This window comes from Mycolicibacter virginiensis (assembly GCF_022374935.2).
Classification (GTDB): Bacteria; Actinomycetota; Actinomycetes; order Mycobacteriales; family Mycobacteriaceae; genus Mycobacterium; species Mycobacterium virginiense.
Map to the genome: position 1 here is coordinate 1,940,232 of NZ_CP092430.2, position 57,671 is coordinate 1,997,902.

Consider the following 57,671-nt stretch of genomic DNA (forward strand, 5'->3'; position numbering starts at 1 on the left):
GTGGAAGATCAGCCCCAGTGTGACGCGCTCACCCGAGCGGATCGGTGAGACGCCGTGGCGCACCGGCGCCGTCGACCAGCCGCGGGTGGAGCGCACCGGGCGATCGCGGGTGGTGAACACATAACCGTGCCCGTGTGGCAGCTTCACGGCCACGCCCCGAGACTGCGCACGCGGGCGCTGCTCGACGAGCAGAAACTCACCCCCGGTGTAATCGACGGCGGGGTCACTGAGATTGATCACCACCTGTAGCGGAAACACCAACTCGCCGTAGAGGTCCCGGTGCAGCGCATTCCAGTCACCGGGGCCGTAGCGCAACATCAAGGCGGTCGGTTTGGTCTGATCGGCCCGGTGACACTGGTGTAGCCACTCGTCGAAGTCGTCGGGCCAGGGCGCATCCCGGCCCAACCGGGTCGCCCAGTCCCGGGCTATCGGCAGCAGATGCGGGTACAGCGCCCGCTTGAGCGCATCGACCGGATCGGGTGCCGGCGCCGCGAAATAGCGGTACTGCCCGGACCCGTAGCGATGGCGCTGCATGTCGACCGTGGCACGGAAGCGCTCGTCGTCGGCGTAGCACCGCCGCAGCCGCGCGGCCTCGGCGGCGGTCAGCAGCCGCGGCAGCAGGGCGCCGCCGCACTCGTCGAGTTCGGCGGCGACGGTCTCCCAGTCGCCGGCATTCACTCGCCGCTCCCAGCGCGTCGCCGTCGTCGCCATCACCTGGAATCCTTCCGATCGGGTGCTATCGAGTGTGCGCCACGGCCCGCAAACCGCGCTGCGGGACGCGAATGAGTGCCGTCGTTCGGGTCGGTTCGATTAAATCGCCGTGCGCCAAATCGCCGGCGCCTGGCAACCAGCAGCTTCCGTGAACAGCGCGGTAGTAGGCCGTTTGGGGTCGTTGACAGCTAATTCCTGCACTTCTACTGTTCGGCCAACTACAGGAGGGGAGTGGCGAATGCGCGGGAGATCAGCGGTGACATGCGCATCGGGTGGGGCAGTGGCGGAGCTGTCATTGACCGGTCGGCGCGTGCGAGCACGAACGGGCTGACGCGTTGGCGAACTTCAGAGGCAGGCAGCGATGAGCGGGCCCTCCTGGACCAAGCCCGCGATCGCGGTCGGCGATTTCGTCGTGCTTGCCGGCGAGACGTTCGCGGCCATGGCGCGACCCCCGTGGGCGTGGCGTGAGCTGATCACTCAGATCTGGTTCGTGGCCCGGGTGTCGATCGTCCCGACGATCATGCTGTCGATTCCCTACACCGTGCTCATCGTCTTCACGCTCAACATCGTGCTGCTGGAGATCGGCGCCTCCGACCTGTCCGGCGCCGGCGCGGCGCTGGCGGCCGTCACCCAGGTCGGCCCGGTAGTGACCGCCATCGTCGTGTCGGGGGCGGGCGCCACCGCCATGTGCGCTGATCTGGGTGCCCGCACGATTCGCGAGGAGATCGACGCCATGAAGGTGATCGGGGTCAACCCCGTCGAGGCACTGGTCGTTCCCCGCGTGATCGCGGCGACATTCGTTGCGGTGATGCTCTATTCAGTGGTCGCGGTGGTGGGCCTGACCGGAAGTTATGCCTTCGTGGTGTTCGTGCAGCACGTCACGCCGGGCGCTTTCGTCGCCGGGATGACGCTGTTGACCGGCCTGCCGCAGGTGGTGGTTTCGCTGATCAAGGCGCTGCTGTTCGGCCTGTCGGCCGGGCTGATCGCCTGCTACAAGGGGTTGTCGGTGGGTGGTGGCCCGACGGCGGTGGGCAATGCGGTGAACGAGACCGTGGTGTTCGCGTTCATGGCGCTGTTTCTGATCAACATCCTGGCCACCGCCTTCGGTGTGAAGGTCGCGCCGTGACGGCCGCGGAGACTGCCCGGCGGGTGGGCGAACAGACCGCCTTCTACGGCGCCGCACTGGCCGCCATCGGCGACGCGGTCCGCCGCTACCCCGGCGAGGTGCTGCGGCTGATCGCGGTCATGGGGATGGGCGCCGGTGCGCTGGCCGTCATCGGCGGCACCGTGGTGATCGTCGGCTTCCTCACCTTGTCCACCGGGGCCCTGATCGCCGTGCAGGGCTACAACACCTTGTCCAACGTCGGAATCGAAGCACTGACCGGTTTCCTGGGCGCCTTCCTCAACGTCCGGTTCATCGCCCCGGCCACCGCCGGGGTGGCGCTGGCCGCGACCATCGGTGCCGGTGCGACCGCGCAGATCGGTTCGATGCGGATCAACGAGGAGATCGACGCGCTGGAAGCAATGGGCATTCGGTCGATCACCTACCTTGCCGCCACCCGGATCGTGGCCGGCGTGCTGGTGGTGATCCCGCTTTACACCGTCGCGGTGCTGATGGCGTTCTTGGCGACTCGCTTCGGCACCACCGTGATCTACGGGCAGTCACGGGGCGTCTACGACCACTACTTCTCCACCTTTTTGGAGCCCACCGATCTGCTGTGGTCGTTTCTGGCCGCGCTGTCGATGGCCACCGCGGTCATGGTGGTGCACACCTACTACGGCTTCACCGCCAGCGGTGGCCCGGCCGGGGTCGGCGAGGCCGTCGGCCGCGCCGTGCGAACCTCGGTCACCGCGACGGTGTTTGTGCTGCTGACCATCACACTGTCCGTCTACGGACAGTCCGGCAACTTCCACCTGTCGGGGTGAGTCGATGAATATCGGTACCCGCAACAGATCCCGCCGCGGCGGGATCGACCCGATCTGGTGGTCGCCGGTCCTGGTGGTGGTGACCACGGCCTTGTGCGCCATGACCGCCCTGCTGTTCTCCGGAGCGTTCCGAGGCTATGTCCCGCTCACTCTGGTCTCCGATCGAGCCGGCTTGGTGATGGAGGACGGGGCGAAGGTGAAACTTCGCGGTATCCAGATCGGCGAGGTGAGATCCATTGGCAGCCAACCGGGGACCGACCACTCTCGACTGTCCACCCTGAATCTGAAGATGTACCCACGGTCCTTCGGATATTTGCCGAGCAACATCGAAGCCGAGATCAAGTCCAGTACGGCGTTCGGCGCCAAGTACGTCGATCTGGTCATCCCCTCCGGCGGCCCCAGTGGCCAACGGCTCAAGGCCGGCGCGGTGTTGCGCTCACGCAACGTGACGGTGGAAGTCAACACCATGTTCGAGAACCTGCAGGCGGTGGTGCACGCCATCGACCCCGCCAAGCTCAACTCGGTGCTGTCGGCGGTGGCCGAATCGGTGCGGGGCAGGGGAGACGTCATCGGACGGGCGATCACCGGAGCCAACACGATGCTGACAGCGGTGAACCCACGCATGCCGACCGTGCAGCGCGACTGGCAACTATTCGGCCAGACCACCCAGGCATATTCCGTTGCCGCGCAGAACATCCTGGAAATCCTGGACTCCGCGTCCACCACCGGCACCACCCTGTCCGGCCAGGCCGGCGAACTCGACGCGCTGTTGCTCGCCGCGGTCGGATTCTCCGCGACCGGAATCGACACCATCGGCGCAAACCAGCCCGGACTGGTTCAAGCGCTCAACCTGATGGCGCCGACCACCGACCTGCTCGAGGAGTACTCGCCGACCTACACCTGCCTGTTCCAGGGGGCGCAATGGTTCCTGGAGAACGGCGGGCGAGACGCCATGGGCGGCAACGGGAGATCGGTCATCATGGATGCCGCGATGCTCGCCGGCGACGACCCGTACCGCTACCCCGACAACTTGCCTCTGGTCAACGCCCGGGGCGGCCCGGGCGGCAGGCCCAGCTGCGGCTCGCTACCCGACGTGAGCAAGAACTTCCCGGTGAAGTATCTGGTGACCGACACCGGATTCGGCACCGGCCTGGACGTTCGCCCCAACCCGGGCATCGGTTTTCCCGGCTTCGCCAACTACTTCCCGGTGACCAAGCCGGAGCCGGAACCGCCGAGAATCCGCTACCCCGGACCGCCCGCGCCCGGGCCGGAGTCGCCATGAGAGGCAATATCGGCAAGACCCTGACCTGGGTCGTGTTGTTCACGGTGACGTGCTTGGTGTTCATCTTCATCCTGGTCACGGTGTTCGGGCAGTTCCGATTCGACTCCCGGGTCGGCTACCGGGCCGAGTTCACCAACGTGTCGGGTCTCAAGGGCGGCAACTTCGTTCGCATCGCCGGTGTCGAGATCGGCAAGGTCACCAAGATGGCGTTGCGCCCCGACGGCACCGTCACGGTCGACTTCTTGATCGACCGTGGGCTGACGCTCACCGAGGGCACCCGGGCGGCGGTGCGCTACGAGAACCTCATCGGCGACCGCTACCTGTCGTTGGAGCAAGGCGCGGGGTCGGTACGCACCCTGCAACCGGGCCAAACGATTCCGCTGACGCGGACCGACCCTGCACTCGATGTGGACGCCCTCATCGGAGGATTCCGGCCCCTGTTCCGGGCGTTGGACCCCGACCAGGTGAACGCGCTCAGCGGTGAGCTGCTCAAGGTATTCCAAGGCCAGGGCGGCACCATCGCCTCGGTGTTGTCGCGGACCTCGGCATTGACCACGACACTGGCCGGCCGCGACGAACTGATCGGCCAGGTGATCACCAACCTCAACACCGTGCTGGGCACCTTCAGCACCCGCGACCGCGAGTTCGGCCACGGGCTGGACTCACTGACCCAGATGGTCCAGGGGCTGGCGGATCGCCGCACCGACATCACCAAGGGCGTGGCCTACATCAACGCCGCCGCCGGCTCGGTCGCCGACCTGATGACCGTGGCCCGCGAACCCATTCGTGATGTGGTGGTGCAAACCGATCGGGCCGCCGGCCAGGTGATGGCCGACCGCGACTATGTCGACGATCTGGTCAAGACGCTGCCCGACGCCTACCAGGTTCTGGCGCGCAACGGGCTCTACGGCGACTATTTCGGCTTCTACATGTGTGACCTGGTGATCAAGGTGAATGGTAAAGGCGGCCAACCGCTCTACTCCAAGATCATGAACCAGACGACCGGACGGTGCGCCCCGAAATGACCAGACCGAAACTGCCGCGGATCACCATCAAACCGCTGGCCGAGCGCAATCGGCCCGCGGTCGGCGTCACCGGCATACTCCTGCTGATCGCCTTGGTGGTCGCGGTGTTCAGCTACGACAGGCTGCCATTCATCAAGGGCACCTCCGACTACGCCGCCTACTTCACCGAGGCCGGCGGCATCAAATCCAACAGTGACGTCCGGGTGTCGGGGCTCGACGTCGGCCGGGTTGCCGGTCTGCGGCTGGAGGGCAACCGGGTCCGAGTGACGTTCACGGTCCGCAAGGGTGTCGTGCTCGGTGACCGGACCGAGGCCGCGATCAAGACCGAAACGGTGCTGGGCAACAAGTTCCTGGAACTGACCCCGCGCGGCGACGGCCACCTCACCGGTCCGATACCGGTCGAACGCACCACGTCCCCCTACGATCTGCCGGATGCCCTGGGAGATCTGACCGCCGTCATCAGCGGCCTGGACACCACCCAGTTGTCCTCGGCGCTGACCACTCTGGCCGAGACCTTCAAAGACACGCCACCGGACCTCAAGATGGCGCTGCAGGGAGTGGCTCGTTTCTCCGACACCCTCGATAAGCGCGACGCCACGCTACGTCAGCTGCTGGCCGACGCCAACAACGTCACCGGGGTGCTGGCGCGGCGCAGCGAGCAGATCGCCGGCCTGGTCGCCAACAGCAATGCCCTGCTGAGTGAACTGTTGTCACAACGCAATTCCGTCGACGCGCTGATGGCCAATCTGACCGCGGTGTCGCGACAGGTGTCGGCCGTGGTCGACGACAACCGACAGCAACTCAAGCCCGCCGTCGACAAGCTCAACGGCGTTCTGGAGATCCTCGATAACCGCCGAGCCGACCTGCAGCGCACGCTCTACCTGTTTCGCCGCTACGCCATGTCGTTCGGCGAGGTGCTGGGATCCGGGCCGTTCTTCAAAGCCTCAGTGGTGAACCTGATTCCGGGCCAATTGGCGCAGCCGGCCATCGAAGCCGCCTTCTCCGATCTGGGTCTGGACCCCAATGTGCTGCTGCCCTCGCAGCTGAACGACCCGGCCGTCGGCCAGCCCGGCACCCCACCACTGCCGATGCCGTTTCCGCGCACCGGACAGGGCGGCGAACCCAATCTGACCTTGCCGGACGCCATCACCGGCAAGCCCGGGGACCCTCGTTATCCCTACCGCGAGCCGTTGCCGGCGCCGCCACCGGGCGGACCGCCCCCGGGCCCGCCCGCGCTCGGCCCGGCGGCAGACGGGGGGAGCTGACGTGGGCACTCACTCCGTGGCCGGTGTAAGCCTGCCCGCCAACGGCGTGCGACTCCTGCGGCTGGCGACCGCGGCCGTATTGGTGTCGAGCCTTGTCGTCGCAGTGTTGCTGGTGGCCGGACCGCCCTGGGCGCAGCTGCGCAAGCACGTTTACACCGCCTACTTCACCAACACCAACGGGCTCTACACCGGCGACGAGATCCGCATCCTGGGGGTTGCCGTCGGCACCGTCGAGCGCATCGAACCGCTGCCGGGCACCGCCAAGGTGACTTTTTCCGTCGGCGGCCAGTACCGGGTACCCGCCGATGTGCGGGCGGCGATCCTGTCGCCGTCGTTGGTGAGCGCCAGGGCGATCCAGCTTGTCCCGGCCTACACGGGTGGTCCCGAACTGGCCGACGGCGCCAGCATCGGCCAGGACCGCACGGCGGTTCCGGTCGAGTGGGACGACTTCAGGCAGCAGCTGGAGAAGCTCACCGATTCGCTGCAGCCGTCCGACACCGCCGGCCGCAGCGCCATCGGCGCCTTCGTCAACACCGCGGCGGCCAACTTGCGGGGTCAGGGCGACACCGCACGCGAGACGGTGATCAAACTGTCGCAGGCGATGTCGGCGCTGGGCGACCACAGCACCGACATCTTCAGCACGGTCCGCAACATGCAACTGCTGGTCTCGGCGCTGACCTCCAGCAGCGACCTGCTGGCGGCGTTCAACGTCAACCTCGCCGATATCACCACCTTGCTGAACAATTCGCCCCGCGAATTCGCCGACGCCATGACGAGCCTCGACGGCGTGGTCAACGACCTACGCGGATTCATCGGCGAGAACCGGGAGGGCTTCGGCGTCACCGTCGATCACCTGACGGCGATCACCTCCGCCCTCAACGAAAGCCGCGGCGACCTCAAACAGGTTCTGCACATTGCCCCGTCGGTGTTCCAGAACTTCGTGAACATCTACCAACCGGCCCAAAGCGCGATCACCGGGGTAATGGCGCTCGGCAACTTCGCCAACACCGTCCAATTCATCTGCAGCGGAATCGAAGCCCTGGCGCGGGCGAACTCACTGCAGGCCTCGAAGTTGTGCGTGCAGTATCTGGCGCCGATCATCAAGAACCGCCAATACAATTTTCTGCCGATCGGCGGCAACCCGTTCGTCGGCACCGCGGCGCGTCCCAACGAAATCACCTACAGCGAAGACCGGCTCCGGCCCGACGCTGCCCCACAGCCGGTAGAGCCGCCCCGCCAGCCCGTCGACCCCGAGCTGGGCCTGCCCGGCCTGCTGCTGCCGTCGTCGCCACCGGAGGGCACCCCGTGAGGCGGCTCGTGGTCATCGCGCTGAGCATCACTGTCGCCTTCGGGGCCAGCGGCTGCCAGTGGCGGGGCCTGAACTCGCTGAGCCTGCCCGGCACCGGACGCGGCGACGGCACCTACACGATCTCGGCCCAGTTACCCGATGTCGTGGTCATTCAACAGAACTCACGGGTGCGGGTGGCCGACGTCAACGTGGGCAATGTGACCAAGATCGAGGTCCAGGACTGGCACGCGCTGGTGACCATGCGCATCGACAACAGCGTGCACCTGCCGGCGAACAGCACCGCCAAAGTCGGACAGACCAGCCTGCTCGGTTCGATGCATATCGAGTTGGCGCCACCGACCGACGAGCCGCCGCGCGGCGAACTGCAAGACGGCGCGGTCATCCCGCTGTCGAAGGCCGCCACCTATCCGACCACCGAGCAGACCCTGGCGTCGGTTTCGCTGCTGCTCAACGGTGGCGGACTGGCACAGCTGCAGGAGATCAACCAGAGCCTTGCTCGCGCGCTGGCGGGGCGTGAGAGCGACATGCGCAGCCTGCTCACGCAATTGGACACCTTCATCGCCGCACTCAACGATCAGACCGATGACATCATCTCGGCCACCGAGAAGCTGAACGGTCTGGTCGGCCAGTTCGCCCGACAGAACCAAACCGTCGACAAGGCGCTGACCACGATCCCGCAGGCACTGGCGGTGCTGGCGCAGGAGCGCACCAAGATCGCCGACGCCGCTGACGCGCTCGGAAAGTTCAGTGCTATCGCCGTCTCCACCGTCGAACAGAGCAGGGAGGCCCTGGTGGCCAACCTGCGCAACATCGCTCCGGTGTTGCGCTCGCTGGCCGACGCCGGTCCGGCGCTGACGCAGGGCCTGGACTTCTTGTCCACCTATCCCTGGGTCAAGAGCAACATCCCCAATTGGTTTCGCGGCGACTTCGCCAACATCAGCCTGGTCGTCGACCTGACGTTGAGCCGGATCGACAGCGGCCTGTTCACCGGAACACGTTGGGAAGGCGACCTCACCGAGCTGGAACTCCAGTGGGGGAGAACCGTCGGTCAGATGCCCAGCCCGTACACCGCCGGCAACCCGTTGGTCGCCCCCTACCACTTCGGGGGGTACTGAGGTGTTTCGACTGTCCCGCACCGTCTGGACCCAGCTGGCGATCCTGGCGACGGTCACCCTCGTCGCCGGCGGGGTGATGGCGTTCGGCTTCGTCAAGGTCCCGGCGCTGTTCGGCATCGGCCGCTACACCGTGACCGTCGAACTACCGGCGTCCGGCGGGCTGTACCCGACATCGGTGGTGACCTACCGCGGCACCGAGATCGGCAGGGTCAGCGCCATCGACGTCGACGCCGACGGCGTGCGTGCGGTGCTGAAACTGAACTCCTCGATCAAGGTGCCCGCACAGGTGACCGCCGCGGTGCACAGCCGTTCGGCGATCGGTGAACAGTTCCTCGAACTCACCCCGACCGCCGGCGCCGCCGAGCACCGGATGCTGCGTGCCGGTGACGTGATCCCGGCGGACAAGGTGCGCATTCCCGCCGACATCGCCAACCTGCTCGACGCCACCAACCGTGCGCTGCTGGCGATCCCGCACGACGATCTACGCACCGTCGTCGACGAGGCCGACAAAGCGGTGGGCGGTCTCGGTGCGGAACTGTCCCGCATCGTCGCCGGATCGACGTCGCTGGCCATCGAAGGCGGCGAGGCCGCGCAGCCTTTCGCGCAGTTGATCGACCAGACCCCACCGGTGCTGAATTCCCAAGTGGACACCGCGGATTCGATCGCGACGTGGGCGCGGCGGCTGGCGTCGATCACCGGTCAGCTCAGCGCCGAGGATCGGGCGTTTTCGGGCCTGCTCAAAGTCGGTGCCCCGGCACTCGATGAGGCCAACGCGCTGCTGGGCCGGGTGGCTCCGGCGCTGCCGGTGTTGCTGGCCAACATGGTCAGCCTCGGTCAGATCGCGGTGACGTTCCGCCAGGGCATCGAGCAACTGCTGGTGCTGTTTCCGCAGGGGACCGCGGTGATGTCGGCGATCACACTGGCCGATTCGGGCCTCAACACGCCCTATCGCGGCATCTATCTGGACTTCAACCTCAATATGAACTACCCGCCGCCGTGCAACACCGGATTCCTGCCGGCCCGCCAGCAGCGGGTCCCCAGTTCCGTCGACTACCCGGATCGGCCCGCCGGCGAGCTGTACTGCCGGGTGCCGCAGGACTCGGACCTCAATGTGCGTGGTGCACGCAATATTCCCTGCGAGAACGATCCCGCCAAGCGTGCGCCCACCGTCGAGATGTGCGAGAGCGACGAGTCGTACATCCCGCTCAACGACGGCTACAACTGGAAGGGCGATCCCAACGCCACGTTGTCCGGTCAGGCTGTGCCGCAGGACCCGCCGCGTGCCCCTGCGCCGCAGCCGCCGGTCGCCTTCGTGCCCTACGACCCGCAGACCGGCAGCTATGTGGGCCCCGACGGCAAGCGTCAAACCCGGGCCGACCTGGCCCCCCAGCGGAAGGATCAGACATGGCAGACGATGTTGTTGCCCCCGGGCGAATAGACCGCCGAGCAGCGGCAGGCGCGATCCTGGCCGTGGCGGCGCTGGCCGGTACGGTCGGCTGGCTCGGCTACCGCGACCACCAGATCCAACAGGCGCAGCAGCACCGCGAGAGCTACGTCCAGGTCGCGCGTCAAGCGGCGGTCAACCTGACGACGATCAGCTATGCGCAGGCCGACGCCGATGTGCAGCGCATCATCGATTCGACGACCGGGGCGTTCCGCGACGACTTCGGCCAGCGATCCCGGCCCTTCGTCGACGTCGTCAAACAAGCTCAGTCGGCATCGGAAGGCACCGTTACCGAGGCCGGCCTGGAATCGGTGGACGGCGACCAAGCCGATGTCCTGCTGGCGGTCTCGGTGCGCACCACGATCGCCGGGGAAGTCCAACCGGAACCGCGCCGCTGGCGGATGCGAATCAGCCTGCAAGACACCGGCGAAGGCCCCAAAGTGTCCAACATCGCGTTCGTCCAGTGAGCAGGGGGTTCACCGTGTCGAGAGCGACACTGCGGCGCTGGTCGCTGGTGGTGCTGGTGCCCGGCGTGATCCTGACGTTTGCGATTGCGGTCGGTTATTTGAGATGGCAAGACGTCTCCGCGCGGGTCGCACACGAGGTGGCCGCACAGTCGGTACAGACCGCGACCGACGCCACCATCGCGATGCTCTCGTATCGCCCGGACACCGTCGAGGCCGCGTCGGCGGCCGCCGCCGACGGGATGACCGGCGCCTTCCGCGACGAATACACCCAACTGATCAAGGAAGTGGTGGCGCCCGGCGCCAAACAGCAGCACATTTCGACTGTGGTGACGGTGCCCGCGGCGTCCTCGGTGACCGCGAGCGCGCGCCACGCGGTGGTCCTGCTCTTCGTCGACCAGGCGACCACGATCGGAAACGGGCCGCCGACCACGACCGCATCGAGTGTGCGGGTCACCTTGGACAAGGTCGGTGGCCGGTGGCTGGTCTCGCAGTTCGACCCGGTGTAGGGCCAGGTGCCACATGATGTTTGATGTGCGCCGTGCGGCGGTGCTGGCGGTCATGATTGGCGGGGCGGGGGCGTTGCCTGTTGCCGCTGCCGACAACTCGCGCCTCAACGACAGTGTCGTGACCAACGTCTACACGATTCACCACCAGGCCGGCTGCGCCGAGAAGGTGATGGTCGACCCCCGGTTGGTGCTTGCCGCCGAATGGCATGCCAAAGACGTTCTCGGACACCGGGATCTGGACGGCGATCTCGGCTCCGACGGGTCCACGCCGCAGACCCGCGGGCAGGCCGCCGGCTTCCCGGGGGCGGTGGCCGAAACCGTGGCGATCAACTCCGCGGTGGCCATCAGCGGCATCGAGATCCTCAACCGGTGGTATTACGACCCCGCGGATCTCGCGATCATGTCCGACTGCGCCAACACCGCGATCGGCGTGTGGTCGGAGAACAGCCTGGACCGATCGGTGGTGGTCGCCGTTTACGGTGCGGCGTTGCGGGGCGCCGCGTAGTACGGTGATCAGCGCGGACGAGTTGGCCGGGCGGCCGCGGCATGCGTAAAAGCGGGTCGAGGAAAGTCCGGACTTCACAGAGCAGGGTGATTGCTAACAGCAATCCGAGGTGACTCGCGGGATAGTGCCACAGAAAACAGACCGCCACCGCAAGGTGGTAAGGGTGAAACGGTGCGGTAAGAGCGCACCAGCGTTCCGGGTGACCGGGACGGCTTGGTAAACCCCACCCGAAGCAAGGCCAAGAAGGCCGCATTTCGGTGCGGTCGCGCAGGTGTTCGAGGGCTGCTCGCCCGAATCTGCGGGTAGGCCGCTTGAGGTACCCGGCGACGGTGTGCCCAGATGGATGGTCGCCGCCGCACCGCTTCGGCGGTGCGGAACAGAATCCGGCTTACAGGCCAACTCGTCCGCCTCGAGCCCTTGATCGGTCTCTTTAGCTCGTTTGGGTCGAGGTCGTCTACAGCAGTTCTGAGTACGGGGTCGACCGCGTCGCGCGTTTCGATCGTCGGAGTCGGGCCACAGGTGATTGTAGGTATCCAGAGTCTCGACCGCGGGACGCTACTTGTAGCCAAAGCTTTGCCGGGTGACTGGGTTCCCCTCCAGCGTGAATACGAGACCGTCGGGCTCAGCGGGATGTAGTTCCGTTGGCAGCGCATCGCGAACTGCCTCGGCGTGCTCCGTGGTCAGGAGCACGATCTGTTGCCGTTGGACCTTCGGCGGTTTCGTGCGGGTCGTGGCCTTCATTACCGTGCCACGATCCCGCGGATCACGCTGACCGTGGCCGGAGCCAAGTTCAGACTTGATACCCACGCCTGCGCTTCGCTCGGCATGATCACGACAGGCAAGGCGTTGACCCATGGCACCGCGAAAAACTCAAGGATGATCGGCTTCACGACGAGCGCGAGATTCGCATTCGCGGCCCTGACCTGTTGACGTATCGCAACATGTCATACTCACGACATATCGTCGACTTAGGCCAGGACCACGCAGAACGCGTAAGCATTACATGAAAAGGGGTGCGGACGATGGCAAGTGTTCACGACGTCGCGGCGTATATCCTTTCTGTGCGCGGCGGCATGTCCACCATGAAGTTGCAGAAGCTCTGCTACTACAGTCAAGGCTGGGCTCTCGCGTGGGATGAACAGCCGCTCTTTCACGAGCCCATTCGCGCATGGGCGAATGGACCGGTGGTCTACGAGCTTTTTGACAAGCACCGTGGTCAGTTTCGGGTTGGTCGCGGCTGGCCTCACGGCAATGCCACCAACTTGAAGGACTTCGAAAAGGAAACAGTCGACGCCGTGCTGCGTAGCTACGGCGGACTGACCGGGCAACAGCTGAGCGATAAGACGCACGGTGAAACCCCCTGGATTCTGGCCCGTCGAGGAACGCAGGAGGGCGCACTCTCGACGGCCGAGCTCTCGCTGCAGGCGATGCAGGAGTATTTCGGTGCGCTTGCCCATAAAGAGGCCGTCGCCCTCGAACAGGACGACGCGGTCGAAGAAGAAGCCGAAATACTCCTGGAAGACGACGAAGCTGACGAGTACATGGACTACGAGCCCCCTGATGACTACTACGCTGCCGCCGAGTATGCCGACTTCGCACCCGACGAAGACGAGAACGTGGACTACGAGCGATCGGAATTTTGGGATCGATAGGCCATAGTGACGAGTGTCGGGACTAACGCCGAAGAAGCTTTCCAAAGCTGAGGCGCGTCAGCAGCGCAAGGAAGTTCGCCGGAGCTCAGCGGCGCCCGAGCCGATCGACGACAAGCGTTTCGAGTGGTCCGCGGGCGACCTCGATCACGTCTACAGGGGTGAGTGGGACTGGAACTTGACGCCTGCCGAGACGGCTGAACTGCTCACTATTCTGGAAGATCTGGCCCGGATGACCTGGCGCGAAGTGCGGCAGTTGAACGCTAATGGGCATCGGCGACATCATGGCCAGCCTTTGGGTTCCTTGTGCCAAGCCGCGCAGAAGCGGCTCGAAGAAATTGAGCTAGACCTCGAGGAGCTGTTCAGGCTGCGTCATGGCAGCACCCTGAGGATCTGGGGTTACTTGACCGGCCCGGTGTTCCGCATCGTCTGGTACGACCGCAACCACCGGGTGTACCCGACGGAACCGAGGAATTGAATCGAGCTGGTTCCGCGGCGTGGCCTTTCTCTATCGTGGCCATCTCATTGCAAGCTTGGTGGGTGGCGAACCCCGCGGAATACATCGAGACTTGCGCATCGGTCAGAACGCCGATGCCGGCGACGCCAACCCCTACGCCGGAAAGTCGCCGGTCCCGGCGCAGCTGTGGATGCGCGGATATATGACCATGCTCACCGTTTCGTACCAACTCCACGACGTCGCGGTAGCGCTACCTCGCGGCGCGGACCGCAGCCGAATCGTGTCGGGGTAAGCACGCTGCGTATGGCGGATTCACTGGACCCAGACAGGATTAAAGAGCAATAGGCGGGGGCGGAGGACGTCGAGCGGATGATGGATCGGGTCAACGATCCGATGGACTTCGCTGCGGCGCCAAGGTCTTCGCTGGCTGGTGATGATCGGAAGGATCTCGTCGACCTGTTGGAGTCGAGAACGACAAACCCGTTCGAGCAGTAGCGGCGAGCAGTCGCCGACAGCGGAGGTTATTGAGGTTCTCATGGCCGTAGTCTGCCGACCGTCCTAATTAGCTCCCGCTGCCGTCGCAGCGGGCCGTACCCCGTTGCCGTCGACCGCGGTTGACGACGAGTCCTCGCGCACTCTACTTGCCGCGCTTGGAGGATTTTCGTCGACCGCAGTTTGGGCAGCCGTGCCCTCCACCCGCCCTGCTGTAGACGTATGACGCCCAGCTATGTCCGCAGTCGGGACAGATCCACCAGGGGCGTGCGCCGCTACCTGCTGTCACGTCTTCGGGCGTCAGCACGCCGTTCTTCTCTGAATCCCATTGCGCCGCAAGATCAGGGCGTAAAGTCGCAAGTGACTTGTCGATCCTTCGCCGCTTGATGTAGGCGGACGCGTCACTGCTGCCCCACGGTCCGTCTGTCGTGAGGTAGCTGTCATATTCGGCCACGTTGAAGTCGAGACTTCGGAGCTTCGTGAGAACTGCCTTCGCCCGCGTAACCTCACTCGAATTGAGCGCTACTACGACGTCGTGCTGGCCGATCGCCGGCAAGTCTTCGCGCACACGGATCACAGTCCAGCCTTGCTCCTCAAGGAGTCGCGTCTTGCGACCGTCCTTTTCAAAACTGTCTGGCAGCTTGTGAAATCTGTTGCCGTCAAACTCGATTACTACATTCCAAGTCGAACACACCATGTCACATTGCAGCACGCGGCCAGATGCTTCGTGAATAACTTCGTGGTTCGGGTCGATAGGTACGCCGGCGGCGAGAAGTTCATGTCGCATCCGTATTTCCTCCACGCTTGTTCCCCAGAGCGTGCACTTCGGGCACCCCCGAGCTTTGCGCCGATTGTTGATCATGGCCTGCCACTCGTGACGTCTGTCGCAGAGCCACCAAACCGTCTGACCGCTATTGGCCGTGACGTCCGAAGCGGTTAGCGCGCCGTTCCGGCTGGGATGCCACTGTGCGGCAATCTCAGGATCTAGCTCGGCGAGTGAATGTCCCGGTTCCGCGGCTCCAAAGTCGACAGCTCGCTGGCGGTCGGCACAGGAGCGGCATCCGTGACCGGTGGCGCGACTGTATATTGCAGCTTCCCACTGTTTATCGCACGTCGAGCATTGCCACCACGCCTTGCGACGGCTTTTCGCCGCCACCTGATCGGGTGTCAATGGTGCGTTGCGTATCGAGTGCCATTCCGCGGCTAGGGCGGGGAATTTCTCGGCGAGTGAGCCTTCGGGCTTAGGCGTGGCATTCGCGCGGCCTGTCCGGCGCCGACCACATCGCGGGCAACCGGCGCCGCCGCTGCCGCGACTGTGGATAATCGCATCCCATTCGTGTCCGCATGCGCGGCACAGCCACCAGGCTCGGCGATTGCTTGCTCGCGCAACCTTGTCGGGAGCCATCAGGCCGTTACGTGTCGGGTGCCATTCGGCGGCAGCCTCGGGAAAGCGGGCCGCGAAGGAGTCACCGGGCTCCGGCGATCCTGTCGCCGCCTTGCTTGGTGCCGACGGTGGCTTCGCTGCGCCGGAGGGGTAAGAGCGACCCCGGAGCGCTCGACCGCGCGCGGCGTAGGCGCACGGCGGACACTTCGCCCCTTTTGCCCGGTTGCCGATGGACGCCTCCCACTCATGCCCGCAGTTTGCACACAACCACCAGGCCTTGTCTTTCCGCGAGAAGGCGACATCGGCTGGCGTCAGGTCGCCATTGCGCGTCGGATGCCACTCCGCGGCCACCGAAGGATTTCTATCGGCAAGCGAGTTGCCCGGCTTTGGTACAGTCATGGCCCTGCTCGCGCATTTCTTGCAAGACGCCCCCGCGGCGCGATTCGAAATGGCCACCTGCCACTCGTTGTGGCAGGTGCGGCACAGCCACCACACCCTCTTATTGCTTGCGTAGCCGACGTCGACTGGCGTCAGCTCGCCGTTCAACGTCGGATGCCATTCAGCCGCTATGCCGGAGAGCTTCTCTGCCAAGGACTCACCCGGACGCGGGGCGCTTTTCGCCTTTCCCGCCGCGATGCGCCCGCACGCGGGACAGCCATGACCGCCGCGGGTCCGACTGTTAACCCGGGCTTGCCACCTGTGCCCACACTTCGCGCAGATCCAGGCGGCCTTCCACTTGCTGCCGGGAGTAATCTTCGCCGCTGTCACCGGCTCATTCGTCTCTCGATCCCACTCGCTCGCGACCTCGGGATACAAGGCCGCAACCGACTTTTCGCCGCTCGTTGGATTGGTCGTCATGCGCTCTCCGACTTTGCTGCGGGAGTTCGGGTGGTTCTTACCAATAGAACATTAGACGCGATCACATTACGGCCAGCGCGGTCGCGTCGGCGTCGAGCGTCTTTCCGCACGAGGCTGGCAAGCGAGACTTGGCTTGAAGGGTGCCGGCAAGGACTTGCAGCACGGCCCGAAACGCGGTGCTGCCGCTAACGGTTTCCGTAGCCCGGACGAGGAGGTCGAGCGCGGCAGATTCGGGATCTGGGGAGGGATACCGACAGTGATTGTTATGCGGAGAAAATAACCGCCAATATGCAAAATATGGAATATGCCGAAAACAGCGCAGATGCCCGAACCCGGGCATTTGTCGAGACTGGAACAGATCCCGCGCTGAACCGAGTAGTTGTGCGTTTCTCCGCTCGTGTGCGGATGCATACCTTCGATCGCCGCTCGCTGCGGCGGGACCGGCCAGCTGTGTCCAGTGGGCTTGCCAGGCGGCGGCCTTCGTCCGCAGTTCTACCGCAGCAAATCTAGTCGGCACCGTCAACCACCAACGAAGTCAACACTCTGAGTCGGGGTTTTGCCGCCAGCCAACACAGCTTGCAAACCCCACGCGCAAGGGCCCACTCCGGCTTACAGGCCAGCTCGTCCGCCTACATCACCCGCTTCAGCTTGCGCAGCGCGGGCCGCAACGCCGCCCGGCTCCGCGCGGCGAGGTCGACCTCACGGGCATACAACAGCCCATAGGTGAAGGTGTCCTCGCCGGCGGCCACCGCGGCATCGGCCTGCTGAAGCAGATGTTTCCGGCTGACCACGCTGTCCTGGTGGTCGCCGAGCACGGTCTGAATCGTCTTGGCCCGCTTGGCGATCTTCTTCTTGTTCGCTGCCGCGGCGGCGTAGCGCAGCCGCTTGGCGGCCTTGCGGATCCGGTGCAGTGCCGCGTCGCGGTCGGCGGCCTTCTTGGCGGCCTTCACCGCCTTGCGCAGCCGCCGGTAGGCGATGTCCACCGTGGCGTACCGCTCGGCGGCCGGCGCGCTGACCAGATCGTCGAGGCCGTCGAGCAGCCGGAAGTACCGCGGGGAGCGCATCGCGGCCAGGCTGCGCCGCCGCCCCGTCTGATAGCGGCGCAGCGAGCCGCCGACCAGCCGTTCGCCCACCGGCCCGCGGACCAGCTCCGGCGTCAGCTCGTCGAGCGCCTGCTGATAGCGCTGGGCCAAGACCTCGGCGTCGCGGGCGACACCGAGCACCGCTCCCAGCTCCTGCAGTTCGTCGAGCAGCGGCGCGTGGGCCGTCTCCTCGCCCTGCAACAGGCTGCGGATCCGCCGGATCGTCACCCGCATCTGATGAATCGCGTCGTCGGCGTCGGCGCGCACCGCCCGATCCCAGACCAGCAACTGCTCGATCTGCTCGGCCAGCGCCCGATGCAGGCGATCGGTCGGGTGCGCAGGCACCGGCGGCGCCCCCAGCACCCGGGCTAGTTTGGAGCCGTAGCCGGCCGGCCCGGCGCCGGTGTCGAGCAGCCGGTTGCTCAGCCGGTCCAGCAGCTCAAGGTCCCCGCTGCCCAGCTCCAGTTCCCATTCCCGCCAGTGCTGTTCGGCGTCATCGCCGGCCGACGCGGTGACCTGGTCGTCGCAGAACTCGGCCAGCACCTCACCCCGGTCGTCACGCAGCACCACCACGCCGCGAGCGGTGTGAATTCGGGCCACCGGTGCCAGCGGCCGATCCCGCACGATCGCCCGCACCACGTCGAGCAGTTCGTCCGGAACCTCCGGGCCCAGGGGCGCGCGCACCTCGGTGCGGGTGTCGGGCCCGGCAGGAAGTTTCAGGTGCCAACCGGCGTCGGGACCGCCGGTGCGCCGGCGCAACGTGACTCGTCGGGCCGCCAGGTCGTGCCCGGGGGTGTCGAAGTAGACGGCCGCAAGATCCTGTGCCGACACCTGCTCGACGTGGGCGACCCCGGCGATGCCGTCGAAGGACGGCGAGATCGCCGCCGCGTCAACGTCGAACTTGCGTTCCACCTCGCGAAACCGAGAGGTGCTCGGGTCGGTTGCAGACACGGCATTCAGCCTGTCACATCCGGACCGCCCGGACACGGCGGTTTAGCGAGGCTCGCCGGAGGCGAGGCGACGCTGGAACCGCCACATGAACATGGCGTTCTAGAAGCAGTGCTCCTCGGCCGGGAAAGTGCCCGCTGCCACCTCGGCGGCGTACTGCTCTGCGGCGCGGCGCAACTCGCCGCCCACGTCGCCGAAGCGCTTGACGAACCGGGCTGTCTTGCCGGCGGTCATCCCGGCCATGTCCTGCCACACCAGAACCTGGGCGTCGCAGTTGGGCCCGGCGCCGATCCCGACGGTGGGAATGGTCAGCTTTCCGGTGATCTGGGTGGCCAGCTCGGCGGGCACCATCTCCATCACCACCGCGAACGCACCTGCTTCGGCCACCGCGATCGCGTCGTGAATGGTCTGCTCGGCAGCGTCACCGCGCCCCTGCACCCGGTAGCCACCGAGGGCGTTGACGCTCTGCGGGGTGAACCCGATGTGCGCCATCACGGGGATGCCGGCCGCGGTCAGCGTGGCGATCTGGTCGGCCACCCGCTCGCCGCCCTCCAGCTTGACCGCGTGCGCGCCACCCTCCTTCATGAACCGGGTGGCGGTGGCCAGCGCCGCCGCCGGCCCGCCTTCATAGGAGCCGAACGGCAGATCGGCGACCACCAGCGCATGCGGGGCACCGCGCACCACCGCGCGCACCAGCGGAAGTAGTTCATCGATGGTGATCGCAACGGTGGTGTCGTAGCCGTAGACCACATTGGCCGCCGAGTCGCCGACCAGCAGCACCGGAATACCGGCGTCGTCGAAGATGCGGGCCGACGAGTAGTCGTAAACCGTCAACATCCCCCATTTGCGACCCTCGGCCTTCATCTGCTGCAGATGGTGCACGCGGGTTTGGGGAGCAATACGGGCAGGGCTGGGTGAAGCGCCATAAACGTGCTCAGACATCGTTGTCCCTCGAATTGTTCGGGTCGATCCTCGAAGCCCGTAACTCGGGTCCCCGGGTCGTCTGACATGCCCAGTGTGCCACCTGCCGCCGCGCAGCTGAACCTCCACGTGCAGTGGATTACCTCACACCGCCACGCGCGCAGCGCAGCAGGTGGCCGGGCTTGCACGGGCGTGCATGGCAGCATGTGGTGTCATGAGCTCGCCGACGCGCCGCGACAGGATGACGCGCACCGCCCTGACCTGCCTCGCGATTGCGATGGTGGCATTCACCGTCGGCAGCTGCACCCGGATGACGCCGGGCCACGCGGTGCTGGCCGTGCCGCGGGTCGGCCAACCGGTCCAATGGGACAAGTGCCGGTTCACCGCCGACACCAACATCAAGGTGCCCGCCGACGCCCAGTGCGGGTTCATCGGAGTTCCGGTGGACTACTCCAAACCGCAGGGCGCCGTCGCCCGGCTGGCCATGATCCGATTCCCGGCCACCAAGGACAAGATCGGCTCGTTGGTGATCAACCCGGGCGGGCCGGGGGAGTCCGGCATCGAAACCGCGGTGGGTTTGGTCAGCTCGCTGCCGCGTCAAGTCCGTGAACAGTTCGATCTTGTCGGGTTCGACCCGCGCGGAGTGGCGTCGTCACGGCCGGCGGTCTGGTGCAACTCCGACAAGGAGAACGACCGGCTGCGGGCCCTGAACCAGGTCGACTACAGCCCCGAGGGCGTGGCACGCATCGAGAGCGAGACCAAGGAATACGTCGAGCGCTGCCTGGAAAAGACCGGCAAGGAATTTTTGGCCAACGTCGGCACCGTCAACGTCGCTCGCGACCTCGACGCGATCCGCGCCGGGTTGGGCGACGACAAGCTGACCTATCTCGGCTACTCCTACGGAACCCGGATCGGCGCGGCCTACGCCGAGGCCTACCCGCAGAACGTGCGCGCGATGATCCTGGACGGCGCGGTGGACCCCAACGCCGACCCGATCGAAGAGGACCTGCGGCAGGCGCAGGCCTTCCAGGGCGCGTTCGACGACTTCGCGGCCGACTGCGCCAAGGAGGACGACTGCCCGTTGGGCACCGACCCGGCCAAGGCCGTCGACGTCTACCACAGCCTGGTCGACCCGTTGGTGGACAAGCCCGCCAAGACCAAGGATCCGCGCGGCCTGAGCTACAGCGACGCGATCGTCGGCACCATCATGGCGCTGTATTCGCCGACGTTCTGGACGCACCTCAACGACGGCCTGTCCGATCTGGCCGGCGGCCGCGGCGACATCATGCTGAGCCTGGCCGACCTCTACATGCGCCGGGACGCCAACGGCCACTACACCAACGCCACCGACGCCCGCGTCGCGGTCAACTGTGTCGACCAGCCGCCGATCACCGACCGCGCCAAGGTGATCGAGGAAGACCGGCGTTCGCGCGAGGTGGCACCGTTCATGAGCTACGGAAAGTTCACCGGCGACGCCCCGCTGGGCACCTGTGCCTTCTGGCCGGTACCGCCGACGACTGAGCCGCACACCCTTTCGGTCCCGGACCTGCCGCCGACGATGGTGGTCTCCACGACCCGGGACCCGGCCACCCCGTACCAGGCGGGCGTGGACTTGGCCAAGCAGCTGGGCGGGGGCCTGCTGACGTTCAACGGAACCCAGCACACGGTGGTTTTCCAGGGCAACGAATGCGTGGACCGATTCGCCACGCGATACCTGGTCGACGGCACGTTGCCGCCAACCGATGCTAAGTGCTGAGCGCTGATACGCTTCGCGGTATGGACCGTCAGAAGGAGTTTGTGCTCCGCACGCTGGAGGAACGCGACATCCGTTTCGTCCGGCTCTGGTTCACCGATGTCCTCGGTTATCTGAAATCCGTCGCGATCGCCCCGGCCGAGCTCGAGGGTGCCTTCGACGAAGGCGTGGGCTTCGACGGCTCGGCGATCGAGGGCTTCGCGCGGGTCTTCGAATCCGACATGGTCGCCCACCCGGATCCGTCGACCTTCCAGCTGCTGCCGTGGGTGTCCGACACCGGCCGGCAGTACTCGGCGCGGATGTTCTGCGACATCACCATGCCGGACGGATCGCCGGCCTGGGCGTCGTCGCGGCATGTGTTGCGCCGGCAGCTGGCCAAGGCCGGCGAACTGGGTTTCGCCTGCTACGTGCACCCCGAGATCGAGTTCTTCCTGCTGGAGCCCGGCCCCTATGACGGGAGCACCCCGGTTCCGGCCGATGACGCGGGCTACTTCGACCAGTCGATTCACGGCTCGGCCGCCAACTTCCGCCGGCACGCGATCGACGCGCTGGAGTCGATGGGCATCTCGGTGGAGTACAGCCACCACGAGAACGCTCCGGGCCAGCAGGAGATCGACCTGCGCTACGCCGACGCGCTGTCGATGGCCGACAACGTGATGACGTTCCGCTACCTGATCAAAGAGATCGCGCTCAAGGAGGGCGTGCGGGCGTCGTTCATGCCCAAGCCGTTCCGCGAGCACGCCGGTTCGGCCATGCACACCCACATGAGCCTGTTCGAGGGCGAGGTCAACGCCTTCCACAGCCCGGACGACCCGCTGCAGCTGTCGGCCACCGCGAAGTCGTTCATCGCCGGGATTCTCGAGCACGCCAACGAGATCAGTGCCGTCACCAACCAGTGGGTGAACTCCTACAAGCGGCTGATCCACGGTGGGGAAGCACCCACCGCGGCATCCTGGGGTGCCTCCAACCGCTCGGCACTGGTGCGGGTCCCGATGTACAGCCCGCACAAGACGTCGTCGCGGCGTATCGAGGTGCGGAGCCCGGACTCGGCATGCAACCCCTACCTGGCCTTCGCGGTGCTGTTGGCCGCCGGGCTGCGTGGGGTGGAGCAGGGTTACGAGCTCGGCCCGGAGGCCGAGGACAACGTATGGGCGCTGACTCCCGAGGAGCGCCGGGCCATGGGCTACAAGGAACTGCCCGGCACCCTCGAGCGTGCGCTGAGCGAGATGGAGAACTCCGAGCTGGTCGCGGAAGCGTTGGGGGAGCAGGTCTTCGATTTCTTCCTGCGTAACAAGCGTCAGGAGTGGGCGAACTACCGCAGCCACGTGACCCCCTACGAGCTGCAGAACTACCTGGCGCTGTAGGAGCCTCCGCAGCCTCATGGCCTATCCCGGAGCTCAGCGCCGCAAGCTGCCCAGCGTCGGGCGCCTCGGTCTGGTCGACCGGTACGCCGCGGCCGACCTGACCGCCCTGGGCTGGTACAGCGCGTACACCCAACCGCACGTCGACGTGCTCTGGGCGCTGTCGCGCGCTCCCGATGCCGACGTGGCGTTGCGCACCCTGGTCCGGCTGTCCGAAGCGCCGGGCATCGACTGGGCCGAACTGAGCGCAGCGCTCATGGCCGACCGGGGACTGCGCGGGCGCCTGTTCGCGGTACTGGGATCCTCACTGACGCTGGGCGATCACCTGATCACCCATCCGGAGACCTGGAAGCTGTTGGCCAGTCCGGTCGACTCCGACGACTACACGATCGCGCTGCCGTCGGCGGCAGAACTGCGCGCGATGTTCACCGACTGCGTTGCCGCCACCACCGACGGCGCCTACATCGATCGGCTGAGGTCGCTGTACCGCGACCGGATGCTGGTGTTGGCGTCGATAGACCTGGCGCCCACCGTCGAACAGCTGCCGGCCCTCCCCTTCGTGGCGGTCGGCGAGCATCTGGCCGACCTGGCCGACGCCGCGCTGGCGGCCGCGCTGCGGGTGGCCGAACTGCAGGTCTGCGGCCCCGACGCCGGTGCCGACCTGCCGCGGATTGCCGTGATCGCCATGGGCAAATGCGGTGCGCGGGAACTGAATTACGTCAGCGACGTCGACGTCATCTTCGTCGCCGAGGATGCCGGAGCGGTGAGTACCCGAGTCGCCGGTGAGCTGATGCGGGTGGCCGGCGAGGCGTTCTTCGAAGTGGACGCCGGGCTGCGGCCCGAGGGCCGGCACGGCGCTCTGGTGCGCACCCTGGAATCGCACATCGCCTACTACCAGCGTTGGGCCAAGACCTGGGAGTTCCAAGCGCTGCTCAAGGCGCGCGCGGCCGTCGGCGACGCCGAATTGGGACAGGCCTACATCGACGCACTGCTACCGATGGTCTGGACCGCATGCGAGCGTGAGGATTTCGTCACCGACGTGCAGGCGATGCGCCGCCGGGTGGCGCAGCTGGTACCCGCCGAGATCCGGACCCGCGAGATCAAGCTGGGCTCTGGGGGACTGCGCGATGTGGAGTTCGCCGTGCAGCTGTTGCAGCTGGTGCACGGCCGCAGCGATGAGTCACTGCATGTGGCATCCACGGTCGATGCACTGGCGGCCCTGGGGGCCGGCGGCTACATCGGCCGCGAGGATTCGGCCGACCTGACTGCCTCCTATGAGTTCCTACGACTCCTGGAGCACCGGCTGCAGCTGCAGCGGCTCAAGCGCACCCACATGCTCCCGCCGCCCGATGACGACGAGGCGCTGCGCTGGCTGGCCCGCTCCGCCCATGTCCGCCCGGACGGCCGTCACGACGCCCTGGGCGTCCTTCGCGAAGAGCTCAAAGCGCAGAACCGGCGGGTGTCGCGGCTGCACGCCAAGCTCTTCTACCAACCGCTGCTGGAGGCCGTCGGTCCGGCGGGACTGGAGCTGGCCGGGGGACTGACTCCCGGTGCCGCGGAACGGCAGCTGGCGGCACTGGGGTACGAGGCGCCGCACAACGCGCTGACCCACCTGGGTGCGCTGACCAACCAGAGCGGTCGCCGGGGTCGGGTGCAGGCGGTGCTGCTGCCCACCCTGCTGTACTGGCTGTCGAACACCCCCAACCCCGATGCAGGCCTGTTGGCCTATCGGCGGCTGAGCGAGGCGATGGCCCAACAGCGTTGGTACCTGAGCACCCTGCGTGATAGCAGTGCGGTGGCCAAGCGGCTGATGCGAGTGTTGGGCACCTCCGCCTACATCCCGGAACTGCTGATGCGGGCCCCCGATGTCATCCAGGCCTATGGCGACGGACCGTCGGGGCCCAAGTTGCTCGACACCGGCCCAGAAGCGGTGTCACGGGCCCTGATCGCATCGGCGGGCCGCCACCCCGACCCCGTGCGCGCGATCGCCTCGGCCCGCAGCCTGCGTCGCCACGAGCTGGCGCGCATCGCCTCGGCGGATCTGCTGGGCATGCTCGACGTCATCGACGTCTGCCGGGCACTGACCGCAGTGTGGGCGGCGGTGTTGCAGGCCGCCCTGGACGCGATCGTCCGGGTCAATCTGCCCGGGTCGCCCGACACCGACGCGCCGGAAGCGCCGGCGCGGATCGCGGTGATCGGCATGGGCCGACTCGGTGGGCGCGAACTGGGCTACGGCTCGGACGCCGATGTCATGTTCGTGTGCGAGGCCAACGAGAAGGCGACGGGGGTCAGCGACGCCGACGCGGTGCGCTGGGCCACGTCGATCGTTGAACAGGTCCGGGCGCTGCTGGGCACCGCCAGCGTCGATCCGCCCCTGCAGGTCGACATCAACCTGCGTCCCGAGGGCCGCAACGGCCCGCCGGTGCGCACCCTGGCGTCCTACGCGGCCTACTACGACCAATGGGCGCAGCCCTGGGAGATCCAAGCGCTGCTGCGGGCGCACTGCGTCGCCGGCGATGCGGACCTGGGCAACCGTTTCCTGCGGATGGTCGATGCCACCCGCTATCCGCCCGGCGGGGTGTCTGCCGACGCGGTGCGTGAGATTCGCCGGGTCAAGGCGCGTGTCGACGCTGAACGACTGCCGCGTGGGGCCGACCCCAATACGCACACCAAACTGGGCCGTGGCGGCCTGGCCGACGTCGAGTGGACCGTGCAGCTGTTGCAGCTGCGCCACGCCCACAATGTTCCAGCGCTGCACAACACCTCTACGCTGGAAACCCTGGACGCCATCGCCGCTGCCGGGCTGCTCGAAGAAGACGAAGTGGACCGGCTCCGGCAGGCCTGGCTGATCGCCACGCGTGCGCGCAACGCGCTGGTGCTGGTTCGTGGCAAACCCACCGACCAACTGCCCGGGCCGGGCCGCGCGCTGAACGCGGTCGCGGTGGCCGCCGGCTGGCCCGGTGGCGACGGCGGTGAGTTCCTGGACAACTACCTCCGGGTGACACGGCGTGCGAAGGTCGTCGCGCGCAAGGTATTCGGAGACTGAAGGAGGACCTCGGTGGTGGATTTCAGGGCTCGCTCGAACGTGCCGACGATCAGCGCGGACGAGAGTGGGCAACTGGTAGAGCGCTACGGACCACTGGCTCAGGCGGTCCGCGACCTGATCGACGCCACCATCCGCACCCAGGCCGACGAGGCCACGGCTCGCGAGGTGACTGCTCAGGTGCAGGAGCTGACCGAGCGGCTTCGTGGCGGAACCCTCAGCGACTCACCGGGACTGCGCTATGTCGTCGACGGACGGCCGCTGGCGTGGGGTAACGCCGTGGTGGGTCTGCGTAACCCGATCGCTCCGCCGCTGGTGATCCAGCACGGGGAGAACGGGCACTGCTGGAGCGACTTTTACCTGGGCGCTGCCTACGAGGGCCCGCCGTCGCTGGTCCACGGCGGGGTCAGCGCGCTGGTCCTCGACCATGTGCTCGGTGAGGCCGCCAGCGACGGCCTGACCAAACCGCGCTACACCGGCACGATCACGGTGAAGTACCTGCGCGGTACGCCCCTGGGGCCGTTGCACGCCGAAGCCTCGATCTACCGCAAGGACGGCGTGAAAACCTATGCCCGCGGCCATATCGCCGACGCCAACGGGGTCACCGTGGAGGCCGAGGGGGTTTTCATCACGCCGTCCTGGGCCCGCGACGGGCTCGAGTGACGGCAGGAGCGCGCCCGACGTCAGCCGCCAGCGGCATCGTCAGGGCATCGAGCAGGTCGCCGGAGGCGATCTCCTGGGCGAACAGACTCACGTTGTAGGCCGGCAGGGTGGTCAGCAGGGCATTGACCAGGTCGGCGATCGGCAGCAGAGCCGAATAGCCGTTATTGCGAGGGCAATTTGCGGCTAGGCGGCTTCGTCGCCGGGTGGGTCTGGGTCGCCTTGGAGGAGTTCTTCGGGGTGGTGGGCGTGGTTGATTTGGGGTGGTCCGGTTCCGTCGGTCCAGGCGAGGCGTCCGGTGGTGGTGGGGATGGTTTGTTGGTGGCCGTCGGTGGTGTCGGTGTGGTCGCAGCCGCAGGCGAAGAACAGTTCGTCGGCGTTGGTGTGGCCGCCGTGTGCCCAGGGTTGGGAGTGGTGCACTTCGCAGTGGTAGCCCGGTTCCAGGCAGTTTGGTCGGGTGCAGCCGCGGTCGCGGGCGTGGCAGATGAGGCGTTGATCGGCGGTGGCGATGCGTTTTTGTCGGCCGAGGTAGAGCGGGCGTTTGGTGTGGTCGTCGAAGACGGCCAGGTAGTGAATCGCTTGGGCGGCCATGGTGATCAGGTCGCGCATCGGTAGTCGGGATCCGCCGCCGGTCAGTGCCGGCGGTGGCATGGCGATGGTGGGGTCGGCGGCGGCGTGGGCGGCTTGGTTGAGTTCGGCGAGGGTGGTGGTGATGACGACGGTGACGGGGTGGCCGCGGTGGGTGCCGAGTTTGCCCGAGCCGATGGCGGTGGATAGGGCTAGGCGCAGGGCGTCGTGGCAGCGCTGCGCGGCGGTGCGGTCATCACCGGCGGCGGGGTCGCTGGGATCGGGCTGGTGGCGTCCGGGGCGTACCGCGGCGGCGATGGCTTCGAAGTAGGCGCGGGTTTGGGGGTCGAGGAGTCCGGTGAGTTTGGACATGCCGTCGGGGCCTTGGCGGCCCAGTGTCAGGCTGCGGCGGCGTGCGCGGTCGTGGTCGCTGAATAGGCCGTCGGGGTTGAGGTGATCGGCGATGCGTTGCCCGATTTTGGTGAGCACCCCGGCGTCGACTGCGGTGGCGTGGGAGACCAGGGCGGCTTCGGCCGCACTGATCTGGGGTGGGGCTACTGAGGTGGGTAGGACGTCGACGGCTTGGCAGATCGCGCGGATGTGGTCTTCCCCAATAGAGCCGGCGGCCACTGCGCTGGCTAGGGCCGGGAGTTCAGGAGGCAAAACGGCTCCGGTCAGGGAGCGTCGGGGTCGGATGCGGGCGGCCAGGCGGCAGCGGCGGGTGATCTCGCGGGGGGTGATCCGCAGCCGTTTCCATAGGGCGGTCCGTGCTGCGGCGATCGAACCGCACCCATCGGGCGGGTCGGCGAGTTCGCCGAAAATCCGATACATCAACCCGCGATTGATGCGTTCCTGGGTCTCCAAGCGGTCGGCGATATCGATGCGAAAGGTGTTGCCCACCAGATCCGTCGGGGTCGCCCGCAACACCGCCTGGGCGGCGTCAATGGCATCGAGTGCAGCGCAGACCTGCTCCCGCGCCGCCACCGCACCCAACACCGTTGCCATACCCCGACGCTAAAAACCACCCCCGACAGCCACGTCCGAAGACAGCCCTGGGAAGGCCAGCCTGTGGATCAACCCCCAACTGGGGATAACGACCCAACGGGCTGATTCCAGAAATGCGCTGAACAGGACATGTTTCTAGCTATTTGTTATGGTTTTTCTTCAGTAATATTCATGTTGCCGCTGCGGACGGCGGCGTGGTTCGGGGAGGAAGAGGGCAATGCAGATTTCTGGTGATGTCCGTCGTATCGGAGTCGGAGCTGGCTTGGTCGGTGGGGCCGTAGCGGTGGCGCTGACGGTCGGGTTGGGCGGCGCCCACGCCGGTGCGGCTGATCAGCTTGCCGGTGTCGCAGCTGCTGGCGGGGGCGCCGACTCGACTGATCTGCTGATCATCGCCAGCACGAATTTCTTTGATGCGAAAGATGTCATCGCCGGCATCGATACCTCGGAGCTGTCCGGCACATTGCTCTCAGCCGTCGAGACGGCGCAGCGCATTCCAGACATCCTGGACAGGGTTGTGTTCATCGTGGACGACAGGCTTGCGCCGGCCGAGTCCGCGATCCTCGCGCATTCCGGTTCAATATCGTCGCTGGTGGATCAACTGTTCTTCGCGCCGCTCAACCAGCAGTGGGCGGATGCCAGCGAGTCGATGCTCAATGCCGCCAACGCATTCGACAGCGCGATCGAGGACGGATCGGTCCCGGGCGCCGTCACTGCTTCATTCCAGATGCTCGGAATCACCTTCTCCGAGACGATCCCGGCCGCGATCGCGTCGATGCCCATCGTGTGGATCGGAAGCTTCCTCGACGACGTCATGCCCACGGCAGAGCTCTTCGACTTCTCGCTCTAACGGATCGCTCTCGCTGGCCGCCACTGGGTCACCAGCCGAAGACGGCGACGTTACCTTAGGTGCGTCAGACCTCAGCAGTCGTAGTACAGCGCGAACTCGTACGGGTGCGGCCGCACGCTGATCGGGGTGATCTCGTGGTCGCGCTTGTAGCGGATCCAGTTCTCGATGAGGTCGGGGGTGAATACGCCACCCTCGGTGAGGTATTCGTGGTCGGCCTCGAGGTTGTCCATCACCTCGGCCAGCGTGGTGGGCGCCTGCGGGATGTCGGCGGCCTCATCCGGCGGCAGCTCGTAGAGGTCCTTGTCGACCGGGGCAGCTGGCTCGATCTTGTTCTTGATCCCGTCGATGCCGGCCATCAACATGGCTGCGAACGCCAGGTAGGGGTTGCTGGAGGAGTCCGGGCAACGGAACTCCAGCCGCTTGGCCTTGGGGTTGGTGCCGGTGATCGGGATACGCACGCAGGCCGAACGGTTGCGCTGGCTGTAGACCAGGTTGATCGGCGCCTCGTAGTGCGGCACCAGGCGCTTGAACGAGTTGATGGTGGGGTTGGTGAACGCCAGCAGCGACGGCGCGTGGTGCAGGATGCCGCCGATGCAGTGGCGCGCGGTGTCGGACAGTCCGGCATAGCCGGCCTCGTCGTAGAACAGCGGCTGGCCGCCCTTCCACAGCGACAGGTGGACGTGCATGCCGGAGCCGTTGTCACCGAACAGGGGTTTGGGCATGAACGTGACGGTCTTGCCGTTGGCCCAGGCGGTGTTCTTGATGATGTATTTGAACAACATGACGTCGTCAGCGGCGTGCAGCAGGGTGTTGAACTTGTAGTTGATCTCCGCCTGCCCGCCGGAGCCACATTCGTGGTGGCCGCGCTCCAGGGTGAAGCCGGCGTTAGCCAGGTTGGTGGTCATGGTGTCGCGCAGGTCGACGTACTGGTCGTTGGGGGCGACGGGGAAGTAGCCGCCCTTGGGGCGGGTCTTGTATCCGCGGTTGGCCCGTCCGTCGGCCTCGGTCGGCGAGCCGGTGTTCCACCAGCCTGAATCCGAGTCCACCTCGTAGAAGGTGCCGTTCATCTGCGAGTCGAAGCGCACCGAGTCGAAGATGTAGAACTCGGCTTCGGCGCCGAAGTAGGCGGTGTCGGCGATGCCAGTGCTGGTGAGGTAGTTCTCGGCCTTGCGGGCAACGTTGCGCGGGTCGCGTGAGTACGGCTCGCGGGTGAACGGGTCGTGGACGAAGAAGTTGAGGTTCAACGTCTTGGCGGCCCGGAACGGATCGATCTGGGCGGTGGAGAAGTCGGGGAGCAGCATCATGTCGGACTCGTGGATGGACTGGAAGCCGCGGATCGAGGATCCGTCGAAGGCCAGCCCGTCTTCGAAGACGCTCGCGTCCAGCGTGGACGCGGGGATCGACAGATGTTGCATCTGACCGGGCAAGTCACAGAACTGGATGTCGACGTACTCCACGTTCTCATCGGCGACGAGCTTGAGAATGTCGTCGGCCGTCTTGTCGGTCACAGAAGTGTTCTCCTCCGCTGGTCGCCCCGGTCGGACGCTGAGGTTGCCGGTGCTGACGTTACGCAATCGCGGCTGGACCCTGCGACGCCGGGTCGGATTCGCCGCCCGCCTATCGTAGGGGCCATGAGCCGCACGTTCTCCTCGTGGCTGTCCGGGCCGGAGTCTGCCGGACCCAGCCGCCCCGACAACGCCCCGGGACAGGGCCTGGGTTTGCCGCCCAGCGGCCCCGGATCCCTGGCTCCGATGGGGCGCCGCATGGTGGCCCTGGCCCTCGACTGGCTGGTGGGCTACGGACTGGCCGGACTGGGCGTGGCAGCGGGCGTGGTAACCCCCGAGTATCTGGCCACCGTGGTGCTCGGGATCTGGCTGGTCCTCGGGGTGGCCTCGGTGCGGCTGTTCGGTTTCACACCGGGCCAGTACGCCTGCGGGCTGCGAGTGGTCCCCATCGACGGCCCAGGCCTGGGCGTGGGTGTCGGTCGCGCCGCGATCCGCGGATTGCTGATCGCGCTGGTGGTCCCGGCGTTGTTCGCCGACGCCGACGGCCGTGGCCTGCAGGACCGGGCCACCGCAACCGCCGTGGTGCGCAGCCGCTGAATTTCTGGCGGCCAGCTAGCGCCGGCGCACCGCGCGCTGAACGCCACGCACCTTCGCGCCGCCGGGCAGCGGGCCCTTGGGCATGGCCGCGGTTCCGGTCCGCGAACCCAGCGCGGCCAGCCGCGACTCCAGCGACTCCATCTGCTTCGTCGTGATGTTGGCCGGCAGCTTGGTCAGGTAACGCTCCAGCTTGGCCAGCGGAACCTCACCGTCGCCGGCGCCCACCACCACGTCATAGATCGGCACGTCACCCACCAGCCGGGCGGTGCGCTTCTTCTCCTGAGCCAGCAGAGGCTTGAGCCGGGCGGGCGAACCCTCGGCGACGAAGATGATGCCCGGCCGCCCGATCACCCGATGCACGGCGTCGAGCTGGCCGGTGGCGGACACCCCCGGGGTCACCCGCCACTTGCCACGCAGGTTGTCCAGCGCCCACGCCGCAGCGCCGGCCTGCCCCTCGGCCTTGAGGTAGACCGATCGTTGCGCGCGCCGGCCGAAGATGATGAATGCCACCAAGCCGCCGAGCACCAGGCCGAGCGGAATCGTCGTCACCTTGGCGAACGTGCCGCCGTTGAGCGCCAGGGCCGTCGTCACCCCGGCCACCAGTACGAAGGCGCCGACCATGTAGGGGACCAGCCGCTTGTCCTCTTTGCGCTGCAGCTGGAAGGCCTGCCACAGCTGGGTGCGGCGCTGCTTGCTGGCGGCCTTGCGGGCGGCTTTCGCTTCCGCCCGGGCAGCCTTGTTCTCGGTGGTGGTGCGCGGTCTGGGCATAGTCACCAAGGATACCCAGCGGGGCTTACCGCCAGCCGGGGCGTCAGTCAGCCGTGGGCGGTGGCGGGGGCCTGTTCGCGGCGCGCCCGGTTTTCCAGCGCCTGCTGGTAGAGCCGCCCGGCCCGATACGACGAGCGCACCAGCGGCCCGGACATCACTCCGGCGAAGCCCAGCTCCTCGGCATAGCGGGCGTGCTCGACGAACTCCTCGGGTTTGACCCATCGGTCGATCGGGTGGTGCCGCTCGGTGGGGCGCAGGTACTGGGTGATGGTGACCAGTTCGGCGCCGGCGTCGTAGAGGTCGGCCAGTGCCGCTCGGATCTCTTCGGCGGTCTCGCCCATGCCCAGGATGAGGTTGCTCTTGGCCACCAATCCGGCGTCACGGGCCTGGGTCAGCACGTCAAGGCTGCGCTCGTAGCTGAAGCCGGGCCGGATCAATCTGAAGATGCGCGGCACGGTTTCGACGTTGTGCGCCAGCACTTCCGGGCGTGATTCGAACACTTCGCCCAAGAGGTCGGGCCGTCCGCCGAAGTCGGGGATCAACAGTTCGACACCCGTGGACGGGTTGAGGGCCTTGATGGCACGCACCGTCTCGGCGTAGAGCCACGATCCCTGATCGGGCAGATCGTCGCGGGCGACACCGGTGACCGTCGAATACCGCAGGCCCATGGACTGCACGCTCTCGGCGACCCGGCGCGGCTCGTCGCGGTCCAACTCCGGCGGCTTACCCGACTTGATCAGACAGAACGAACAGTTGCGGGTGCAGACCTCGCCGCCGATCAGGAAGGTGGCCTCCCGGTCTTCCCAACACTCGTAGATGTTGGGGCAGCCCGCCTCCTCGCACACCGTGTGGAGCTTTTCCTGCTTGACCAGAACCTTGAGCTGGGTGTAGCTCGGGCCCATGCGGGCGCGGGTCTTGATCCACGGGGGTTTGCGTTCGATCGGAGTTTCAGCGTTGCGTGCTTCGGCACGGCTTAACCTACGGCCTTCCGGGGCGGCACTCACCTGGTCGATGTTACGCGCGGACCGGGATGCTCGCGCACCGGCAGCACGCCGTCGAGAGCATCGACGACCGCGTTGGCCACCGCCTGCCGAACGTCCTCGACGCCGGTCACAAAGCCCAGCTCCGCCGACAGAGATGTCACCCCCGCGTCGGTGATCCCGCACGGCACAATCGAGCCGAACGCACTGAGATCACAATCACAATTGAGCGCGAACCCGTGCAAGGTGGTGGCGCGCGCCACTCGGACACCGATCGCGGCGACCTTGCGGGCCGGCCGCCCGCCGCCCGGCGGCAGCCACACTCCGGACCTGCCGTCTATCCGAACCGTGTTGAGACCCAAGGTGTTACATACCTCGATAAGTGATTCTTCAAGGCGTCGAACGTAATTCACCACGTCCAAAGGTTCGGCGAGGCCGATCACCGGGTATCCCACGAGCTGGCCCGGGCCGTGCCAGGTGATCTTGCCGCCCCGGTCGGTGTCGACCACCGGGGTGCCGTCCATCGGGCGCTCCTGCGGCTCGGTGCGCCGTCCGGCGGTATAGACCGGGGGATGCTCCAACATCAGCAGGGTGTCCGGGCCGCCGGCTGCCCTGGCGTCGGCCAGCTCGCGTTGCAGTTGCCAGGCGTCGCCATAGTCGACGGTACCCAGCTGCCGCACCTCGATCGGCGCGGCACTAGAGCGGATGGACACCATGTTCGCAGGCTACTCGGCGCCGGGTTGCTACAGCGGGGTCGGTCGGGAGGTGGCGTAGGCCAGGGCCTCACCGACGGTGTGGTGGGCAAACCGGAAACCGGCCTGCTCCAACACGGCGGGAATGGCCCGCTGGCCGGTGAGGAGGCTGTCGGCGAACTCGCCGAGCCCGGCACGGACCGCGAAGCCGGGTAGCAGCAGCGGGGTCGGGCGATTGACGGCACGTCCCAACGCGGCGGTGAACTCAGCGTTGGTCACCGGCGCGGGCCCGGTCAGGTTCACCGGGCCCGACAGCGTGTCACGCGAGATCGCGAAGAGCAGCGCCCGCACCTCGTCCTCCAGGCTGATCCACGACATGTACTGCCGGCCATTGCCGATCCGGGCGCCGAGTCCCAGCGAGAACAGCGGGCGCAACCGGCCCAGGGCGCCGCCTGACCGCGACAGCACGATGCCGGTGCGGGCCAGTACCACGCGGGCGCCCGAAGCTTGGGCGGACGCGGTTGCGCCTTCCCAGTCCTCGGCGAGCTGGGCCAGGAAATCGCTTCCCGCCGAGGCGGACTCGTCGACGATGCGGTTACCGGTGTCGCCGTAATAGCCGACCCCGCTGGCATTGACCAGCACCGGTACGCCGGCCTCGGCCACCGCGGCCGACAGCACCTCGGTCGGGGCGATCCGGCTGTCGCGCAGGCTCTGCTTGAACGCCCCCGACCAGCGGCGGTCGCCGACGCCGACGCCGCACAGATTGACCACGGCGTCGACCCCGGCCAGTGCGCCCACGTCGATCAGACCGGCTTCGGGATCCCACTGCAGCTCACCGGCATTGACCGGTGCCCGCCGCACGATCCGCAGCACCTGGTGATTGTCGGCGCGCAACGCCGAGACCAGAGCCGAGCCGATCAGCCCGGACGAGCCGGCGATCGCGACGGTGGGGTTGCTCACAGCTGAATCCTCTTGCAGCTCTTCGGAAAAGCCCCCGGCGCCGTTAGAGACCCAGGTCCGCCTCGAATGCACCTTCTTCGAGTCGGTTCTTGATCGTGGTCACGAACCGGCCGGCGTCGGCACCGTCGATCAAACGGTGGTCGTAGGTCAGCGGCAGGTAGGAGACCGAACGCACACCGATCGACTCGTTGCCGGCTTCGTCGACGATGACCCGCGGCCGTTTGACGATGGCGCCGGTGCCGAGCATGGCGGCCTGCGGCGGAACCAGGATGGGGGTGTCGAACAGTGCACCCTGGCTGCCGATGTTGGTGATCGTGAAGGTGCCCCCCGACAGTTCGTCGGGCTTGAGGTTGCCCGAGCGTGCCCGAGCGGCGATGTCGGCGATGGCCCGCGCGAGGCCGGCCAGCGACAGATCACCGGCGTTGTGGACGACGGGGGACAGCAGACCCTGTTCGGTGTCCACCGCGAATCCGAGGTGCTCGGCGTCGTAGTAGGTGATCTCGCCGGCGTCCTCGTTGTAGCTGGCGTTGACATTCGGATGTGCCTTGAGGGCGTCGATCACCGCGCGGGCGATGAACGGAAGGTAGGTCAGGTTGACACCCTCGCGCTCGGCGAAGTCCGCCTTCGCCCTGGCCCGCAGCGCCACGATCTTGGTCATGTCGACCTCGTGGGTCTGGGTGAGCTGGGCCGTGGCCTGCAGGGATTCGCGGGTCTTCTTGGCGGTGATCTGACGGATCCGGCTGGCCTTGGCGGTCGTGCCACGCAGGTGCGCCAGCGCCGAGGCGGGGGCCGCAGCAGCCGGGCGTGGGGCGGCCGGAGCCGCGGGCGCCTGCTGCGGTTCGGCCTGCTTCTCGGCGAAGGCCAGGACGTCCTGCTTTCGGATTCGACCGCCGACTCCGGTGCCGGTGACGCGGCTCAGGTCGACGTTCTTGTCCGCGGCGAGCTTGCGCACCAACGGCGTCACATACCGTGCGGCGTCGCCGGCCGGGTCGTCAGCAGCAGCGGGCTGCGCCGGAGCGGGCGCGGCGGCGGGTGCCGGTGCCGGGGCGGATTCGGGCTTGGCCTGCGGAGCGGGTGCCGGCGCAGCGGGAGCAGGCTCGGGCGCAGGTGCCGGAGCCGCAGGGGCGGGCGCGGGAGCCGCGGGCGCGGGCGTGGGAGCCGGTGCGGCTGCGGGGGCCGCCGGGGCGCCCGAACCAATCCTGGCCAGTTCACCGCCGACCTCGACGGTGGTGTCTTCATCGGCGGTGATCGACAGCAGGGTGCCGGCCACCGGAGAGGGGATCTCGGTGTCGACCTTGTCGGTGGAGACCTCCACCAGCGGCTCGTCGACCTCGACGGTGTCGCCGACCTGCTTGAGCCAGCGCGTCACGGTGCCTTCGGTGACCGACTCACCCAACTCGGGCATCAGCACCGGGGTGCCGTCTCCGGCGGGTGCCTGTTGGGCAGCGGGTGCCGCCGCGGGCGCGGGGGCAGCCGGGGCCGGTGCTTCGGCCGCGGGAGCCGGCTCGGCCGGCGCGGGCGCAGCCTCGGCCGCCGGTGCCGCGGGAGCCGACGGGGCGTCGCTGCTCTCACCGGCCTCGCCGATCAAGGCCAGCTCACCGCCGACCTCGACCGTGGTGTCCTCGCCGGCGATGATCTTGGTCAACACACCGGCCACCGGTGACGGGATCTCGGTGTCGACCTTGTCGGTGGAGACCTCCAGGAGCGGCTCGTCGACCTCGACGGTGTCGCCTTCCTGCTTGAGCCAGCGGGTCACCGTTCCTTCGGTGACGCTCTCACCGAGGGCGGGCATCTGGACTGAGAAGGCCATCGTTGTTGACTCCTCGCTCGATCGGTCGCTGCACGTCGTTTCCTGGATACCACGTCAGTGGTGAGGCGAGGGCGGTGCCCAGGTGGACTGTCGAAAACCATCCTGTCATTGCGTCGTCGTCGGCACACATCGAGGTGTCGGTCGAACGGCCCTCGACGCCGTCGGGTATGGCGCATTGCATAGTCCGCCAAAGCGCTACTGCGACCGCCGAAGCGTCACTAATATCTCGCGCGTGCCCGCTGAGCAGATCGCTGCAGCCTGTGAGCTGTGGACCGGCTTCGACGTATCCCTCGTGGCCCGCAACTATGCCCAACTAGCCGGTTTGCTGGCCGGTTTCGCGTTCGTCGTCATCAATCTGGTGCTCGATCGTGCGTATCGGCGTCGTAGCGACGGGCATTCGCCGGACCTGCGCGAGGTCGAGCACGAGACCCTCACCGGGGTCGCGCTGATGAACGCATTCCTGGGGCTGTTCCTGACGGCGGTGCAATACAGTCTGCTGGCCGGCGAACAGGGCTGTGCGCTCGGCAGCGGTCGAGCCGCATCCGCAGAACTGTTGGGCGGCATATCATTTGTGGCCTCGCTCTACATTCTGCTGTACGCCGTCGTGCAGTTCGTGTCGGGCAGCGCCGGCACGCTGATCAGACATTGCGTCTTCATCGTGGCGGTCCTGGTTCCGCCGATTGCGGTGTTCTTCGTAGAGGCGACGCTGACGGACCTGGCGCTCTCGCTCGGTGACCAGCAGACGCATCAGCCGTTGCAGCCGCTGTGGGACGACGCCAACCGACTGTCGGTGCCCATCACGGTTGCCATCGCGGTGGTCTGTGCGATCGGGTGGTTCCTCGGACGGGCGCGACGGCGCAGTGAATCACCGATCGGGCCTATGGCGGGCCGCATCCGTACCGCATTCCCGTACTTGAGCACTGTGGTGATCATCGCGGCGATCGTGCGCTCGATGGCGGCGCTGCCGAAAACCGATGTGGCGTCCCATCTGGACTCGACAGAATCCTGGTTCTGGGTTGCCGTGTTCGCCGTGTTGATGTTGGTGCTCAGTACGGCGCTGTCGTTTCAGCGGGGCGTCGAAAACCCCGAGAGGCCGCCCAGCCCGGTGCAGAAGGCCGAGAGCGCCGACGGGAACGCCTGACGCCCGCCGTCGGTCATCCCTTCGCGGCGATGTCTTCCAGTACCGCGAACATGGTGCGCGTCGGCACCCCGGTGCCGCCCTTGCCGGTGTAGCCCCAGGCGCCGCCGGAGTTGTAGGCCGGTCCTGCCACGTCGATGTGCACCCAGTCGACGCCGTCGGCGACGAACTCGCGCAGGTATACCCCGGCGACCAGCATCCCGGCGAAACGCTGACCACTGACGTTGGCCAGGTCGGCCACCGTCGACTTCAGCTCCTCTTTTAGCTCGTCGGGCAGCGGCATCGGCCAGCCGTTCTCGCCGACGGCCTGCGAGATGGATGCCACCCGATCGCGGAACTCGTCCGAGCCCATCACGCCGGGAATGCGCGCGCCCAGTGCCACGGTCTGCGCGCCGGTCAGCGTCGAGGTCTCGATGAGATAGTCCGGGTTGTCCTCGCAGGCCCGCACGATCGCGTCGGCCAGGATCAGCCGGCCCTCGGCATCGGTATTGAGCACCTCGACGGTGATGCCGCCGTACTGGGTGAGCACATCGCCCGGGCGCTGCGCGGTGGACGATGGCATGTTCTCGGCCATCGGCACGGTCGCGGTCACGTCGATCGGCAGGCCGCGGCGGGCGGCCAGCACCACGGTCGCGATCACCGCAGCCGCCCCGCCCATGTCGGAGGTCATGTGATGCATCGAAGCGGCCGGCTTGATCGAAATACCACCGGTGTCGAACGTGATGCCCTTGCCGACCAGCGCCACCTTCTTGGCGCCGTCCGGGTCGTCGAGCAGGCGTGATCCGCGGTGGATCAACCGCACCAGACGCGGCGGGCGTGAGGAGCCCTGACCTACACCGATCACTCCGCCGTAGCCGGCCTCGGCGAGCGCCTGCTCGTCGAGCACCTCGACCTCCAGGCCGGCCGACTCGCCCAGCGCCTTCGCGCGGTCGGCGAATTCGGCCGGAAACAGGTGACTGGGCGGGGTGTTGACGAAGTCGCGGGCGGTGGCCACCGCGGCCGCGATGTCGGCGCCGCGAGCCGCCTGCGCCGCGGCGTCGGCGGCGGTGGACAGCACGGTCACCGCCCGCAGACCCGGTTCCTTGGGGGCGGTCTTCTCGCTGCGGAACGCGGTGAAGCGGTAGCCGCCCAGCAGCAGTCCCTCGACACTGGCGGCAAGCGTCCCGTCACCGGGCAGCCCGCTCAGCGCACTGATCACCGTGGCGGTGCCGTTCAGGGAACGCGCCGCATTTCCGGCGGCCCGGCGAACGGTGTCGGCCGGCCAGGAATCGCGCGGCTTGCCGAGCCCGACGGTCACCACGCTGGCCACCGGCAGTGACGCCACCACCAGCCGGTGCACCTGATCACTGCCGCCCTTGGCGCCCAGTGCGCGCAGTCCCGCCTCGATCTCGGCGACCGCCTCGGCGGGCAGCGGCGGCTCGATCGTGGCGACCGACGCGGTGGATTCAGACTCGTCACCGGCCGATACGACCGGCACGATCAGCACGGCCTCATCGGTGTTCGAGGGCAGCGAGGCGGCGACGGTGACGGACGGGGCGGGGTATCCGGGTTCGGTGCTCACAAGCACACCCTAACGATCGGGGTTCGGGTGCAATTGGTATGCCGGGACGGGCTCGTCGAAACCCTTGAGCGTCAACGGTTCCTGAAGGGTGGCCGGCCAGTCGGGCAGCTCTTCGCGGACGCAAGTCGACGCCAGCACCTGGCCGGGTACGGCCGCATCCACCAGGCGCGCGGCCAGATTGACCGGGGTGCCGAAGTAGTCGCCGTTGATCGCCAGCATCTCGCCGTAGGCCACCCCGGCGCGTACCTGCAGTCCGGCTTTGCGGGCCTTGGGATGGTCGACAAGGTCGATCGCGGCCCGCGCCAGCAGATCCCCGGTCGCGCTCACCCACATCACCGCGTCGCCGATGAACTTGACCACCCGCCCGCCGTCGCAATGCACGACGTCGGCGACGGTGCCGGCGAAATCGGTGAGCAGCGTGGCCAGCTCCGCGGACGTGAGGACCTGTGTCAGCGCGGTGAAACCGGTCAGATCGGCGAACCCGACACCGCACATCAGGCTGGCCGCCGGCCCGCCGGCCAGCCCCTCGAGAAAGGTGCGGTGGCTGACCTGGTGCTGGCGGTGGACGGCGTCGATCATCGCGCCGATGCGCGGGATGTATTCGGCGACCGAACGCCAGGCCCGGGCGGTGCGCAGTTCGTCGCGGGTATGGCCCAACCACATGTCGGGCGCGCTGAGCCGGATCATCGACGACTCGGCCTCGGCCAGGCGCGCCATCGTCGCGCCCAGCACTCGTAGGAAGCCGTCGACCGGTTCGCCGAGGTAGGACCGCATCTGAACCCAGGTGGCCAGCCCGTCCACGTCGGCCTGGCTCAGCGCAGGCGTGTCCGGGCTGGGAACGCTGAGCCCGAGCATCCGCCAGGCCTGCGCGACGTCGTCGACTGGCACGCCCAACGCCTCGGCGGCGGTGCGCAACGTGTAGTCAGGCGGGCCGGAACGCCCGACCGCGTCGCCGGCCAGACCGAACAACCGGCCCCGGCGCTCGGCGTCGACCATCTCTTCGGTGGTGAACCCGAGGCCGTGGAGGTATTCGACCAGGCCGGCACGCTCACGGGCGTCAGCGATACCGGCAGCCTGCAGGGCCTCGAAATCCGCCGAATCCGCCGCGTCGCCAAGTGTGCCAGCCCTTGGCCGGTCAGCGGGGCACGTTGCCGAGAGGCGCCGCCAGGAGCCGGCTTGTCACACGGCGGACTAGAGGACGGACAGCAATATCGCGATGAACTCTCCGGACCATTCTCCGAATCCCTCGGCGGTCATGGTGCCGTTGAAGAGGTCGCCGGTGTGGTCGAAGAAAGCTACGGCGTCTTCGATCGCGGCTACGGGAGATACGAGGCCGATGAGGGCGTTGAGATCCCCGTCCAACTGCGCGTCGATCGGCTGTTGGTCGAGTCCGATCATTCCGTAGTAGCCGTACATCATGAAGTCCCAGCCCGTCGTGACTCCCCAGCTGAAGAATCCCAGTGCCCCGCTGCCCAGGATCGGATCGTCGGGAAGGGTGTGGAGGAAGGTCCCGATGTCTCGGACGAGCGGATACAAGATCCCGAAGTGGTCTGCGGCTTCGGAATACATCCCGGGGCCGCCGCTCTGGCCGATCTCATCTTCGAGGTCGGGCAGGGGCACCGAGTCGTCCGGGTTAGGTAGGTGGGCGTTGGGGAAATAGCCAACCCACCGGGTGAAATAGTCGTCGTAATACTCGAATACGGACGTAGGCGAGTAATCGTGCAGCTCCAAAAGAATGTTCTGCGGCCCGCCGGTGTTGACGATGTTGATCAGCTGGTCTGTCGTGTAGCCGTAGTTATAGGCGTTCAGCACGATTGTCTCGGCAAGGTCGTGGGTGTCCGCCGGCGTTGTTCCGGGGTACCCGGCGTCGACGTAGATCCAGTGGAGAGTTTTTGCCAGCGCGTCCACTGCTTGCGCCACTTCGCTGGCGTCCGGCAACGCGGTCAGGCTCACCGGAGTGCTCCAGACCTGCGGTGGGCTTACCGCGGGCGAGGCGCTGGCAAGGGGCGTGAGCATCACTCCCGCCATGATCGCCGCCGCAGCCGCTACCGGAGCGCGTCGCAGGCTTGGGCCGGTGTTTCTGCGTCCATCCATCGTTACATCCCCCCAATAAGTGATCGTCGACCATATGAATAACATGTGGTCGGGCTGCGATTCTATTACGCATGAGCTGAGGCGTCGAGCTGATTTTGAGGTTCATGCTGCATCCGCGAATCTTCCGGGCCTTGCGCCTGTCATCAGTTTTCCCTGACGGACCCCAGGATCCGGCGGGGATCTTCGCGCTCCGAAGCCGCTATGGCGGCTGTGCGTCGGGCGTCGTATCGAGCGCACGCCTGTAACCGTGCTGAGAGTGGTCGCATGCCGCCAGGTACCGACGTTCGTGGCACCCAGATGTTCTCAATCTGCAACCCGATTAGGGTGGCTTGACGTGAGCGAACTGCAACACGGACCCCTGGAAGACCGTCACCGCGCCCTGGGCGCCAGCTTCGCCGAGTTCGGCGGGTGGCTGATGCCGGTGTCTTACGCCGGCACCGTCGCCGAGCACAACGCGACCCGCGCCAGCGTGGGCCTGTTCGACGTCAGCCACCTGGGCAAGGCGACCGTTCGCGGCCCGGGCGCGGCGGCCTTCGTCAACGCGACGCTCACCAACGACCTGGCCAGAATCGTGCCCGGACAGGCCCAATACACGTTGTGCTGCAACGAATCCGGTGGCGTCATCGACGACCTGATCGCCTACTACATCTCCGACGACGAGATATTTCTGGTGCCCAACGCCGCCAACACCGCGGCCGTGGTGGCCGTGCTGCAGGACGCGGCGCCGGCCGGAGTGACGATCACCGACGAGCACCGTTCTCGCGCCGTGCTCGCGGTACAGGGTCCGCGATCGGCCGAGGTGGTGGCGGGTCTTGGCCTGCCGACCGAGATGGACTACATGGCGTTCGCCGATGCTTCCTACGACGGCGTGCCGGTACGGGTGTGTCGGTCCGGCTACACCGGTGAACACGGCTACGAGCTGCTGCCGGAGTGGGATTCGGCGGGAGTGGTGTTCGACGCACTGGTGGAGGCGGTGCGGCCGATCGGCGGTGAGCCGGCCGGCCTGGGAGCCCGCGACACCCTGCGCACCGAGATGGGCTACGCGCTGCACGGGCATGAACTGTCGCCGAGCATCTCGCCGCTGCAGGCCCGCTGTGGCTGGGCGATCGGCTGGAAGAAGGAATCGTTCTTCGGCCGCGACGCGCTGCTGGCGGAGAAGGCTGCCGGGCCCGCGCGGCTGCTGCGCGGCCTGCGCGCCACGGGTCGGGGAGTGTTGCGTGCCGACCTGGCCGTCCTCGACGGCGACCGCCGGGTCGGGGTCACCACGTCGGGCACATTCTCGCCGACGCTGAAGGCCGGCATCGCGCTGGCACTGATCGACGTAGATGCGGGTGTTGAAGATGGTGGACGGCTGGATGTCGACGTGCGTGGCCGCGCCGTGGAATGCGAGGTGGTGTCGCCGCCGTTCGTCACGGCAAAAACCCGCTAGCGCACCGGTTATACAATCGCTGCATGACGAGCAGCCTCCTCGATTTCCACGTGTCGGTCACCGCAAGTCCGACGCCCGACGAGGTGCGCGAATCCATTTTGGCGGAGCCGGGTTTCGGCAAATACCACACCGACCACATGGTGTCGATCGACTACACGGTGGACGCGGGTTGGCACAATGCGCGGGTCATCCCGTACGGGCCCATCGAACTGGACCCGTCGGCCATCGTCCTGCACTACGCGCAAGAAGTCTTCGAAGGACTCAAGGCCTACCGGTGGACCGATGGATCGATCGTCTCGTTCCGGCCCGAGGCAAACGCTGCCCGGATGCGGGCGTCGTCGCGTCGGCTGGCCATCCCGGAGCTGCCCGACGATCTGTTCATCGAGTCGCTGCGGCAGCTGATTGCCGTGGACGGCTCCTGGGTGCCGGCGGCGGGCGGCGAGGAGTCGCTGTACCTGCGCCCGTTCGTCTTCGCCACCGAGCCGGGGCTGGGGGTCCGCCCGGCCAACGAGTACCGCTGCCTGGTGATGGGCTCACCGGCCGGGGCGTACTTCAAGGGCGGTATCAAGCCGGTCAGTGTCTGGCTGTCGACGGAGTACGTGCGGGCCTGTCCCGGCGGTACCGGCGCCGCCAAGTTCGGCGGTAACTACGCCGCGTCGCTGGTCGCCCAGGCGCAGGCCGCCGACAACGGCTGCGATCAGGTGGTGTGGCTGGATGCGGCCGAGCGGCGCTACGTCGAAGAGATGGGCGGGATGAACCTGTTCTTCGTGTTCGGCACCGGTGGCTCTGCGCGCCTGGTCACTCCGGAGCTGTCCGGCTCTCTGCTGCCCGGCATCACACGGGATTCGTTGCTGCAGTTGGCCACTGATGCTGGTTTCAGTGTCGAAGAACGCAAGATCGATGTCAGTGAATGGCAGAAGAAGGCCGCTTCGGGCGAGATCACCGAGGTGTTCGCCTGCGGGACGGCTGCGGTCATCACCCCGGTGTCGCAGGTCAAATCCGCGGACGGTGAGTTCACCATCGCCGACGGCGAGCCCGGTGAGGTCACCATGGCGCTGCGCGACACTTTGACCGGAATCCAGCGCGGCACCTTCGCCGACACTCACGGGTGGATGGCTCGGCTGGACTGAGCCGGAGTTCAGCTCACGGGATCTGACGGCCGGTTGAGCTCATCGGCCACCGGTGGCCACTCCTCAGCTATGCGGTCGCAACAGTCGGAGTAGTCGTCGTCAACGTCGTCGTCAGCGGTGCTGTCGTTCATCGCCTTGCGTGATTCCCGACTCCGCTTGCTGTAGCTCTGATGGCGCGTCATCCAGTTTTCCTCCCCGGACCGCAATGCTAATGGTCGCCGGAATTCTTACAAAGACCATTTGGGTGTAACACATTGCTTCGGAGAAATGTCCGTAAGTCCGGAAAGGATGCGAAAACGAGGCGATGGTCAACCGCTGGTCAGAGCGGCGAGCGCGACCGCGGCCAGCGTTGTCGTCCACTCGATGACGGCGCCAAGCACATCGCCGGTGATGCCACCGAAGCGGCGCACACAGCGTTTTACCAGCATAGCGGCACAAATCAGGGCCAGTGTGACGGCAGCCGGCCCATGCCACGGCGCCGCGCCGACAGGTATCGCCCCGGCGAACAATGCCGCTACCCAAGCGGCCGCTACCGGCGGCGGCTGGCTGCCGGCCACCGTGGCGCCCAGCGTGCTTCCGGGGGCGGCAGGCACCGAGCGCCGGCAGGCCCACACCGCGGCCACCCGGCCCGCGCAGACCGCGAGCACGATCTGCCCGGCCGCCAGCATCGGGAAGGTCGATGCCTGCAAGCCGATTACCAACACCACCGCGATGACCCCGAATGGGCCGGTCGACCCCTCGTGCATCACCTGCAGCGCCTGCGGAGCGGGCCGGGCGCACCCCAAGCCATCGGCCGTGTCGGCCACCCCGTCGATGTGCAGGCCACGAGTGGCGGTCAGCAGCGCCGCCACGGCCAGTAGGCCGGTCACCGGGCTGCCCGGGCCGAAGGCGTAGCCACCGGCCCACACCACGGCCGCGGCCAGCGCGCCGAGAGCGGCGCCGACCACCGGGAACGCGGTCATCGCCCCGCGGCCCGGCGGTCGGTCAGTGGGAACGGGAAGAATCGTTCCGAAAGCGAAAGACGCTGCCAGGGAAGCGATCACGATGACCGGTCGCTGACGCCGGCCTCGGCGAACGTCGACATGGACGTCAATGCCGCGACCGCGGCGCGCAGGACCGGCAACGCCACCGCGGCGCCGGTGCCTTCGCCCAACCGCATCTGCAGGTCGAGGATCGGCTGCAGGCCCAGCGCCGCGCAGGCCAGGGCATGGGCCGGCTCTGGCGAACGATGCCCGGCCTGCCACCAGGCCCGGGCTCCAGGAGCCAACCGGTCGGCCACCAGGGCAGCAGCCGTCGACGCCAGGCCGTCGAGCAGCACCGGGGTGCGCCGCACCGCGGCCTGGGCGCAGAACCCCGTCAACGCCGCGAAGTCGGCGCCACCGCAGCAGCGCAGCAGCGCAAGCGGGTCGGCGTGCTGCGGCCGGGACCGAAAGAGGGCGTCGCGCACCGCCGCGGTCTTGCGTGACCAGCCGGCGTCATCGATGCCCGTCCCGTGGCCGACCACGTCGGAAGGTTCGGCGCCGGTCAGCGCGGCAATCAATGTGGCTGCGACGGTGGTGTTTCCGATCCCCATATCGCCGGGGATGAGCAGATCTGCGCCACCGTCGACTTCCTCGTCGGCGATGCGCCGGCCGGCCTCGACCGCGGCCAGGGTCTCCTCGGCGGTCAGGGCGTCCTCGCTTGTGATGTCACCGCTGCCACGCCGAACCTTGTAGGGACCGGCCGCTGTCGACACCGCGGGGGAGTCGGTCGCACCGTCATCGACGGCCATGTCCACCACCCGTACCCCGGCTCCGCCGATCGCGGCCAGCGCGTTGATGGCCGCGCCGCCACGGTCGATGTTGGCGACCATCTGGGCCGTCACCTCCGGGGGGTAGGCAGACACCCGTCCCCGGGTTACGCCGTGATCGCCGGCGAACACCACAACCCGGACGCGCTCGAACTGTCGTGGCGGACACTGTCCCTGGCAGGCCGCCGCCCACACCGAGAGGGCCTCCAGTCGGCCCAGTGAACCCGCCGGTTTCGTCAGTGAGTCCTGCCGTGCCCGGGCGGCTGCTGCCGCCGCGGCATCGGGTGGGCTGACCGGTGGGAAATTCACGGATTCCAAGGTTGTCGGCCCCGATTCGGGCTCAGTCGAGGCGTTCGCCGCGCCGCACCTGCGGGCGCGGTGCCCGCATGCGGCGCAGCGTGGATGCGCGGCTGGCGGCGTAGAGCCCCAGCTTCCAACGGCTTTCGACATTGTCGGGGAACTTGGCGTCGGCCATCCGGCCGGCCTTGCGGGCAACCAACACCCCGTCGACGGCCATCAAGACCATCAGCAGCATCATCGCCGGCGAAATGTAGTACTGGACCTGCGGGACCGCCATCATGATGAACATCAGGCCGAGCGCGACCGGCATGAACAGGCCCAACAGGTTGTAGCGGGCGTCGACGATGTCGCGAACGTACCGGCGCACCGGGCCGCGGTCGCGTTCCAGCAGCGCCGCCTCGTCGCCGGACAGCATCCGTTCCCGGCGGTCGGCCATCCGCTCACGGCGCTCGGCCTTTGCGATCCGGCGCTCTTCCTTGCTCAGTTTCGGGCCGGCCAGCGACTTGCGCCGGGCCCGGGCCTCCGCGGAGGTCATCGGGGCCGGCGCCACCGGGCCGCGACGCTTGGCCGCAGCGCTGCGCTTCGGGGTCGGCCGGCCTTTGGGAGCGGTGACGCCGCCACGAGCGCCGCCCTCAGACTCGTCGCCGTCGATAGAGACGGCGGAGACCACGGACTCAGCGGACTGAGTCTCGTCTTTTCTACGCCCCGGCAACTTCACGCCCGCCAGATTACTTGCCCGGTCCGCCCGGCCTGCGTCGCCGTCCGCGCGGCTCTATACGCTGCAGTGATGGCTGATCACCCGGGTTCCGGCGGCTCGGCCGGTCCTCGGGCGCGGGCGCTTCGGGTGCTGATCGCGCCGGACTGTTTCGGCGAGACTCTGACCGCGGTGCAGGCCGCCGCCGCCATCTCGACCGGCTGGCATCGCAGCCGACCCCACGACCGGCTGGCGATCGCACCGCAGTCCGACGGCGGCCCGGGCTTCGTCGCGGTGCTGGCCAACGCGCTGGGCACGGTGCAGCAGGCCCGGGTCAGCGGACCGCTGGATGATCCGGTCGACGCCGAATGGGTCTGGGACTCCGTCGCCAAAACGGCCTATCTGGAATGCGCCCAGGCCTGCGGGTTGGGAATGCTCGGCGAACCGCCGTCACCGCGCACAGCGCTACTGGCCCACAGCATGGGGGTGGGACAACTCGTCGCCGCCGCGCTGGCGGCCGGGGCGCAGCGAATCGTCATCGGGCTCGGCGGCAGTGCGTGTACCGACGGTGGTCGCGGCATGGTCGAGGAATTGGGTGGCCTGGCCGCCGGCCGCCGGCGGCTCACGGGGGTCGAATTGGTAGCCGCCTGTGACGTGGAATATCCGCTACTGGGCCCCTGGGGCTCGGCCCGTGTGTTCGGGCCGCAGAAGGGCGCCGACGCCGCCACGGTCGCGGTACTCGAAAGCAGGCTGGCTGCCTGGGCGAGCGAACTGGACGCCACCGCCGGGTGGGAGGCCAGCGCCGCGTCGGGCGCCGGGGCAGCCGGCGGCATCGGGGCAGCCGTGCTGGCGCTGGGCGGCACCATCGAATCCGGTTCCGAGATCGTGGCCCGCCACACCGGTCTGGAGGCCGCCCTCGCCGACACCGACGTCCTGGTCACCGGCGAAGGCCACTTCGATCAGCAGTCGCTGCACGGCAAAGTGGTCGGTTCGCTGGCGGCGGCGGCGCGGGCGCGGGAGATGCCGCTGCTGGTCCTGGCCGGACAGATCAGCCTGGACGAACCCGCACTGCGGTCGGCCGGGGTGCTGGCCGCCCGGGCAATCGCCGACTATGCCGGCTCCGTGCGGCTGGCCCTGATCGACGCCGCCAACCAGCTGATCGGGCTGACCAGCGTCACAGCGGCGCAGATCGGTGGCCGCGCGGCGGGTTCGTCCAGGTGATTCGGCGGTCCAGCTTCGGCTCTCCTGCGTCGAGTCTCGCTAACCGCCAGGTGATTCGGCGGTCCAGCTTCGGCTCTCCTGCGTCGAGTCTCGCTGATATAGATCGAGCTCGCCGCGTCGATAGGGAACACGTTGGCGCAGGGTATCGTTGTTGTGGTGGGTTCGAACGCCTCGAGTCGAGGCCGGACCCGCCCCCATGATCAACCGCAATAGGGAGACGCAATGACTGTCCAGGATCAGTCGACCACCGAGTCTCACGGCGTGGTCTTGACCGATGAGGCCGCGGCCAAGGTAAAGGCGCTGCTGGAACAGGAGGGTCGTGACGACCTGACCCTGCGGATCTCGGTCCAGCCGGGCGGCTGCGCCGGCCTGCGCTACAACCTGTTCTTCGACGACCGCAGCCTTGACGGTGACGTGGTCGCGGAGTTCAACGGCGTCACGCTGACCGTCGACCGGATGAGTGCGCCGTACCTGCAGGGTGCCGAGATCGGCTACGCCGACCAGATCGACAAGCAGGGCTTCACCATCGAGAACCCCAACGCCGGCGGCTCGTGCTCGTGCGGCGACTCGTTCAACTGAGCACCTGATTTCATCTGAACACCGCGGGTTTTGTGCTGCCCGGCGGCGAGCAGGTGGCACCGGGCCGCTACCGTGGGTACCCACATCCAGGCCCAATGGTGACGATATGAGGGGGATTGTTCAGTGACGATTGCGGTGACCGGTTCGATTGCGACCGACCATCTGATGCGCTTCCCGGGTCGGTTCTCCGAACAGCTGCTGGCCGATCACCTGCAGAAGGTTTCGCTGAGCTTCCTGGTCGATGACCTGGTGGTGCACCGGGGTGGTGTGGCGGGCAACATCGCCTTCGCCATCGGTGTGCTCGGAGGTGACGCCGCCCTGGTCGGCGCCGCCGGTGCCGACTTCGCCGACTACCGGCAGTGGCTGGTCTCGCACGGCGTCGACTGCGATCACGTGCTGACCTCGACCACGGCACACACCGCCCGGTTCGTCTGCACCACCGACCAGGACATGGCGCAGATCGCGTCGTTCTACCCGGGCGCGATGTCGGAGGCCCGCAACATCTCGCTGGCCAAGCTGGTCGAGACGGCCGGGAAGCCGGAATTGGTGATCGTCGGGGCCAACGACCCCGAGGCGATGTTCTTGCACACCGAGGAGTGCCGCAAGCTGGGGTTGGCGTTCGCCGCCGACCCGTCGCAGCAGCTGGCCCGGCTGACCGGCGATGAGATCCGCAAGCTCATTGACGGTGCCACCTACCTGTTCACCAACGACTACGAGTGGGACCTGCTGCTGTCCAAGACCGGCTGGACCGAGGCCGACGTCATGAAGCAGGTCGGGCTGCGGGTGACCACCCTGGGCGGCGACGGCGTCGACATCGTCTCCCCGGACGGTTCCCGCGTCCACGTCGGCGTGGTTCCGGAGAAGTCCCAGACCGACCCGACCGGGGTCGGCGACGCGTTCCGCGCCGGCTTCCTCACCGGACGCAGCGCCGGGTTGAGCCTGGAACGGTCCGCGCAGCTCGGTTCGCTGGTGGCGGTGCTGGTGCTGGAGTCCACCGGAACCCAGGAATGGGTGTGGGACCGTGCCGCCGCGGTGAGCCGCCTGGCGGATGCCTACGGTGACGCCGCGGCGGCCGAGATCGACGCGGCGCTCAAGTAATCTGCCGAGCAGACGTAAAAGCCCCCTATTCGTGCCGAATCAGGGGGCTTTTACGTCTGTTCGCGGGGGTTAGAGCCGCACGGGATAGTCCGGTTCCCTGATGGTCGGAACCACGGTGTGCTCGACGAAGATCGCGTGCCACAGCATGAAGATCAGCACGGTCCACAGTCGACGGCTGTGATCGGCGGTGCCCACGCGGTGCTCGTCGAGCATCGTGCGCACCGCTGCGACGTCGATGAGGTGATCGGCGCCGGTGGCGTCCACCGTGGCGTAGGCCCACTCCAACAGCTCACCGGCGCGCAGCCAGTGCCGTAGTGGCACCGGGAAGCCGAGCTTGGGGCGGTGCAGTACATGCGCGGGAATGATCGGCTCCAATGCACGGCGCAGCGCGTACTTGGTGGTGGTGCGGGTGATCTTGGCCGACACCGGCAGGCGCGACGCGACCGCGAACACCTCGGGGTCCAGGAACGGTACCCGCAGCTCCAGTGAATTGGCCATCGTCATCTTGTCGGCTTTGACCAGGATGTCGCCGCGCAGCCAGGTGAACAGATCGATGTGCTGCATTCGGGCCACCGGGTCCCAGCCGGCGGACTCGGCGTACACCGGGGCGGTGACGTCGGTGTGGGTCCAGTCGGGGGAGAAGCCCGGCAGCACGGCACGCAGCTGCTCGTCGGAGAAACTGCGGGCGTTGCCGTAATAGCGTTCCTGCAGCGTTAGTGACCCGCGGTGCAGCAGGCTCTTGCCGCGCATGCCCTCGGGCAACGGCCGCGACGCCTTGCCGAGGGATCGGCGCACCGGTGCCGGTAGATAATCGAACGGACGCAGCGACAGCGGCTCTCGGTAGATCGTGTAGCCGCCGAACAACTCGTCGGCGCCTTCGCCGGAGAGCACCACTTTCACGTGCTTGCGGGCTTCGGCGGCGATGAAGTACAGCGGCACCAATGCCGGGTCGGCGACAGGGTCGTCGAGGTACCAGACGATCTCGGGCAGGGCGGCGACGAACTCGGCCGGGCTGACCACCTTGACCACGTGCCGGGCACCGATCGCCTCGGCGGACGCAGCGGCGACGTCGACCTCGGAGAAGCCCTCGCGCTCGAACCCGGTGGTGAAGGTGATCAGTTTGGGGTTGTGGCGCATCGCCAGCGCGGCGATCGCGGTGGAGTCGATCCCGCCGGACAGGAACGCGCCAACGGTGACGTCGGCCCGCATGTGCTTGGCGACTGAATCCTCCAGGACCGCGGTGATCTCGTCGTAGCGGGCCTGCTCGGTGTCGCGGGTGATCGGGGTGGCGTCGAACCGCGGCCGGAAGTAGCGGGTGGTCTCCGGCTCACCGCCCGGCCGAATCCGGGCGTAGCAGCCCGATTCCAGCCGGCGTATGCCGCGGTGCAGCGTCTCCGGTTCCGGCACGTACTGCAGCACCGTGTAGTGCTGGACGGCGCGGGTGTCGATCGCGGTGTCGAACCCCACCACGTCGGCGAGGTCCAGCAGGCATTTCTTCTCGCTGCCCACCACGGTGCCGCCCGGGCCGGACGCCATGAACAGCGGCTTGATCCCGAACGGGTCGCGGGCGCAGAACAGCTCGCCGGCCACGGTGTCCCACACCGCGAAGGCGAACATGCCGCGCAGCCGCGACAGCACCTCGGTGCCCCAGTAGTGGTAGCCCGCGACGATCGCCTCGCCGTCGCCGTCGGTGGCGAATATCGCGCCATGTTCGGCGGCCAGCTCTTCGCGCAGTTCCAGGTAGTTGTAGATCTCGCCGTTGAACACCAGTTCGTAGCGCTCGGGAGCCTCTGGCGGGCCCCACCGCATGGGCTGGTGCGAATGGGCGATGTCGATGAACGACAGCCGGTTGAAGCCGAACACCACGCGATCGCCGGCCCAGATCCCGCCTGGCTCGTCCGGGCCCCGGTGGCGCATCAGGTGGGTGGCGCGCGACACCGCGCCGGCGACTTCGGCCACATCAGGGCCGGGTGTCGTGCCGGCCGGGGCACACACGAAGGCCAGCAGTCCACACATCGGGTCCCAGTATGCCGCACCGGTATCGGCGTTGAACTGCGAAGGCCCATGTAGGCCTGCGAAGAAGCTGTGGAGCCAGATGAGGTGGTCAACACACCGGGACGGCCAACCGGCAGGTACATCAAACCTCGGTGATCCGGGTGGTCTACGCTGCGTAGTATTCGACTGCTCCGCCGGGTCAGTCGGCCCGTTCTGTGACTCGAGGAGGCACCAACGTGACACGTCGCGGGCAGGGCGTTGCACATCGCCGTCTGCTTCGACCGCTGACCGCGGTCAGCGTGCTCGGACTGCTGGCGGTAACGCTCAGCGGTTGCAGCGTCGACTGGACCGATGTGGTCGGTTTCGGCTGGCCCAAGGGCATCACGCCAGAGGCTGAGGCCAACTACCAGCTGTGGATCGGCATGGTCATCGCTTCGGTGGTGATCGGTGGGCTCGTCTGGGGAATGATCTTCTGGTCGATGATCTTCCACCGCAAGAAGGCGACCGACACCGAGCTGCCGCGCCAGTTCGGCTACAACATGCCGCTGGAGCTCGGACTCACCGTCGTGCCGTTCCTGGCCGTCGCGGTGATCTTCTACTTCACCGTCGTGGTCCAGGAGAAGATGCTGCACCACGAGCCCAACCCCGAGGTGGTCGTCGACGTCACCGCCTTCCAGTGGAACTGGAAGTTCGGTTACCAGAAGGTCGACTTCCACGACCACACCCTGAGCTACGACGGTGTGGACCAAGCCCGCAAGGACGCGATGACGTCCAAGCCCGAAGGCGTGGACGCGCACGGTGAGGAACTGCGGGGGCCGGTCCAGGGCCTCAACACCGAGGACCGCACCTACCTGAACTTCGACAAGATCGAGACGGTCGGGACCACCGGAGAGATCCCGGTGCTGGTGCTGCCGAGCGGTAAGCGCATCGAGTTCGTGCTCAACTCGGCCGACGTCATCCACGCGTTCTGGGTGCCCGAGTTCCTGTTCAAGCGTGACGTCATCGCCTGGCCCGAGCGCAACAACCAGGTGAACACCTTCCAGGTTGCCGAGATCACCAAGGAGGGCGCGTTCGTCGGCCACTGCGCCGAGATGTGCGGCACCTACCACGCGATGATGAACTTCGAGGTCCGGGTGGTCTCGCCTAATGACTTCAAGGCCTATCTGGATCAGCGCATCGCCGGAAAGACCAACGCCGAGGCGCTGGAGGCGATCAAGCAGGAACCGTTGGCGACCACCACGTTCCCGTTCGACAGCCGCCGTGGCCTGCTAGCCCCGCAAGCCAGCAACAAGTAGGGACAACCGCATGCGCATCGAATCCAGGCTGTTCGAGTTCGTCGCCACCTTCTTCCTGGTGGTCGGCGTGATCTACGCGGTGCTGACCGGCAAGTTCGCCACCGGCGGCGTGGAATGGGCCGGCACTACCGCGCTGTTCCTGACCGGAATGATGGCCATGATCGTGGCCACCTTCTTCCGGTTCGTGGCACGCCGGCTGGACACCCGTCCCGAGGACTACGAGGCCGCCGAGGTCAGTGACGGCGCCGGCGAGTTGGGCTTCTTCAGCCCGCACAGCTGGTGGCCGATCCTGGTCGCGCTGTCCGGCTCGGTGGCTGCCGTGGGGATCGCTCTGTGGCTGCCCTGGCTGATCGCTGCCGGCGTGGTGTTCGTGTTGTCGAGCGTGGCCGGACTGGTCTTCGAGTACTACATCGGCGCCGAGAAACACTGACCGGATCTCCGCCGCGGCCGCCGTGTCGACCCGCTTGGGTAGGGTTGCCGATGCACAATGACCAACGGTGATTGATGTCGACCGCAACCGGTCAGGTCGTGGCGCGGCGGTTTGAAGAGGATAGGCGGGAATGAGCGGGCCGAATCCCCCAGAGGCGGGCTCTGGAGACGAGGGCTCCGGCAACGGTCAGCCGGCCCCAGACCTAGCCTCGGCCCCGGACGCGAGCGCGGGTGGGGAGATTCAGCCGCTGGACGATGTGACGGCCACTCCGGCCACCACGCCGGCCGACAACACCGCGTACTCGCAGGCCTACTCGGCGCCCGAATCCGAACAGTTTCTGAGCGGTCCCTACGTTCCGGTGGATCCGCGGCTCTACGACTACGACAACTACGACGTGCCCGACGAGCCGGAGCCGGGCGCCAAGACGCCCCGGTGGCCGTGGGTGGTCGGTGTCACCGTGATCATCGCCGCGGTCTCGCTGGTGGTGTCGGTGGCATTGCTGTTCGCCCGCACCGAAACCCACGATCTGGCGACGCCCGCGACCACCAGCAGCACGGTCTCAGTGCCGCCGGTACAGGACGAGATCACCCGGACCAGTACCAGCACCACGGTGCCGCCGCCACCGCCGCCCAGCAGCGAGGAGCCGCCGCCTCCGCCGCCCAGCAGCGAGGAGCCGCCGCCGCCCCCGCCGCCGCCGGTCAGCGAGGAGCCGGCACCGGAGCCATCGACCACGACGCAGGAGACCACCACGACCACGCCGCCGAAGCCGCTGCAGGTGACTTATTCGGTGACGGGCACCAAAGCGCCGTTCGACCAGATCACGATCACCTACGTGGACGCCTCCGGGCAACGGCGTACACAACGCAACGCCTACATCCCGTGGTCGTTGACCCTGACCCCGATCTCCCAATCGGAGATCGGTTCCGTGGAGGCGACCAGCATGCTGCGGCTGAGCAAACTCAACTGCTCGATCACCAGCAGTGACGGTAGGGTGTTGTTCTCCAACAGCAATGACGCACCGGCGACGAGCTGCGGATGACCGGCGGGAACATGGTGGATCGATTCATTCGACCGGGGCAGTCCCCGGAGGTCACTGACCGCATCCTGCTGGGCGCATGCGCAGCGATCTGGTTGACCTGGCTGGGCATGAGCGTGGCGGCCACAGTGGCACTCGTGGATCTCGGGCGAGGCTTTCACGAGCCGACCGAGAGTTCGCACAGCGGCCTGCTCTACATCGTGATCGGCGCTTCGGCGCTGGTCATCCTCGCGGCCATCCCGGTGCTGCTCCGGGCGCGCCAGCCCGGTCCGCCGCGGCCCCCGGGCTTTCCGCCCCAGGCGCCGGCCAAGCCGCCGCGCCCGAACGCCCAGGACGCTCCGTTGCAGCAGCCCGGATTCGATGCTCCGGGCCGGCGGGCGGCCGGTACGCGCCAGGTGCTGCCCAACCAGGCTCAGGTGGACCGGGTGTTGCTGCGTGGCATCACGGTGCTGGCCACCGCGCTGGGCGGCGCGTTGACCTTGGTCGCGTTGGCCACCTATCTGATGGCCATCGGTAAAGACACCGGGTCGTGGGTCTGGTACGGGTTGGCCGGGGTCGGTGCTGCCGCCATGCCGGTGATTCCGTGGCTGTACCTGCGCCGGCTGGGTGAGGTACTGGAACTGCCGACTCGTTTCGGCTGAGCGGGCGCCGTTGTCGCGAGTGCCTGGCTACGGCCAGAGCAGCGTCGTTGACCAAGTCGTGTCGTCGTCCCGTTCGTAGCGCAGCCTGCGGTGTCGGCGGCTGGCGTCGGCCTGCCAGAATTCAACGGCGTCGGCCCGCACCGCATACGACACCCACTCGGTGGGCACCAGGGTAGGGGAGCGCTCGAGCTCCAGATTCGCCTTGGCCAGCGCCTCGCTGATCTCTGCCGGATCGGCGTAGGGCTCGCTCTGCCGGCCGGTGAGCACCATCGCCCGGGCGCCTTGCGAGCGGGCCAGGAAGTCGTCGGCGGTCACCGCGGGTGGGTCGGGGAGTGCCATGCCGTCGACCCTGACCTGACGGCCCAGTGCGGGCCAGTAAAAGGTCAGTGACACAGCGGGATTGCGGGCGAGATCGGCGCCCTTGCGGCTGGCCGAGCTGACTCCGAAATGCCAACCGGCGGCGTCGACATCTTTGAGGATCAACACCCGAGCCGACGGCCGCGCTCGATCCGTCCCGGTCGCCGTGCCGACCGTCGACAACGTCATCGCGTGGGGTTCCACGATGCCGCTGTCGACGGCATGCAGCAGCCATTGGACGAACAGCGCGACCGGATCGGCCGGTGCCTGCGCCGGATCGAATTCCGGTGCCGCACCAACCAAAACGGGCAGCCCGCGCAGGAGATTGCGCAGGCTGCCCGATTGTTCGGACCCAGTGGGCCTAATGGTGACCGTTGGTGTTACCGCCTTGGTGCTCGGCCAGCGCGGTCAGCGCACGCCGCTCGCTGGCGTGTGCCGCCTCGGTGAGCGCGGCATCCTCGTCGACCGGGTCGGCCGTCAGGAAGCTACCGCTACCGGGAGCACCGCCCGAGCCGAGCTTGTTCATCTTCTTGGGCAGCGGTGCACCGGCGTATTCCAGCGGAATCGGGTGGCCGTGGTCGTCGACCGGGCCCAGCGGCTGGTGCAGCTCGATGTAGGCACCGTGCGGCAGCCGCTTGATGATGCCGGTCTCGATACCGTGCTCGAGCACGTCACGGTCACTGCGCTGCAGGCCGATGCACCACCGGTAGGTGATGAAGAAGATAAACGGCGGCAGAACCACCATCCCGATACGGCCGATCCAGGTCGTCGCGTTCAGCGAGATGTGGAACTTCCACGCGATGATGTCGTTCATCGCAGCCAGGGTCAGCACCATGTAGAAGCTGATCGCCATGGCGCCGATCGCGGTACGGACCGGAGCGTCCCGGGGACGCTGCAGCAGGTTGTGGTGCGCGTAGTCGCCGGTGAACTTCTTCTCCAGGAACGGGTAGACCATCAGCAGGCCGAAGACGCCACCCATGATCAGTGCGACACCGACCGGGCCGGGCACGGTGTGGCCCCAGAAGTAGAACTCCCAGGCCGGCCAGAGACGAGCCAGGCCCTCGGTCCACATCATGTAGAAGTCCGGCTGGCTACCTGCCGACACCTGCGACGGGCGGTAGGGCCCCAGGTTCCAGATCGCATTGATCTGCAGCAACCCGCCCATCAGGCCCAGGATGCCGGTGATCATCGCGAAGAACGCGCCCGACTTGATCGCGAAGACCGGCAGCACCCGCACGCCGACGACGTTGGTCTCGGTGCGGCCCGGCCCGGGGAACTGGGTGTGCTTCTGGAACCACACCAGCGCCATGTGCACGCCGATCAGGGCCAGGATGATGCCCGGAATCAGCAGGATGTGCAGCGCGTAGAGCCGGGGGATCAGGATGGTGCCCGGGAAGTCGCCGCCGAACAGCGCCCAGTGCAGCCAGGTGCCGATCACCGGCATACCCAGCGTGATCGAGGACAGCGCGGCGCGCAGACCGATACCGGACAGCAGGTCGTCAGGCAGCGAGTAACCGAAGTAGCCCTCGAACATGGCCAGGATCAGCAGCAACGACCCGATCACCCAGTTCGCCTCACGCGGCCGACGGAACGCGCCGGTGAAGAAGATGCGCGCCAGGTGCACCATGATCGACGCCGCGAACATCAGCGCGGCCCAGTGGTGCAGCTGGCGGACGAACAGGCCGCCGCGCACCTCGAACGAGATGTCCAGCGCCGACTCGTAGGCCCGCGACATCTGCACGCCGTTGAGCGGCTGATAGACGCCGTGATAGATGACCTCGGCCATGGACGGGTCGAAGAACAGCGTCAGGTAGACGCCGGACAGCAGCAAGATGATGAAGCTGTACAAGGCGATCTCACCGAGCAGGAACGACCAGTGCGTCGGGAAGACCTTGTTGAACTGGCGGCGCAGCGCGGCCGCCGGGTGGTAGCGGGTATCGATGTCGTCTGCTTGGCGGGCGAGCAGGTCGCCGATTGCAGGGCTCATGAGGTGCGCTCCCAGAATGCCGGTCCGACAGGTTCGATGAAGTCGCCATTGGCGACCAGATGACCGTTGGCGTCAATGGTGATCGGCAGCTGTGCCAGCGCGCGAGCCGCCGGGCCGAAGACCGGCTTGGCGAAGTGCAGCGCGTCGAACTGCGACTGGTGGCACGGGCACAGGATCCGATAGGTCTGCTGCTCGAACAGGGAAGACGGGCAACCCAGGTGCGAGCAGATCTTGGTGTAGGCGAAGAAGTCGCCGTAGTTGAAGCTCTCCTGGCCTTGGCGCTTGACCACCTTGGGCATGTCGTCGGGCCGGATGCGGATCAGCATCACGGGGTTACGCACGCCCATCATGATCGCGGTGAGCTTCTCGTTCGATTCCTCGGTGGTGCCGTCGCCGTCGGACTCGCGCCACGGGAACACCGTCTCCATACCGCCGGCGTCGAGGTCCTCGGGCCGCATCTTGACGAACGGCGAGTTGGTGCTCTGACCGGTCGCGCGGGCCAGGTAGATGGTCTCGCCGGGGTAGCGCGGGGTCCATCCGGACGTCCACAGCGCGGCCTTCTTGCCTTCGGCGGTGTCGACGACCGGCTTCCACGGGTTCTTGATCAGGCCACCGGCGCCGGCCACCAAGGTGCCCAGGCCGAATGCGCCGAATCCGACGCCCAGCGACGCACCCAGCAGCTTGCGCCGCCCGATGGTCGAGCCCTCGAACGCGTCGGTCAGCTGGGCCGCCACGGTCTTACGGTCGATCTCGGGGGAACTGCCGTCGTGACGGTCCTGGATGGTGATCTCTTCGGGGATGAACTTCTTGACGAACAGCACCGCGCCGATCGCGATGCACAGCACCGAGAGCCCGAAGGTCAAGCCGTACAGCGGAGTTGCCAGCGAGTAGGCCAAGCCGTCCGGGGACTCCAGCGGTGCGTACTCCCACGGCCAGAACAGGAAGACCAGCAACAGGGCCAGCCCGAAGCCGCCACCCGCCAGGAACCAAGCCGCGACCCGGC

52 protein-coding genes and 1 other RNA gene (2 of these 53 cut by a window edge) are annotated in these 57,671 nt (G+C 67.2%); 31 read left to right on the forward strand and 22 right to left on the reverse strand.

Features of this window, described 5'->3' with window-relative positions; genetic code table 11:
• A protein-coding gene (locus tag MJO54_RS09365) for a 2OG-Fe(II) oxygenase (RefSeq protein ID WP_240175829.1) crosses the window boundary here: on the reverse strand, positions 1-711 show its 5' portion. The gene continues 12 nt to the left of window position 1, outside the view; 711 of the gene's 723 nt are visible here — the first part of the coding sequence; it begins with the start codon at positions 709-711; its stop codon lies beyond the left edge, outside the window.
• A 361-nt stretch (positions 712-1,072) separates the two neighbouring features.
• Here MJO54_RS09365 and MJO54_RS09370 point away from each other — a divergent pair, with 361 nt between their 5' ends.
• The 15 genes from MJO54_RS09370 (at position 1,073) to MJO54_RS09440 (ending at position 13,953) form a co-directional block, all read left to right on the forward strand.
• On the forward strand, positions 1,073-1,837 hold the full coding sequence (locus MJO54_RS09370; RefSeq protein ID WP_240175830.1) for an MlaE family ABC transporter permease: 765 nt from the start codon (positions 1,073-1,075) through the stop codon (positions 1,835-1,837).
• Positions 1,834-2,637, forward strand: coding sequence for an ABC transporter permease (locus MJO54_RS09375; protein ID WP_065153560.1), 804 nt, complete (start codon positions 1,834-1,836; stop codon positions 2,635-2,637). The genes MJO54_RS09370 and MJO54_RS09375 overlap by 4 nt, the downstream gene beginning before the upstream one ends.
• Before the next feature lie 4 nt (positions 2,638-2,641).
• Positions 2,642-3,919 carry an MCE family protein gene (locus tag MJO54_RS09380; protein ID WP_240175831.1) on the forward strand — a complete coding sequence of 426 codons (1,278 nt, stop codon included), beginning with the start codon at positions 2,642-2,644 and terminating at the stop codon, positions 3,917-3,919.
• Positions 3,916-4,944, forward strand: a complete 1,029-nt coding sequence (locus tag MJO54_RS09385) for an MCE family protein (protein ID WP_240175832.1) — start codon at positions 3,916-3,918, stop codon at positions 4,942-4,944. Before MJO54_RS09380 ends, MJO54_RS09385 begins: the two co-directional genes overlap by 4 nt.
• Positions 4,941-6,209, forward strand: coding sequence for an MCE family protein (locus MJO54_RS09390; RefSeq protein ID WP_240175833.1), 1,269 nt, complete (start codon positions 4,941-4,943; stop codon positions 6,207-6,209). The genes MJO54_RS09385 and MJO54_RS09390 overlap by 4 nt, the downstream gene beginning before the upstream one ends.
• Before the next feature lies 1 nt (position 6,210).
• A complete protein-coding gene (locus tag MJO54_RS09395; protein ID WP_240175834.1) occupies positions 6,211-7,518 on the forward strand; it encodes an MCE family protein in 1,308 nt (435 codons plus the stop codon).
• Positions 7,515-8,633 (forward strand): virulence factor Mce family protein, encoded by a 1,119-nt coding sequence (locus MJO54_RS09400; RefSeq protein WP_275564495.1) that lies wholly within the window; start codon positions 7,515-7,517, stop codon positions 8,631-8,633. Before MJO54_RS09395 ends, MJO54_RS09400 begins: the two co-directional genes overlap by 4 nt.
• Before the next feature lies 1 nt (position 8,634).
• Complete coding sequence (locus MJO54_RS09405; protein ID WP_240175835.1) at positions 8,635-10,071, forward strand: MCE family protein; 1,437 nt, start codon at positions 8,635-8,637, stop codon at positions 10,069-10,071.
• Positions 10,038-10,544: an Rv1363c family protein gene (locus tag MJO54_RS09410; RefSeq protein ID WP_240175836.1), complete on the forward strand. Its 507-nt coding sequence runs from the start codon at positions 10,038-10,040 to the stop codon at positions 10,542-10,544. Before MJO54_RS09405 ends, MJO54_RS09410 begins: the two co-directional genes overlap by 34 nt.
• A gap of 14 nt (positions 10,545-10,558) precedes the next feature.
• Positions 10,559-11,050, forward strand: coding sequence for an Rv1363c family protein (locus MJO54_RS09415; protein WP_240175837.1), 492 nt, complete (start codon positions 10,559-10,561; stop codon positions 11,048-11,050).
• Between the two features lie 16 nt (positions 11,051-11,066).
• Complete coding sequence (locus MJO54_RS09420) at positions 11,067-11,555, forward strand: CAP domain-containing protein (protein ID WP_240175959.1); 489 nt, start codon at positions 11,067-11,069, stop codon at positions 11,553-11,555.
• Between the two features lie 18 nt (positions 11,556-11,573).
• An RNA gene (gene rnpB / locus MJO54_RS09425) (RNase P RNA component class A) lies at positions 11,574-11,962 on the forward strand.
• A 615-nt stretch (positions 11,963-12,577) separates the two neighbouring features.
• A complete protein-coding gene (locus MJO54_RS09430) occupies positions 12,578-13,207 on the forward strand; it encodes a Panacea domain-containing protein (RefSeq protein ID WP_240175839.1) in 630 nt (209 codons plus the stop codon).
• A gap of 13 nt (positions 13,208-13,220) precedes the next feature.
• Positions 13,221-13,682 carry a hypothetical protein gene (locus MJO54_RS09435; RefSeq protein WP_240175840.1) on the forward strand — a complete coding sequence of 154 codons (462 nt, stop codon included), beginning with the start codon at positions 13,221-13,223 and terminating at the stop codon, positions 13,680-13,682.
• 91 nt (positions 13,683-13,773) lie between these two features.
• Positions 13,774-13,953: a ribosome modulation factor gene (locus MJO54_RS09440; protein WP_240175841.1), complete on the forward strand. Its 180-nt coding sequence runs from the start codon at positions 13,774-13,776 to the stop codon at positions 13,951-13,953.
• A 345-nt stretch (positions 13,954-14,298) separates the two neighbouring features.
• Here the strand turns inward: MJO54_RS09440 and MJO54_RS09445 are convergent, their stop codons facing one another.
• The 3 genes from MJO54_RS09445 to panB all read right to left on the reverse strand — a co-directional run bounded on the left by MJO54_RS09445 (position 14,299) and on the right by panB (position 19,367).
• On the reverse strand, positions 14,299-16,395 hold the full coding sequence (locus MJO54_RS09445) for a zinc-ribbon domain-containing protein (RefSeq protein ID WP_240175842.1): 2,097 nt from the start codon (positions 16,393-16,395) through the stop codon (positions 14,299-14,301).
• A gap of 629 nt (positions 16,396-17,024) precedes the next feature.
• Positions 17,025-18,428, reverse strand: coding sequence for a CYTH and CHAD domain-containing protein (locus MJO54_RS09450; protein WP_240175843.1), 1,404 nt, complete (start codon positions 18,426-18,428; stop codon positions 17,025-17,027).
• Between the two features lie 99 nt (positions 18,429-18,527).
• Positions 18,528-19,367, reverse strand: a complete 840-nt coding sequence (gene panB, locus MJO54_RS09455; protein ID WP_240175844.1) for a 3-methyl-2-oxobutanoate hydroxymethyltransferase — start codon at positions 19,365-19,367, stop codon at positions 18,528-18,530.
• 193 nt (positions 19,368-19,560) lie between these two features.
• On the opposite strand from panB, the gene MJO54_RS09460 reads away from it, so the two are divergent.
• From MJO54_RS09460 to MJO54_RS09475, 4 genes are read left to right on the forward strand one after another with little or no spacing between them, the layout of a single operon-like run.
• Positions 19,561-21,102 (forward strand): alpha/beta hydrolase, encoded by a 1,542-nt coding sequence (locus MJO54_RS09460; RefSeq protein ID WP_240175845.1) that lies wholly within the window; start codon positions 19,561-19,563, stop codon positions 21,100-21,102.
• Between the two features lie 20 nt (positions 21,103-21,122).
• Positions 21,123-22,463: a type I glutamate--ammonia ligase gene (glnA, locus tag MJO54_RS09465; RefSeq protein WP_046285219.1), complete on the forward strand. Its 1,341-nt coding sequence runs from the start codon at positions 21,123-21,125 to the stop codon at positions 22,461-22,463.
• A 16-nt stretch (positions 22,464-22,479) separates the two neighbouring features.
• Entirely contained in the window at positions 22,480-25,506 is a 3,027-nt protein-coding gene (locus tag MJO54_RS09470) for a bifunctional [glutamine synthetase] adenylyltransferase/[glutamine synthetase]-adenylyl-L-tyrosine phosphorylase (protein ID WP_240175846.1), read from the forward strand.
• A gap of 12 nt (positions 25,507-25,518) precedes the next feature.
• Positions 25,519-26,166, forward strand: a complete 648-nt coding sequence (locus MJO54_RS09475; RefSeq protein WP_046285217.1) for a PaaI family thioesterase — start codon at positions 25,519-25,521, stop codon at positions 26,164-26,166.
• Positions 26,167-26,349: 183 nt separating this feature from the next.
• Here MJO54_RS09475 and MJO54_RS09480 read toward each other — a convergent pair whose 3' ends face one another.
• Positions 26,350-27,735 carry an HNH endonuclease signature motif containing protein gene (locus MJO54_RS09480; RefSeq protein WP_240175847.1) on the reverse strand — a complete coding sequence of 462 codons (1,386 nt, stop codon included), beginning with the start codon at positions 27,733-27,735 and terminating at the stop codon, positions 26,350-26,352.
• 217 nt (positions 27,736-27,952) lie between these two features.
• Between MJO54_RS09480 and MJO54_RS09485 the strand changes: the two genes are divergently transcribed.
• Complete coding sequence (locus tag MJO54_RS09485) at positions 27,953-28,582, forward strand: hypothetical protein (protein WP_240175848.1); 630 nt, start codon at positions 27,953-27,955, stop codon at positions 28,580-28,582.
• 71 nt (positions 28,583-28,653) lie between these two features.
• On the opposite strand, the gene glnA (MJO54_RS09490) is transcribed toward MJO54_RS09485, so the two are convergent.
• Positions 28,654-30,090: a type I glutamate--ammonia ligase gene (gene glnA / locus MJO54_RS09490; RefSeq protein ID WP_046285215.1), complete on the reverse strand. Its 1,437-nt coding sequence runs from the start codon at positions 30,088-30,090 to the stop codon at positions 28,654-28,656.
• Between the two features lie 123 nt (positions 30,091-30,213).
• On the opposite strand from glnA (MJO54_RS09490), the gene MJO54_RS09495 reads away from it, so the two are divergent.
• A complete protein-coding gene (locus tag MJO54_RS09495; protein WP_046285214.1) occupies positions 30,214-30,684 on the forward strand; it encodes an RDD family protein in 471 nt (156 codons plus the stop codon).
• A 15-nt stretch (positions 30,685-30,699) separates the two neighbouring features.
• Here MJO54_RS09495 and MJO54_RS09500 read toward each other — a convergent pair whose 3' ends face one another.
• The 5 genes from MJO54_RS09500 to sucB are packed head-to-tail and all read right to left on the reverse strand — an operon-like array spanning position 30,700 to position 35,894.
• Positions 30,700-31,452, reverse strand: a complete 753-nt coding sequence (locus tag MJO54_RS09500) for a DUF4191 domain-containing protein (RefSeq protein WP_046285213.1) — start codon at positions 31,450-31,452, stop codon at positions 30,700-30,702.
• 47 nt (positions 31,453-31,499) lie between these two features.
• Positions 31,500-32,456: a lipoyl synthase gene (locus MJO54_RS09505; RefSeq protein ID WP_082957196.1), complete on the reverse strand. Its 957-nt coding sequence runs from the start codon at positions 32,454-32,456 to the stop codon at positions 31,500-31,502.
• Positions 32,453-33,148: a lipoyl(octanoyl) transferase LipB gene (gene lipB / locus MJO54_RS09510; protein WP_046285211.1), complete on the reverse strand. Its 696-nt coding sequence runs from the start codon at positions 33,146-33,148 to the stop codon at positions 32,453-32,455. Before lipB ends, MJO54_RS09505 begins: the two co-directional genes overlap by 4 nt.
• Positions 33,149-33,175: 27 nt before the next feature.
• Complete coding sequence (locus tag MJO54_RS09515) at positions 33,176-34,084, reverse strand: TIGR01777 family oxidoreductase (RefSeq protein WP_240175849.1); 909 nt, start codon at positions 34,082-34,084, stop codon at positions 33,176-33,178.
• 43 nt (positions 34,085-34,127) lie between these two features.
• Positions 34,128-35,894 (reverse strand): 2-oxoglutarate dehydrogenase, E2 component, dihydrolipoamide succinyltransferase, encoded by a 1,767-nt coding sequence (sucB, locus tag MJO54_RS09520; protein ID WP_240175850.1) that lies wholly within the window; start codon positions 35,892-35,894, stop codon positions 34,128-34,130.
• 232 nt (positions 35,895-36,126) lie between these two features.
• On the opposite strand from sucB, the gene MJO54_RS09525 reads away from it, so the two are divergent.
• Entirely contained in the window at positions 36,127-37,035 is a 909-nt protein-coding gene (locus tag MJO54_RS09525) for a hypothetical protein (protein ID WP_046285208.1), read from the forward strand.
• Positions 37,036-37,048: 13 nt separating this feature from the next.
• On the opposite strand, the gene MJO54_RS09530 is transcribed toward MJO54_RS09525, so the two are convergent.
• The 3 genes from MJO54_RS09530 to MJO54_RS09540 all read right to left on the reverse strand — a co-directional run bounded on the left by MJO54_RS09530 (position 37,049) and on the right by MJO54_RS09540 (position 40,687).
• Positions 37,049-38,593, reverse strand: a complete 1,545-nt coding sequence (locus MJO54_RS09530) for a leucyl aminopeptidase (protein WP_046285207.1) — start codon at positions 38,591-38,593, stop codon at positions 37,049-37,051.
• Between the two features lie 9 nt (positions 38,594-38,602).
• On the reverse strand, positions 38,603-39,673 hold the full coding sequence (locus tag MJO54_RS09535; RefSeq protein WP_240175960.1) for an adenylate/guanylate cyclase domain-containing protein: 1,071 nt from the start codon (positions 39,671-39,673) through the stop codon (positions 38,603-38,605).
• Between the two features lie 111 nt (positions 39,674-39,784).
• Positions 39,785-40,687, reverse strand: coding sequence for a hypothetical protein (locus MJO54_RS09540; RefSeq protein ID WP_131812782.1), 903 nt, complete (start codon positions 40,685-40,687; stop codon positions 39,785-39,787).
• A 334-nt stretch (positions 40,688-41,021) separates the two neighbouring features.
• Here MJO54_RS09540 and gcvT point away from each other — a divergent pair, with 334 nt between their 5' ends.
• Together gcvT and MJO54_RS09550 are read left to right on the forward strand one after the other, a co-directional pair.
• Positions 41,022-42,116, forward strand: a complete 1,095-nt coding sequence (gene gcvT, locus MJO54_RS09545; protein ID WP_240175851.1) for a glycine cleavage system aminomethyltransferase GcvT — start codon at positions 41,022-41,024, stop codon at positions 42,114-42,116.
• 23 nt (positions 42,117-42,139) lie between these two features.
• Positions 42,140-43,246, forward strand: a complete 1,107-nt coding sequence (locus MJO54_RS09550) for a branched-chain amino acid aminotransferase (protein WP_046283749.1) — start codon at positions 42,140-42,142, stop codon at positions 43,244-43,246.
• Positions 43,247-43,254: 8 nt separating this feature from the next.
• Here the strand turns inward: MJO54_RS09550 and MJO54_RS09555 are convergent, their stop codons facing one another.
• The 4 genes from MJO54_RS09555 to MJO54_RS09570 form a co-directional block, all read right to left on the reverse strand.
• Positions 43,255-43,428 carry a hypothetical protein gene (locus tag MJO54_RS09555; protein ID WP_165604542.1) on the reverse strand — a complete coding sequence of 58 codons (174 nt, stop codon included), beginning with the start codon at positions 43,426-43,428 and terminating at the stop codon, positions 43,255-43,257.
• A 126-nt stretch (positions 43,429-43,554) separates the two neighbouring features.
• Positions 43,555-44,289 (reverse strand): adenosylcobinamide-GDP ribazoletransferase, encoded by a 735-nt coding sequence (locus tag MJO54_RS09560; protein ID WP_240175852.1) that lies wholly within the window; start codon positions 44,287-44,289, stop codon positions 43,555-43,557.
• Positions 44,286-45,344, reverse strand: a complete 1,059-nt coding sequence (gene cobT, locus MJO54_RS09565) for a nicotinate-nucleotide--dimethylbenzimidazole phosphoribosyltransferase (protein WP_240175853.1) — start codon at positions 45,342-45,344, stop codon at positions 44,286-44,288. Before cobT ends, MJO54_RS09560 begins: the two co-directional genes overlap by 4 nt.
• Positions 45,345-45,375: 31 nt before the next feature.
• On the reverse strand, positions 45,376-46,005 hold the full coding sequence (locus tag MJO54_RS09570) for a DUF3043 domain-containing protein (protein ID WP_396878857.1): 630 nt from the start codon (positions 46,003-46,005) through the stop codon (positions 45,376-45,378).
• 117 nt (positions 46,006-46,122) lie between these two features.
• Between MJO54_RS09570 and MJO54_RS09575 the strand changes: the two genes are divergently transcribed.
• The 3 genes from MJO54_RS09575 (at position 46,123) to MJO54_RS09585 (ending at position 48,927) form a co-directional block, all read left to right on the forward strand.
• Entirely contained in the window at positions 46,123-47,250 is a 1,128-nt protein-coding gene (locus MJO54_RS09575; protein ID WP_064887695.1) for a glycerate kinase family protein, read from the forward strand.
• Positions 47,251-47,472: 222 nt separating this feature from the next.
• Positions 47,473-47,829: a HesB/IscA family protein gene (locus MJO54_RS09580; protein WP_024440524.1), complete on the forward strand. Its 357-nt coding sequence runs from the start codon at positions 47,473-47,475 to the stop codon at positions 47,827-47,829.
• A gap of 123 nt (positions 47,830-47,952) precedes the next feature.
• On the forward strand, positions 47,953-48,927 hold the full coding sequence (locus tag MJO54_RS09585; protein ID WP_046283754.1) for a carbohydrate kinase family protein: 975 nt from the start codon (positions 47,953-47,955) through the stop codon (positions 48,925-48,927).
• A 69-nt stretch (positions 48,928-48,996) separates the two neighbouring features.
• Here MJO54_RS09585 and asnB read toward each other — a convergent pair whose 3' ends face one another.
• Complete coding sequence (asnB, locus tag MJO54_RS09590; protein ID WP_240175854.1) at positions 48,997-50,943, reverse strand: asparagine synthase (glutamine-hydrolyzing); 1,947 nt, start codon at positions 50,941-50,943, stop codon at positions 48,997-48,999.
• Positions 50,944-51,137: 194 nt separating this feature from the next.
• Here asnB and ctaC point away from each other — a divergent pair, with 194 nt between their 5' ends.
• The 4 genes from ctaC to MJO54_RS09610 all read left to right on the forward strand — a co-directional run bounded on the left by ctaC (position 51,138) and on the right by MJO54_RS09610 (position 54,324).
• Entirely contained in the window at positions 51,138-52,217 is a 1,080-nt protein-coding gene (gene ctaC / locus MJO54_RS09595; protein ID WP_046283756.1) for an aa3-type cytochrome oxidase subunit II, read from the forward strand.
• 10 nt (positions 52,218-52,227) lie between these two features.
• Positions 52,228-52,647, forward strand: coding sequence for a cytochrome c oxidase subunit 4 (locus MJO54_RS09600; RefSeq protein WP_046283757.1), 420 nt, complete (start codon positions 52,228-52,230; stop codon positions 52,645-52,647).
• 130 nt (positions 52,648-52,777) lie between these two features.
• Positions 52,778-53,686: an MmpS family transport accessory protein gene (locus MJO54_RS09605; RefSeq protein ID WP_240175855.1), complete on the forward strand. Its 909-nt coding sequence runs from the start codon at positions 52,778-52,780 to the stop codon at positions 53,684-53,686.
• An 11-nt stretch (positions 53,687-53,697) separates the two neighbouring features.
• Positions 53,698-54,324 carry a DUF2561 family protein gene (locus MJO54_RS09610; RefSeq protein ID WP_240175961.1) on the forward strand — a complete coding sequence of 209 codons (627 nt, stop codon included), beginning with the start codon at positions 53,698-53,700 and terminating at the stop codon, positions 54,322-54,324.
• A 27-nt stretch (positions 54,325-54,351) separates the two neighbouring features.
• On the opposite strand, the gene MJO54_RS09615 is transcribed toward MJO54_RS09610, so the two are convergent.
• The 3 genes in view from MJO54_RS09615 to qcrA are tightly spaced (at most 58 nt apart) and all read right to left on the reverse strand, a layout consistent with a single transcriptional unit that may run on beyond the window.
• Positions 54,352-54,984 carry a pyridoxal 5'-phosphate synthase gene (locus MJO54_RS09615; RefSeq protein WP_240175856.1) on the reverse strand — a complete coding sequence of 211 codons (633 nt, stop codon included), beginning with the start codon at positions 54,982-54,984 and terminating at the stop codon, positions 54,352-54,354.
• A 58-nt stretch (positions 54,985-55,042) separates the two neighbouring features.
• On the reverse strand, positions 55,043-56,668 hold the full coding sequence (gene qcrB / locus MJO54_RS09620) for a cytochrome bc1 complex cytochrome b subunit (protein WP_046283760.1): 1,626 nt from the start codon (positions 56,666-56,668) through the stop codon (positions 55,043-55,045).
• Positions 56,665-57,671, reverse strand: partial view of a cytochrome bc1 complex Rieske iron-sulfur subunit gene (gene qcrA, locus MJO54_RS09625; RefSeq protein WP_065038661.1) — the 3' portion only. It continues 163 nt past the right edge of the window; the window shows 1,007 of its 1,170 coding nt (coding positions 164-1,170); the start codon falls outside the window, past its right edge — the gene reads right to left on this strand; it ends in the stop codon at positions 56,665-56,667. The genes qcrB and qcrA overlap by 4 nt, the downstream gene beginning before the upstream one ends.

Bases quoted from the DNA above. Each gene is read 5' to 3' on its own strand.
- MJO54_RS09550 (WP_046283749.1), top strand. From the start codon at position 42,140: ATGACGAGCAGCCTCCTCGATTTCCACGTGTCGGTCACCGCAAGTCCG.
- MJO54_RS09460 (WP_240175845.1), top strand. From the start codon at position 19,561: ATGAGCTCGCCGACGCGCCGCGACAGGATGACGCGCACCGCCCTGACC.
- MJO54_RS09380 (WP_240175831.1), top strand. From the start codon at position 2,642: ATGAATATCGGTACCCGCAACAGATCCCGCCGCGGCGGGATCGACCCG.
- MJO54_RS09430 (WP_240175839.1), top strand. From the start codon at position 12,578: ATGGCAAGTGTTCACGACGTCGCGGCGTATATCCTTTCTGTGCGCGGC.
- MJO54_RS09385 (WP_240175832.1), top strand. From the start codon at position 3,916: ATGAGAGGCAATATCGGCAAGACCCTGACCTGGGTCGTGTTGTTCACG.
- MJO54_RS09600 (WP_046283757.1), top strand. From the start codon at position 52,228: ATGCGCATCGAATCCAGGCTGTTCGAGTTCGTCGCCACCTTCTTCCTG.
- asnB (WP_240175854.1), bottom strand. From the start codon at position 50,943: ATGTGTGGACTGCTGGCCTTCGTGTGTGCCCCGGCCGGCACGACACCC.
- qcrB (WP_046283760.1), bottom strand. From the start codon at position 56,668: ATGAGCCCTGCAATCGGCGACCTGCTCGCCCGCCAAGCAGACGACATC.
- MJO54_RS09575 (WP_064887695.1), top strand. From the start codon at position 46,123: ATGGCTGATCACCCGGGTTCCGGCGGCTCGGCCGGTCCTCGGGCGCGG.
- MJO54_RS09500 (WP_046285213.1), bottom strand. From the start codon at position 31,452: ATGCCCAGACCGCGCACCACCACCGAGAACAAGGCTGCCCGGGCGGAA.
- lipB (WP_046285211.1), bottom strand. From the start codon at position 33,148: ATGGTGTCCATCCGCTCTAGTGCCGCGCCGATCGAGGTGCGGCAGCTG.
- MJO54_RS09470 (WP_240175846.1), top strand. From the start codon at position 22,480: ATGGCCTATCCCGGAGCTCAGCGCCGCAAGCTGCCCAGCGTCGGGCGC.
- panB (WP_240175844.1), bottom strand. From the start codon at position 19,367: ATGTCTGAGCACGTTTATGGCGCTTCACCCAGCCCTGCCCGTATTGCT.
- MJO54_RS09610 (WP_240175961.1), top strand. From the start codon at position 53,698: ATGGTGGATCGATTCATTCGACCGGGGCAGTCCCCGGAGGTCACTGAC.
- MJO54_RS09390 (WP_240175833.1), top strand. From the start codon at position 4,941: ATGACCAGACCGAAACTGCCGCGGATCACCATCAAACCGCTGGCCGAG.
- MJO54_RS09485 (WP_240175848.1), top strand. From the start codon at position 27,953: ATGCAGATTTCTGGTGATGTCCGTCGTATCGGAGTCGGAGCTGGCTTG.
- MJO54_RS09495 (WP_046285214.1), top strand. From the start codon at position 30,214: ATGAGCCGCACGTTCTCCTCGTGGCTGTCCGGGCCGGAGTCTGCCGGA.
- glnA (WP_046285219.1), top strand. From the start codon at position 21,123: ATGGACCGTCAGAAGGAGTTTGTGCTCCGCACGCTGGAGGAACGCGAC.
- MJO54_RS09410 (WP_240175836.1), top strand. From the start codon at position 10,038: ATGGCAGACGATGTTGTTGCCCCCGGGCGAATAGACCGCCGAGCAGCG.
- MJO54_RS09605 (WP_240175855.1), top strand. From the start codon at position 52,778: ATGAGCGGGCCGAATCCCCCAGAGGCGGGCTCTGGAGACGAGGGCTCC.
- MJO54_RS09420 (WP_240175959.1), top strand. From the start codon at position 11,067: ATGTTTGATGTGCGCCGTGCGGCGGTGCTGGCGGTCATGATTGGCGGG.
- MJO54_RS09580 (WP_024440524.1), top strand. From the start codon at position 47,473: ATGACTGTCCAGGATCAGTCGACCACCGAGTCTCACGGCGTGGTCTTG.
- MJO54_RS09555 (WP_165604542.1), bottom strand. From the start codon at position 43,428: ATGACGCGCCATCAGAGCTACAGCAAGCGGAGTCGGGAATCACGCAAG.
- MJO54_RS09480 (WP_240175847.1), bottom strand. From the start codon at position 27,735: ATGGCAACGGTGTTGGGTGCGGTGGCGGCGCGGGAGCAGGTCTGCGCT.
- sucB (WP_240175850.1), bottom strand. From the start codon at position 35,894: ATGGCCTTCTCAGTCCAGATGCCCGCCCTCGGTGAGAGCGTCACCGAA.
- MJO54_RS09445 (WP_240175842.1), bottom strand. From the start codon at position 16,395: ATGACGACCAATCCAACGAGCGGCGAAAAGTCGGTTGCGGCCTTGTAT.
- MJO54_RS09370 (WP_240175830.1), top strand. From the start codon at position 1,073: ATGAGCGGGCCCTCCTGGACCAAGCCCGCGATCGCGGTCGGCGATTTC.
- MJO54_RS09540 (WP_131812782.1), bottom strand. From the start codon at position 40,687: ATGGATGGACGCAGAAACACCGGCCCAAGCCTGCGACGCGCTCCGGTA.